Below are 56,894 nucleotides of genomic sequence, written 5' to 3' on the forward strand. Positions count from 1 at the left end.
AGTCTTGGGCTATGGCCGGGGGAAAGAGGGCTTCTAGGGTTTGGCCAATGACCTGCTGGGCCGATAGCCCAAATAGGGTTAACCAGGCTGAGTTGGCGTAGCCCATCACCCCGTTGGCATCGGTCATCCAAGCGATCGCCGGGGCGTGGGCCATAAAGGCCTCGAACGGGCTAACCGCCTCGGGCAAGGAGGGTGGCGATCGCCCCAGGGCGTTCTGCACCGGTTGATTGACCTGCTGCAAAGCCGCTATCTGTTGTAGGTCAGCGTTTTCGGCCTGTAGCCGTTGCACCAAGCGCCTTAGATCATCTAACTCAGCCATATTGTCCCTAGGTTCTCTGAACCCTATTGACTGTTCTGGATCTGGTGTAGTACTGAATCTGGTGTAGTTATGGTAACAAGTCCTGCGATCGCAAAACAGCGCCTCCCTAGAACTCTTGGCAAAACCAGCCTCAGGCTGCACCTGAATGGGACCGCACCCGAGTTAGGGCAGCGGCTTAAGCTTCAGGTCGCTTTGACGTTGTACCCTGGCATGATCGGGTTCGTTGACCGGCACCTATTTCTGCACCCTATCGCGAGGTTTCGATGATGCGTAGGTTATTTGCCAAAATGTTTGCTGGGGTTTCACTGGTGGCCGCAATGATTGTCATCGGTCTGAGCTGGATGGGGCAGTTTCCGGCCGGGGCGACCGTGGCCGAGGCACCCCGCCTGGTGCCCGCGATCTTAAACGGCAGCCCAGTCAGCGTGCTGTACATCACCCGCAGCAGCGACACAGTGCTAACGCGCTGCTATCCAGGGTTTGAGCCATCCCTGACGGTGCGGGCAATGGGCAATAACGCCGGGCAGATGGAGGGGGTGCTGACCTGCGTTAGCCGTCAGTAAGGTCTCAGTAAGGTCGGGCAAAAATAGGTCGGGCAAGAAGGACTGCACCCCTAACAGGCTGCCGGGTGGACTGGTTCACCCGGCAACCCGACTCAGGTTGAGCGGATAGGGCGCTGTTGGGGTCTAGCCGGGCTAGCCGGAGCCAGCAGCCGCACCATCGCATCGACCAGCCAGGGAGCCAGGCGCTGGGCCCATACCGTCGCATGGCTCTGCCAGCCCACTAAAATCTCAGACTGGCCGCGGTTGAGCCCCCGCACCAGCGCCTCGGCCACCTGCTCTGGGGTCGAAGGCTGCACCCCGCGAAACCGCTCAAACCCTTTCACCATATCGGTGTCGGTGAGCGAGGGCAGCAGCGCCACCACGCGCACCCGGTGGGGGGCCAGTTCACCCCGCAGCGCCTGGGTAAAGCCCACGATCGCAAACTTAGTGGCCGAGTAGGTGGCCATCGTTGGGGCGGCCACCTTGCCCATCAGGCTCGACACGTTAACAATGCAGCCCTCCCGGTGGGTCGCCATGCGGCGGGCAATCAGGCGGGTGACGGTGTAGAGGCCAATCAAATTGGTGGAAATTTCAGACTGGACGTGGGGTAATGTGGTCTGCAAAAACGGAGCCTGGTGGGCCACCCCGGCACAGTTGACCAGCAGATGCACCGGGCCGTGGTGCTGCCAGGCGCGGGCAATTACCACGTTGGCGGCGATCGGGTCGGTCAAATCGACAGGCAAAATAACGGCTTCTGCCCCCAGCTGGCGCACTTCGGCGGCAACTTCTTCTAGGCGCTGGGCGTTGCGGGCCACCAGCAAAATGCGCTGCATGCCCTGGCGGGCCAGAGCGTGGGCGATGGCGCGGCCAATGCCGCGAGATGCCCCGGTGATTAGGGCGGTTTTACCGTGAAAAAGCATAGAAACCTCCTGCTGAGCCTGTGGTGTTTCAGTCAGCGTGATTAGAGTTAGGTGCGGAGCCGAGGCAATCTCTCAGGAAAGCGCCGGATGCTGCACTGCGGAACTAGATAGGGTCAAAAAGCTGAATTAGCTTAACGGTCTCAATGACCTGAAATATTGGTGTGCTCAGTTCAGATCGGTGATGGAAACGTCTACGGTCGCGTTGCGACGCGCTGAATCTGAACCCGATAGCGACAAGGGCGCTTGCCTAACGCGCCAAGAGACATGGACTGTGGAGTGGGGGCATGGATTGTGCTCTCCTTGCTGAAAGGTAATCCGAACCATGACTCAGACCTTAGCATCGGGATCAGGCACCGACAACGATCCTGAACGAAGTCGCCGGATTGTAACAGCGCTTATCAGCATTCTCAGAAAAGCAACATTCGGGAGCCCTGCAATCCCTGGGGCCACTTTTTATAGCCCGCAAAGAATTCCCACGCTGAGAGGATTTGGGAGATTCACGCCCGTTCATGAGAAGTGCCACAAGCGGGAACCTCAATCTGAGAAAGCAGAGGTGTAGTTTAAATTACGTATTGTTGTGTTGCGAAGAGCAACGATGTCTAGGCAGATTCTTTTACCCAGGTGCGCACCGCTCGGCGCAGAGCCAGCCTGCCCAGCGAGCGATGGGCCTCAATCAGCTGCGGGAGTGAGCGAATGTCAAGGGTAGGGAAGACCCGGCTCTGTTCGGCCTGGTTGTAGCGATCGCCCTGTAGCAGATACATTGCCAGTACACCACCGTCGTAGCACCAAATCTCTGGCACCCCCAGCCGAGCATAAATAGGAAACCGATTGAGGGATTTGCTAGTGAGATCAATTTCAAGGGCTAAATCGGGCGGTGGGTCTTGGTCGAGGTCAAAGGTGAGCCTGCCGCGCACCAGGGCTTCGTTTTGAAAATAAAAACAGTTATCTGGCTCTAGACCGGCCTGCTGCATCTCCCGCTGCCAGGTAGTGGATCCGTAGCTTTCGAACTCTAGATCGAGTTCTTCCGCTATGTCTTTGACGGCATCCCCAAGCGTTTCTTTGAAATATTCGTGCTCGGGGAGTGGAGCCATAATCTCTAGCAATCCGTTGTCGTAGGCAATGCGGGTGCGGCGGCGATCGCCCAATTCCGCCAAAATGGCCTCAAACTCAGCCCAGCTGACATCGCGCAGCAGCAGGCTCTTGCCCGGCGGCACATCGAGTTGACGGAGCTGAATGGCGACCATAGGAGCTGCTGGAGTAGTAGGATCCGTAGTCTTAGCCTAACCCAGAGGCATCTTCAGAAGCATCGCAAAAGGTATCCCAAGTTGATGAGTGTTGACCCCATTACCACCACGGCTGTAGCCCCCGGCGATATTTTGATTCTCTCCAACGGGCCGGGGGAAATTTCGACCTGGGTGCGCCCGGTGGTGCAGGCGCTGCGATCGCACCTCCCCGACTCCAGCCAAGTCCGCATTTCTGTGGTGCTGTCGCCCTGCACCAACGCCTCGGGGCGCGAGGCCGAGATGGCCAGCAGCCTACCGGGGGTCGATCGCGTTCAGGGGCCAGAGCATTTCTTCTCCTTTTTGCTGTCTTGCAAAACGGCGGCGGGCTGGGACTGGCGACCCCACGGCGTGGTGATCTTTCTGGGCGGTGACCAGATCTATCCCGTGGTGATTGGCAAGCGCCTGGGCTACCGCACCGTCATCTACGCCGAGTGGGATGCCCGCTGGCACCGCTGGATCGATCGCTTTGGCTGCATGACGGCCAACATTGTGGCGGCGGCCCCGGAGGAGTTTCGCGGCAAGTGCGAGGTGATTGGCGATCTGATGGCCGATGTGCAGGCCGATAGGGAGGCTCAGGTGGCTGTGGGCGATCGCCTCGGCTTGCTCCCCGACCAAGACCTAATTGGCATTATGCCGGGATCCAAAAAAAATAAGCTCAGCGTGGGCCTGCCCTTTTGCCTGGGGGTCGCCGAGACTATCCATCGGCTGCGACCCCAGACGCAGTTTGTGATTCCGATCGCGCCGATGCTGTCGTTAGACGCGCTGGCCCAGTTTGCCGATGCCGCCCAAAACCCTGACATTCGCCTGTTTGAGGGGGCGACCACGGCGGAGCTAATTGAGGCTGAGTCTGCTCTACCTCGCCTGCGCACCCCGAGCGGCCTAGAGGTAATGCTGTGGCCCACGCACCCCGCCTACGACGTGATGAGCCAGCTCCAGTTTTGCATTACCACCGTGGGGGCCAACACCGCAGAGCTGGGATCCCTGGGTGTGCCGATGATGGTGCTGCTGCCCACCCAAAAGCTCGAGGTGATGAAAGCCTGGGACGGCATTCCCGGCCTGCTGGCCAACCTGCCCCTGGTGGGGGATGGCTTTGCCAGGCTGATTAACCGGCTAATTTTGCGACAGATATATAAGGAGGGGCGGCTGTTTGCCTGGCCCAACATTTGGGCCAAACGCCAGGTGGTGCCCGAGCTAATTGGCCCGCTCAAACCCCAAGCGGTAGGAGCGCAGGTGGTGAGCTATCTGGAAAATCCCGAGAGCCTGAGGGCGATGCGGCAGGAGCTGCGATCGGTGCGGGGTGCAGCGGGGGCCTCGGCCAAGCTGGCGGCGATGGTGCTCGAAGAGCTAAGGTCGTCTTACTCAAGCGACGCGAGCGATTAGCAACCTATGGAAAAACCTGCGGCCAAGTCGATTCTCTGGGGGCCAGTGTGGGGGCTGGCGTTTATGCAAGGGGCGATTACCCTGCTGTGGGTGATTTACAACCTCTACCTGGTGCAGCTGCTCACCCAGCTGGGGTTTTCCCAAGGGCTAGCCGTGGTTTTGCTGGTGGTTGAAAACCTGCTGGCCATGGTGGTCGAACCGCTGATGGGCACCTTCTCTGACCAGATGCAGCACCAGATTGGCACCCGCCTGCCGATTATTAGCCTGGGGGTGGTGCTGGCGGCGGGCCTGTTTGTGGTGATTCCGACGGCGCTGCTGTGGGGGCCGGGGGCACTGCGCTGGGGGCTGCCCCTGCTGCTGGTGGCCTGGGCGCTGGCCATGGCGGTGTTTCGTAGCCCGGCGCTGTCGCTGCTGGGGCGCTATGCCATGGGCACTCAGCTGCCCCAGGCGGCCAGCATTTTGACCCTGGTGGGCGGGGTGTCGGGGGCGATGGGGCCGCTGGCGGGTCAGTTTATTTTGGGTCTGGGGCCGTTTGTCGCCTTTACCCTGGGGTCGGTGGTGCTACTGGTGGCCACTCTAGCCCTGCGCTGGGCGAATCCTAAGGGTGCGGCTGCTAGCTCGGTGGATGGTGGTGCGATCGCCGCCAATCCCACCTCTATGCCGCTGCCCTGGGCCAAGCTGGGCCTGATCTTTGGCACGGGAGTCGGGGTGGGTCTGGGCTTTCGCCTGGTGATGACCGCGCTGCCCGCGACCCTGGCCCAGCGAGTGCCCGAAGCGAATACGCCCCTGGTTTTGGGGGCTTTGTTTATTGCCCTGGCCCTGACGGCGATTCCGGCGGGCCAGCTGGCTCGACATTTGGGCAATCGTCGGGCCATGGTGCTGGGGCTGAGCGCCATGGCCTGTCTAGCCATTTTAGTAGGCGTGATCTCAAGTACAGCGGTAGGGGTGATGCTAGCCGCGCTGTTTGGGGCTGCCCTCAGTCTGGTTTCGAACGGTACTCTCCCCTTTGCCCTGGGTATGGTGCCCCCCGCCCGCGCCGGACTGGGTACGGGCACCTACTTTAGCGGCGGTGCCCTGGCCGCCAGCGTTGGGGGTGGGCTGTTTAGCAATAGCGGGCTGGCCCCGACAGTGATCACCCTGGTGGCGGCCCTGGCGTTTTTGGTGGCGGGGCTGTGCGTGGGCGCTAGCGGACGGGTGGGGCGGAGAGTGACAAGTGAGCTGTAGATCTTAGGGGTAAAGGGTTAGAGGGCGTTTGAAAAGTGATTTGCTGTAGTTTTAGTCACCTGCCGATCCCCCCTGCCCCCCTTAAAAAGGGGGGTAAAAGTCCCCCTTTTTAAGGGGGATTGAGGGGGATCTCCACTTTTGCTACAAGAAATAGGACTTTCCAAACATCCTCTTAGAACTAACCTACCTCTCTACTCCCTTACCCCCACTCCCTCAGGCTGCCGAGTAACTTCCAAATAGACATGCTCTAGCTTGACCGGGCTGCGGGCGATCGAGTCGAGGGGAACGCCGTCGAAGCGCTCGATCAGATCCTTCAGCTCCAGCTGGTCGGGTACCCAAAAAGCCAGATCGCCGCCGTAGGTGCGGTGGGGGTAGCCGAGCTGCAGGGCGCGGGCGATCGCCCCCTGCCGATCCTTGGTCTCCACCGTGACAATTTCTCGGGCGGGAATGCGCGATCGCAGTTCCGCCAACGTGCCCTCCGCCAGCAGCTGCCCCTGGCGCAAAATGCCGATGCGCTGACACAGGCGCTCGACCTCATCGAGCAGGTGGGAGGTGAGCAGCACCGTCACCCCCATCGACTTAAACTGGCGAATTAGCTGCCACAGTTCTTGGCGGGCTTCAATATCTAGCCCGGTGGTGGGCTCGTCGAGAATCACCAGCTTGGGGCGGTGCAAGATCGAGGCTGCCATGCTCAGCCGCCGCTGCATGCCCCCGCTGAGACGCTCGGCGGGGACGTGCTTTTTATCCAGTAGGTTGACCGACTCTAGACAGACATCTACCCGCCGCTTGCATTCCTGGCGAGAGAGACCGTAGAGACGGCCAAAGAAAAACAAGTTGTCGCTGCACGTCAGGCTGCCGTAGAGTAGGTTGCTCTGGGGCATCACCCCTACCCAGGCTTTGGTGGCTTCTCCGGCGGGGCGATCGCCGATGGTGACCGTGCCGCTGTCGGCCTTGAGCAGCCCGCAGATAATGTTGATGGCGGTGGTTTTGCCCGCCCCGTTGGGGCCGAGCAGCCCATAGATTTCCCCCGGCTGTAGGTTCAGGCTGAGATTTTGCAGAACCGGCCTAGAACCGTAGCGCTTGCAGAGATTTTCGAGTCTTAACATGGGCTGTGCAACTTTACTGCCGGAGGTGGTTGCCTCCCCCTGCCGTTGGTTATGCTCAAGACAGGAGGCAGGGAAAGCCCCTGTATCTTATCAGTGAGGACCCTATGGCTGGCGATCGCGAACTGGTCTTGGCCGCAAACCAGGCTTTTTACCGCTCCTTCGAGAAAAAAGATATAGAAGCCATGGAGGCGGTCTGGTCGAAGGGCATGGGCTGCCTCTGCATTCACCCCGGGCGCGATGCCCTCAAGGGCTGGGTCGAAATTCGCGACGCCTGGCAGCGCATTTTTGAGAACACCAGCTACCTCGAAATCGACACTGACATTCTCACCGTGGAGATCAGCGGCGATCTGGCCTTTGTAGTGCTGATTGAGAACGTGCTGCAAATCAGCGGCAGCGAGGCCGGTACCGATCGCTTTGGCAGTCGTCGTCTAGAGGCCAGGTCGATGGCCACCAACGGGTTTGAGCGCATGGCGGGGCAGTGGTATATGATTCACCACCACGGCAGCCCGGTGGTCGATTGAGGGCGATCGCTCTATGCATTCCCAGAGAATGCGTCGCTCGTCAGGGTGTTCATTCGAAATAAAGTCCGGCAAAAATCAACCCTAAGATAGGTGATCTCAGGTTAATTTTTGCCGCAACTTTAACCTCAGTTAACGTGAAACCGATATCCTACTCATTAAAACTTTGGGGATATCGGAGAACGATGAGTAGTTTTAGCTCTGATTTGACCGGTCGAGACTACGAAGTCAAGATTGGTGATTACTTTAGCCGAGGGTGGGAGATCTTTAAGGCCAAAGCACCGCTATTTGTCTTATTTACACTGCTGCTGGTGCTGATCCAAGTTGTGATCTCTATTCTGCCTGCTCCCATTGGCACAAGGGGTGAGGACGGTGCCAGTGGCGGCATTCTCAGTTTGGCCTTTAATATAGTCGCCCCTGCCCTCACCGCAGGCTATTACTTTGTAGCCTTTCAGATCGCACGCAATCGCGATGCGGTCTTTGGCGACTTTTTTCAGGGGTTCAACAAGTTTTTGCCCATCTTTTTGGTCTCGCTAGTCTCGACCATTTTGACCGCCATCGGGTTTGTGCTGCTGGTTCTGCCGGGCATTTACCTGGCCGTAGCCTACCTGTTTGCCCAGCCCCTGGTGATTGACAAAAACGCCGATTTCTGGCAAGCCATGGAAACCAGCCGCAAGCTGATCACCAAGAAATGGTTTTCGTTCTTTGGGCTGCTGCTGCTGATTTTCTTGTTAAATCTTGGCGGCGCAATTCTGCTGGGCGTTGGCCTGCTCGTGACCATTCCGCTGTCGGTGTGCATCATCGCAGCGGCCTACGAAGATATTGTGGGTCTCAACTCGGTATCCGACGTCTCGGTTTAAACAATCGTCCCAGGCTTCGCTGCTTGGCACAAAAACGCTAGCAGCGATCGCCCCACCCCCTCACCGAGCTTTTTAGGGCTTCAACCTCACTCAGGCTGAAGCCCTAATTTGTCTTTGGCCGCGCGATCGCAAGGATCCACGCTAGGCCAGATAACCGGGCGCAGTTGCTGGGGAGTATCATCGGGTTTGGGACTTTTCTGACAGTGTTATGCGGTTATTCAAAACATGGCAGCTGCCACCCCCAGCGTTCTGGATGCTGCTGTGGTTTGGGCTTGCCCTGGCAATTCGTCTTTTAGGCTTGATGAGCAAGCCCCTCTGGATGGATGAGGCGGCCACGGTAATCTTCACCCTGGGCAACAGTAGCTACTCGGCTCCCCTCGATCAGGTAATTTCCTTAGACCAGCTGCTAACGCCCCTCCAGCCCCGCCCCGAGGCCACTGTGGGCTCAACCATTCACTACCTCATGCAGGAGGATAATCACCCGCCTGCTTACTTTGCGATCGCCCACCTGTGGATGAACCTTTTCCCTACGGCGCAGGGAGTAGCCTTGCCCTGGGCCGCGCGCGCTCTGCCCGCTCTGTTTGGGGCTTTGAGTGCCCCAGCGGTCTATCTGGCCGTGTGGCTAGGGTTTCGCTCAGTGCTGGCCGGGCAAATCGGTGCCGCCTTTATGGCCGTGTCGCCCTTTGGGGTGGCCATGTCCCAAGAGGCCCGGCACTACAGCATGGCCACCCTGCTGGTGGCGCTGGGGCTAGCCTGTTTTGCCGTGGGGGGCTGGAGCCTGCGCCGCCCCCGCCCCGGAGCCGCCGCGCCCCGACCGATTTCCCTGCCCTTGGCGCTGCTGTGGGTGGGCATCAATGCCTTGGCCTTTGCGACCCACTACTTTACGGTGCTGGCGCTGTTGGCCCAGGCTTTGGTGCTTGTGGCCCTAGCCATTCACCAGGGGCGAACCCAGCCCAAACTCCTCTGGCAGCGCCCCTGGCGACGGCTCTACGGGGTCATGCTGGGCACGCTCGCCGGCTGCCTGGCGTGGCTACCGGTGCTGCTCAATTTCTACGGCAGCAGCCAGTCCTCTAATTTGGCCATTGACCTCAGCCAGCCGATGCGGTGGCTCGACCCGATTGCCCAGACCCTCGCCGGACTGATCTTTATGGTGATCACTCCCATTACCCGCGCCCAGGGGGCTTTGGGTGTCGCCGCCGTGGTGCTGTCGGTGCTGGTGCTGCTACCCGTGCTGTTAGGGCTGGTGGCGCGGCTCATTCAGGCCTGGTCCCTGGTCAGCCTGACTGACCAAGGCCGGTTTGGCCTGTTTTTAATGGGCGGGTTTGTGCTGGCGGCGATCGCCCTCTTTTTTGCCGTCACCTACGGCTTAGGGATGGATATCACCCGAGGGCATCGGTACAACTTTGTGTTCCATCCCGGGGTGATGGTGCTGGTTGGGGGGCTATTGGCCACCTATTGGCCAGAGACCACTGCCCAGCCGCGATCGCTCCGCATTCCCTTCACCCAGCAAAAATTTTCCGGGCGGCGCACGGTTCAAGTGTTTTGGGTGGCCGGTCTAGTCAGCGCCCTATTTGTGGTCAGCAATCTGGCCTTTGCCAAATACTTTGCCCCAGCCGAACTTGTGCGCACCATTCAGACAGAATCTACCCATCCGGCACTGATCGGCTTCCCCGCCCCGATCGAAGCAGAAAAGCCTACGGTAATTGGCCATGAGCTGCTGAGCATCGGCTGGGAAATTCACCGCCATTTCAACCCCAGTGACCCAGACAGCGGATGGACTGTGCCGCCCCAGTTTTTCCTTTGGACGTTGCCCAGCAACCCAACCGCGCCCCCCGAAGAAAAGCTGGCCGAGATTCTCGCAACCATGCCTCGCCCCTTCGATCTCTGGTTTATCCACATTGGCTCAGATTTGAGCGCCAACGGATGTCAGCAGCTGAGCCAAACGGGCAGCGGCGGTCATCCCTACAGCCACTACGAATGTGCAACCCTGTAAAACCACTGTGGGTACTTTTGGAGCCTTGCGGGAACTTGGGGGCTTGAAAAGCGTCTCTGTGTGGTGGGCTAGCGACAGATTGAAACCGTGAATGCCGAATGGAGATTCTTTTTTGAGAGAATTTATGTGCCGTCCCATAGCCTGTAAGTCGCCTTCATTTCGCAAATCTATTCCTTTAGGCATATGTTACGAATGTGTCCCGATTGACGCATTTGTTAACGTTTATCCTTAAATAGGAAGAGGCTTTTGGCCATGGTTCTGCTACGTGAAGCGTGGGTAATGGGTTAAACCACCATGAGAAATCTCTGGAAAGCTCCGCTACCGAAGTTAAAGCCGGTGCGACTCAAGTCTGTTCGGCTCAAGCCGCTGCCGCTCAAGTCGCTGCAATCGTCTTGGGCAATGGTTGATAAGGGCCGTCGCATCAAAGTTTTTGGTGGTTTAGCGTTTGCTAGCCTGCTGCTAGTGCAGGTGTCGGCTCCCTGGGGAGGACGCAGCAGCGCTGAGCCTGGCGACCTAGAGCCCGCTCTGTGGCAAACCACGGGTATGGTGCGTCAGTCGATTGTCGATCTCTACCGGGCGCGGCGATTGCTGGTGCAGGTCACAGCTCCCCCTGCCGAGTCGGCTAACGCTACAACCCAGGCGCCTAAAACGGCTCCTGCTGCCGCTGCCGCCCCTAGCTCAGCCGCGACGGCCCCAGCCCCGGCGGCTAATTCTGGGTCAACGCGATCGCTGCCTCAGCCCTCGGCACCGCCCGCCCCCAGCGTCTCGGAGGCCAGCTTTGACCCCGGCAAAACCATTGATACCAACCTAGAGATGCGGGTGGCGATCGCCAAAAACGCCTCCAGCCTAGAGGTATCCACCTCCGTAGACGGCTACATGATGGACATCAACGGCCAAAATCACTGCAACCTGCCCGCCCAGAGCAGCCTAATGCTCAAACCCCAGGGTTCGGGCATGGCCGTCGGCAACTGCACCCTCAGCAACACCGCCTGGCTAGAGCCTGGCGAAGGCGGTTATGTCTTTATCGGCGACAGCTGGTATAAGGGCCGCGTACTGATGATCACCGATGGCTCGGGCCTGATGGCCGTCAACTTTGTGCTCATGCACGACTACCTCAGCAGTGTCGTCGGCAGCGAAATGTATGTCGGCTGGCCAGCCGAAGCGCTCAAGGCTCAGGCTGTAGCCGCTCGCTCCTACGCGCTGGTGCACCATGTGCGCCATGCCCAGCGCGCCTACGACCTCGACAACACCCAGCGCTACCAGGCCTACAAAGGCATTGCCAAAGAAACCAACACAACCCAGGCGGCGGTGGCTGCCACCACGGGCGAGTTTATTAGCTACAACGGCGGCATTGTTGAATCGCTCTACGCGGCCTCAGATGCGATCGTGCAGGCGGCCCACGGCGGCAACGGCATGAGCCAAACCGGCGCGATGGAACTGGCCTCTAAGGGCTACAACTACACCCAAATTTTGGGCAACTACTATCCCGGCACCAGCCTCTCCCGCCTAGTCGTGGAGTAGAGATATCGACCACCGACCGAAGTGGGAGCGGATTAGACTGGCCCCTCGCCAGGGGTGAGCTGATGCCAAAATTTACCCTGATCTTTAAACGCTCATCCTCGAAGGGTGAGCGTTTTTATTACATAACGTACTACATGTGTCACACATTGCTCCCTGCCTTCACTTACTAGCGAGGGAAGCAAAGGAGGCACATCTGCCATGACTACCTTAAATACACCGGTAAGGGCTGTTCTAGACGGCAAATTTTACCCCGGCGTCGGGGTGATTCACTCTGTAGAGCAGCCAGGTTTGGAGTGGGTGGTGCGCGTCAACGGCGTCTACTGGACGGCCCGCGCCGCTCTGTCGAGCTACAGCTTTCAAGCGGGCGATGCCATTCGCCCGATCGATCGCCAGGGCAACACCCTGTTGATTGAACCCGCCTAAGTGTTGAATGCAGCAGCGGTAAGCTGTTGCTGAATCAGCCCTGCTAGGTTTTCAGCCAGGGGTTGGTAAGCATCCATCGTGCCCAAGGGCTCTATGGGCAGCAGCAGACTCACCGCCACCCAGGGGGTGAGTCTGCGCTGAATGAGTTGCGACCATTGGTTGGCCCAGAACCAGTGGCTGGGCGATGGATGACCGCCATTGGGCAGGGCGTACCACTGCATAACGGCAAAGCTCTGGCGATCGCCCCAGGCCCGAAAGAATCTTGCCGTTACCGGCCCGGCGCTGGGGGCGGTAACCTTAAGCCTTCGCCGCGACTCAATGCGCCACTTTTGCGCCCCGGCCAGATCGATCCACTCTAGCTGAGGCTGGTTGCTGTGCCAGGGCTGAGGGTGCAGCAGCACCGCAAACTGCTGTACTAGAGCCGATTGAGCCTCAGGGGAGTCTGCCCGGTACTCCGCTAAGGTCCAGGTTTGGCGGTTGATGGGGACGGGTTCAACGGTGGTTTGCTGCCAGCCGGGCAACTGCAAGCCTTCTGTTTGCAGGGCGCGCAGCTGATCGATCTGGGCCACCTGGGGGGTGTTGACCCAGGGCCACTGGCCGTTCAGGTAGGCGGGCAAAATGGCGATCGCCGCCAGGGTAGCAAGCACGAGCACCAGCGCCAGGTTGACCCAGCGGCTCGGCAAAAGGCTAGGAGAATTGGACTGAGAGGTCATAGGGGCTCGCATCTACAAACAATAACGGCCTAGACGGACGATGACGGCGACTGTACCGCCAGATTGAGGCGATCGGGCACCCGATCTTGAATCAGCCGCAGCAGCAGAATGATAGTCAGCAGCATCAGGGCCGAGTAGAGGTCGCCACCCCAGCTCTCGTGCAGCCAGTCAAACGCGCCATCGCGCCCGGTGCCGTGGAAGTAGCTCAAAAACGTGTTGCGGAGAATGTTGCCCACCACGCTGATCAGCACGGTTCCTGCAAAGAAGAGGCCCGTATGCAGCCGCGACCTGTAGGCCCCCGTCCAGTAGGCCAGCATAAGGGCGATGTAGAGGCTAGTAAAGAGCATCTTGAGCCCGGCGCAGTGGGGGGCAACCTCCACCGTTTGGTCGTTCACAAACAAGTAGATAGTCTCGACCGTTACCGGAACGCCAAGCTGCACCAGCAAAAACCCCGCCACCGATGCAATCAACCGCTGCAAGGGCAGAATATACGGCTCAATCAGGTAGGGCAGCTGGTTTGGCGTTGCTAGGGCAACCAGAATGAGGGAAATCGCCTGCAGCCGCAGCCCCGCGACGGATTTTAGGCTCAAACACAGCCCCATTAGCATCACCGGCAGCGATAGATTCATCCAGTCAGACAGCCGGGTGAGATACATGAGGCCCGCTAGCCCCACCAACCCCAACCCTAGGGGATGGCACCGATTGGGCAAATCACCCCAGGCCTGGCGCTTGCCCCAGGCAATGTAGGCGGCAAAGGGCAGCCCTAGTAGCCCGTGGCTAAAGTACTCGTGCTGAATGCTGATGGATTTGTTCAGCCAGCCATCGACCCAGTGCATCAGCAGCGGCCCGTAGAGGATCGCTAGGAGCGCGGCGATCGCCCAGGGCGGGGTGAAGTAGCGGCGGAGGGAGGGCATGGGGAGGTGGGGAAGATGAGGGAGGTGAGGGAGTAGGGGAGTTTTGAGTTTTGGACTCTAGCTTTAATTCAAAACTTAAAACTTTTATTCACCCATTTACGGTTTGCAAAATACCGACAGATTTAGCGGCGGTGACTGATTCAACCATAGCGTCTACGACGTAATCGACTTGCTCTGGGGTCATGCCGGGGTACATCGGCAGCGAGAGAATCTCCTGACTGAGGGCTTCGGCTTGGGGGAAGTCGCCGGGGCCGTAGCCGAGGGCGCTAAAGGCGGGTTGCAGGTGGCAGGGGATGGGGTAGTGGATGCCGGTTTGAACACCAGCGGCGGCGAACCGGGCCTGGAGGTCGGCGCGGCTGATGGGGCAGGTGTCGGTAATGCGCACGACGTAGAGGTGGTAGATATGGCCGGGGCCAGCGTCGTTATGCATGGGGAGGATGCCGTGTTCGGCCAGGGGAGCCAGGCGGCGATCGTACTGTTGGGCGATCGCCGATCTCGCCCGGTTCCACCCCGCTAAGTGGGGCAGTTTGACGTTGAGCACAGCGGCTTGCAGGGTGTCTAACCGGCTGTTAGTGCCCTGGGGTTTGGTGTGGTAGTACTTGCTGGTGGCCCCGTAGTTGCGCAGCGATCGCGCCGTCTCTGCAAGCAACCGATCGCCTGTGACAAACATGCCCCCGTCGCCTAACGCGCCCAGGTTCTTGCTGGGGTAAAAGCTAAAGGCGGCTCCGAGGCCGATGGAACCGGCGATGTAGCCCTCGCGCTGGGCCATGTGGGCCTGGGCGGCGTCTTCAAAAATTATCAGCCGGTGGCGGTTGGCCAGATCTAACAATCCCTGGGGCGAGACCATTTGGCCGTAGAGGTGTACGGGCAAAATGGCGCGAGTGCGGCGGGTAATGGCCCGCGCGGCAGCCTCGAGATCCATCAGGGCTGTGGTGCGATCGCAGTCCACAAAGACCGGCGTGGCCCCTGTCCGCAGCACCCCCATCAGCGTGGCCACAAAGGTATTTGCGGGCAAAATTACCTCGTCGCCGGGGGCAATGCCGCAGGCGATCAGACCCAGGGCGATCGCATCGGTGCCGCAGCCTACCCCTACCCCAAACTGAGTGCCGCAGGCCACCGCAAAGTTGGCCTCAAAGTCGGCCAGAGCCTGGCCTAACACGAAGTCTCCCTGGGTGATGACGGCATTGATCACTCCCTGAATGGCCTCCTGCAACGGCCCATGCTGCCAGGTCAAATCGACAAAAGGAACAGTCAGTGGAGAAGGGATGGTCATACTCACCTAGGTCGGTTTGGGGTAACAACTGACGCCCGCCAGTCATGCTCAGCTTGCCCGAATACCATGACGCCTTATCAGCCCCAGGGGAGTCGCTGTTCTTTAGATCAATGCCGATTGGTGCCGCCAAACTGCGGCCAGGCGGTAAACTGGGGCCAAAATAGCTTTGACTCAACCGTCCACCAGCACACGCGGGGCTATATCAAGTCCAGCTCGGGATCTGAAGTTTTCCCCCAGGCAAAACTCTACTTCTGGACTTGGATAAGGTTTAGAACACCCTGTTTAGCTACCGTTACCCCTATGGATTTTGAAACCTCTCGTGAATTTGTCGTCCGCCAAACCCTCGGCACCAGCGAAGACCTGCCCGATACCTTTATCGCCTGCCTGCGCCAGGGCAAACCGCCCATCCCCGGACAGGTGACCTCTCTGCTGCTGGCCCTCAAGGTGCTGTTTGAAGGCTTAAAGAACGAACCCACCCTCGATCGCACCCTCACCCAGGCTCTCTTTATCCTCTCCTACGAAAGCCGCCAGCTCTATTCTCAAGGGCAACGGTCGGGTGTTGTGTGGCCACCCATGCTCGACGAAGATTTAGGGCGCATTGGGAAAGCGGCGCAGTCGATTGTGTTCGGTGAGTGGATGGCGTGAGAAAGTTCGGCAAACCACACCTGCTAAAGAATTGCCGAGGGAACTTTTGGGCGGCTAAATTAGCACTCAGGATGCGAGAGTGCTAACGCGTCCTGTTGATGCAAACGTTCACTAAGCAAACCTTTGGAGGTACGTTATGGCCGCAGTCACCCTGAGTGTGTCTACTGTAAAGCCTCTGGGCGATCGCATTTTGGTCAAGGTCAGCGAAGCCGAAGAGAAAACCGCTGGCGGCATCTTGCTGCCCGACACCGCTAAAGAAAAGCCCCAGGTGGGTGAAGTGGTGCAGGTCGGCCCCGGCAAGCGCGACGACAACGGCTCGTTCCAGCCCGTAGAAGTCAAAGTCGGCGACAAGGTGCTCTACTCCAAATACGCCGGTACCGACATCAAGCTCGGCACCGACGACTACGTGCTGCTGCGCGAGTCCGACATTCTCGCCGCCCTGGGCTAGGCCAATTTTGGATTTTAGATTGGCGATTTTGGCTAGGTAGGGTGGGCACCGCCCACCATTGACCGATGCGATCGCAGATCAACCCCTAGGGCGCATCCGCGAAGCAATGCACCGCTCGGAAAGCCCCTCAAAGCGATGTCTTATCTACTCGAAACATCCCTTGAGAGCAAGTCCGGTGCGTTAGGCAAAGCCGTAACACACCTTACAAACTTCAACTAAACGCAGTTAGTCAACAATTCTTGCTGGGAGGATTATTCACCCATGGCTAAAACCATCACCTACAACGAAGATGCCCGTCGCGCCTTAGAGCGCGGTTTCGACATGCTGGCCGAAGCTGTTGCCGTTACCCTCGGCCCCAAAGGCCGCAACGTGGTGCTCGAAAAAAAATACGGCGCGCCCCAAATCATCAACGACGGCATCACCATCGCCAAAGAAATTGAGCTAGAAGACCACATCGAGAACACCGCCGTATCCCTGCTGCGCCAGGCCGCCAGCAAAACCAACGACGCTGCTGGGGATGGCACCACCACCGCTACGGTGCTGGGCCACGCGATTGTCAAAGAGGGCCTGCGCAACGTCGCCGCTGGGGCCAACGCCATCTCGCTGAAGCGCGGCATCGACAAAGCCACCGCCTTCCTGGTCGAAAAGATTGCCGAGCACGCCCGCCCCGTCGGCGACTCTAAGTCCATCGCCCAGGTGGGTGCTATCTCTGCTGGCAACGACGACGAAGTCGGCCAAATGATCGCCGACGCCATGGATAAGGTCGGTCGCGAGGGCGTGATTTCCCTGGAAGAAGGCAAATCCATGACCACCGAACTGGAGGTCACCGAAGGGATGCGCTTCGACAAGGGCTACCTGTCGCCCTACTTCGTCACCGACACCGAGCGCATGGAAGCGGTGCTCGACGAGCCCTACATTCTGCTGACCGACAAGAAGATCGCCCTGGTGCAGGACCTGGTGCCGGTGCTGGAGCAAGTGGCCCGCTCCGGCAAGCCCCTGATGATCATCGCCGAAGACATCGAGAAAGAGGCCCTGGCTACTCTGGTGGTGAACCGCATGCGCGGCGTGCTGAATGTGGCGGCGGTGAAAGCGCCTGGGTTCGGCGATCGCCGCAAGGCCATGCTCGAAGACATCGCCGTGCTCACTGGCGGCCAGGTGATTTCTGAAGACACCGGCCTCAAGCTCGACAACGTGAAGGTGGAGATGCTGGGCAGCGCCCGCCGCCTCACCATCACCAAAGACACCACCACCATCGTCGCCGAGGGCAACGAGCAGCAGGTCAAGGCCCGCTGCGAGCAAATCCGTCGCCAGATCGACGAAACCGACTCGACCTACGACAAGGAGAAGCTGCAAGAGCGCCTGGCTAAGCTCTCTGGCGGTGTAGCCGTGATCAAAGTCGGGGCCGCCACCGAAACCGAGATGAAGGATCGCAAGCTGCGCCTGGAAGACGCCATCAACGCCACCAAAGCAGCGGTGGAAGAAGGCATCGTCCCCGGCGGCGGCACCACCCTGGCCCACCTGGCCCCCCAGCTCGAAGCCTGGGCCAGCAACAACCTCAGCGGCGAAGAGCTGCTGGGTGCCCAGATCGTCACCCGCGCCCTCACCGCTCCCCTCAGCCGCATTGCTGAGAATGCCGGTGTGAATGGTGCCGTGATCGTTGAGCAGGTGAAGGAGAAAGACTTCAACATCGGCTACGACGCGGCCAACAATCAGTTTGTCGATATGTTCGAGGCTGGCATTGTGGATCCTGCCAAGGTGACCCGCTCGGGTCTGCAAAACGCGGCTTCCATCGCCTCGATGGTGCTGACTACCGAGTGCATTGTGGTCGATAAGCCTGAGCCCAAGGCTCCTGCGGCGGGCGCGGGCGCGGGCATGGGTGGCGACTTCGATTACTAAATCCAACTCACTGAGGCAACCCGTAATCGGCTTGCCCTAACCTGAACGCCGAGAACCCCGGATACTTGAAGCATCCGGGGTTCTTTTTAATGGTGGGCGTGAGGGCTTGAAGTTCAGTCAAACTGAGCTGCCCCTGATGATAGTCCCGATGGGCTTGGCGAGCGGTGTGGATAATGGGGAAGATCCGGTGGGCGAACTCCCTATTTTCTGGGAAGCGAGAGGTGGTTAATGCCTTGAGTTCCCGCTCCGGGTGCGCCCAGCATTTCTGCTTCGCGCCCGCCGATTGCGGTCCATAGGCCGACCAGCAGTCGCTGCTGAGGATGCCCGTGAAGTCCTCGCCCAGCAGCATCTTAACCTCGGCTGAACTGCGGATGGGGGCAAAGAACAGGACGTAGCATTCCGGTACGGTGGCAATCCAAATCCAATGGTTCACACCGTTCAAGCGATAACTGGTCTCATCGACACAGCGCACACCTGGTTGTTGAATCCAACCCCACCACTGCTTGTCAGCGGGTTGCAAGGCGGCACAAAACCACTGATGCAGCTTGGCTAAACTGCCTTGAGACATTGGAATACCGAAGATGCTCCCGACCACATAGCGCTGTTTTGACCACGATAGGTTGCCCCCATAGCCCAGCCGCTCATGCACATCAACCGTCAGGGGTTGATTAGTTTGACTTAGAAGTTAGACTGCGGCAGGTTATGGGCAACGTTAGACAGCCGCAATGACGCCAATCTGCGCACACATATCGGCCAGGGGGCAGCGCCCGCATTTAGGCCGATCGCCCGTGCAGATGTGCTTGCCAAAGGGCACCAGCAGCCGATTGATTTCAACCCAGTAGGGCTGCGGCAGTTTGGCTTCCAGGGTCGTCATGGTTTTTTCGGGCGACTTGGTTTGCACGTAGCCCCAGCGGTTCGTGACCCGATGCACATGCACATCAACGCTGATGCAGGGGTAGCCCAACGCCACCCCCAGCGCGAGGTGGGCACACTTCGGCCCCACCCCTTTGAACCGCATCAGCACCTCGGGGTCGGCGGGCAGGTTGCCGCCATACTCATCCAAAATTTGCTGGGAAATCTGATGGATTTGTGGGGCTTTGTTCTCGGCAAAGGTGGATCCCTGAATCAGGGCCAAAATTTCTTCGACCTCTAGCCTCACCATCTGCTCCGGCGATCGCGCCCTTGCAAACAGCCGCTGTGCCACCGGCACGCTCACCTCGTCGTAGGTGCGAATGGAAATGATGCAGGCGACGAGCTGCTCGTAGAGCGTGTCAAAGCCCTCCTCCGCCAGTTGAAACATGGCGGCTTTGGGAAATGGGGCTACTGCCGTGCGCAGCAGCGCGATCGCCCGGTCGATATCAAATTCCTTGGCCGTCACTACGCTACAGGTTTGCAGGACTCAGTGAAAATTTAGCTCATCACCAGCGGAGCCATCAGCTCGGGGTCTTGGAACAGCGGCGTGCTCAGGTAGCGCTCGCCAAAGCTGGGCTGAATGATCACAATCAGCTTGCCGTCGTTTTCGGGACGCAAGCCGACCTCCACAGCAGCCTTCACTGCTGCCCCGGTAGAAATGCCCGAGAGCAGTCCTTCCTCGCGGGCCAAGCGGCGACCGTAGGCGATCGCATCTTCATCCGCGACCTGCACCACCTCGTCGATCAGGCTTACGTTCAATACCTCAGGCACAAACCCCGCCCCAATCCCCTGAATTTTGTGGGAGCCGGGGCGACCGCCCGACAGCACAGGGCTGTTGACGGGTTCGACGGCGATCGCCTTAAACCCCGGCTTGCGCTGCTTGAGCACATCGGCCACGCCAGTGATGGTGCCGCCCGTGCCCACGCCTGCTACCAGGATGTCAACCTGGCCATCGGTGTCGGCCCAGATCTCTTCAGCGGTGGTGCGGCGGTGAATGTCGGGGTTGGCCGGGTTGCGGAACTGTTGCAGCATATACGCATCGGGCAGGGTGTCGAGAATGTCCTGCGCCCGCTGAATGCAGCCCGACATACCCGCTACACCAGGGGTGAGTTCTAGTTCAGCCCCGTAGGCCCGCAGCATCGCCCGCCGCTCAGAACTCATAGTCTCGGGCATGGTGAGAATCAACCGGTAGCCCTTGGCCGCCGCCGCCATGGCTAGGGCAATGCCGGTGTTGCCTGATGTGGGCTCGACCAGGGTGGTTTTGCCGGGGGTAATCAGCCCTTCGGCCTCGGCGGCTTCAATCATGTTGATGCCGATGCGGTCTTTGACGGAGGCTGAGGGGTTCATGCCCTCCAGTTTGACCACCAGCCGGGCTAGGCAGCCAGCCTCTTGGGGAATGCGGTTGAGCTGCACCAGGGGGGTGCGGCCAATCAGTTGGGTCACGTTTTCGGCAATTCGCATGGGCCTGGCCTAGATGTAATACATAATGTCGACTTGCTGTTGGGCGTTGCGCTTTTCGACCATGTCTTGCAAGGTGTAATTTTGCAGCACTCCCTCGGCGGCTTGGCGCACCTCGCCCCACACGCCTTTAATGACCTGCGCTTCTGGCGTGTTAGACATCTGGGTGGGGTCGGCCTGGGGCTCAAACCCTTCTATGCAGCTCACCACATCATAGAGGGTAATCTTCCACGGATCACGTGCTAGCAGGTAGCCGCCCCGCGCCCCGCGCTGGCTCTTGACTAGGCCCGCCCGGCGCAGGGTGGCCAGCAGCTGCTCTAGGTAGCGATCGGGAATGTTTTGCTGGCTGGCAATTTGCCGAATTTGCAGCGGCTCACCGCTGTCGTAGTGGGGGCTCAGTTCTAGCAACGCTAGCAGAGCATATTCACTTTTAGAAGACAAATCCACAGGGCAAACGGGGTAAAGAGCGATACAGTCTATTATACTCCGGTTCTCCACTGGGGTTTGCAGGATTGTGTGAAGGATTGCGCGATCGCGAAAACAACCTTCTCCTTTTGTATTGGGCTTCACTAAACGTCACAGGGCTTCGGGGTAGTGTTTTGTGAGGCAGATAGTGTTCTGGGATACATAGATGTAGGGGCGATCGCACTTACCCTCCCAGTCATCGCTCTAGCTTCACCCCTCCCAGTCACGGCTTCAGCACCGCAGGCAAACCTCTGGCAGGCCATTTTCTATGAGCCCACTGAACCTGGTTGTCGATCAACTCGTTGGCCCCGCTGCTGCTGCCCAGGCTGCCTTAGCCACTGCCCCAGCGCCCCTAGAAGGCCTGGCCGATTTTCTTGAAATTCTGCAATTTCTAATTCGCGAGCCCTCGGTGGTCGGCAGCGAAGACTCGTTTTTTCGGGTGCTGCGGCGCGAGCTAGATGAAGTGGGGGCCGAAGTCACCTACTACCACGGCGTCTTGGTGGCCCAGGGTCGCCGCCCCCACGACCTGATGCTGTCGGCCCATATCGATCGCCACGGCTTACTTTGCACTGGCCCCAACGAGTTTCAGTACGCCGCCTTTATCGCGGGCAACCAGAGCGAATTAACCGGCGACTCGGTGTCTGAGCAAATGCTGCACACCATTGAGAATCGCTTTCAGGGGCAGCGGGTGCAGGCCCACCTGCCCTACACCGGCACCTACATCGGCCAGGGAATCATCACCAACTCCTACATTTGCCCCGAGCGCAAAAACCTGATCTTTGAGGTCGATGGGCTCGACTACCTTCAGCCGGGCACCCCGATTTCGTTTTTAGACCGTCTGCAATTCAACAACGGCTACATTTCGGCTCAGCTCGACAATGTGATTAGCGCTGCCATCATTATCTTTTTGTTTCGCTGTGGGTTTGAGGGCACCGCCCTATTCACGGCCCAAGAAGAGTCGGGGCGAAGCTGGCGCTACGCATTGTCGTGGTTTCAGCGGCAGCGTGTAGCGACCCAGCGCTTGATCGCCCTCGACACCAGCCCCTACCACAGCCGCGAGGCGGCCGACGAGCAGCTCATTACCCTGCGCCGCAAAGACGCCAGCGCCGACTTTGCCCCCGGTATTACCCAGGAGCTGGCCGATCGCTGTACCCAGCTCGGCATTGCCTACAGCTATAAAGACGACTACATTGCTGCCCAAAACCTGAGTCGCCCCAAGCCCTACTCTCTAGGGCGCACCGAGATGGGTCGCCTCACCGCTGCTACAGAAGGAGCGGTGACGGGCACCACGCTGCAAATTCCCACCACCGAGTACCACACGGCCACCGAGACAGCATCGCTGGCCTCGGTAGCAGCAGTAATTCGCCTGTTGCAGACCTATCTTGACTAACTCAGCGGCGTTAAGGTTGGCACAAAACCTCAGTTTCTCGCTAAAAGCTGCTCAGGTCATAATGGGGCTAGCGTTGGCAAGCCGTAACCGTTCTTTGAGCGGAGTCGAACGAGAACAGTTATCTAGAAATTAGCAGAGCCTGGTGAAGCTGCAATCATGAAAACGAATATCGAAATTGATGAGAATCTGGTTGCCGATGCCTTGCGGGCGACCGGGCCAGAAACCACGGATAAGGTGGTCGAACTCGCTCTCAAGGTGTTACTTCAACTCAAACGACAAGAAGCTATCAAAGCCTTTCGCGGCCAGCTGCCTTGGGATGGTGACCTAGATGCCGCAAGAACCGACGCATGACTCTAGCCGATTCCATCGTGTGGATTGACTACTTCAACGGTCAAAACACGCCCCAAGTCGAGCTACTTGATCAGCTGCTCAGTACACAACCGTTAGCCATTGGCGACATTATTCTCACCGAGATTCTGCAAGGATTCCGCCAAGATGCCGACTATGTTATGGCCAGGCAACTCCTGACCTCACTGACTATATTTCAGCTGATTGATACTGACTTGGCCATCAATAGCGCCGACAACTTTCGCACCCTCCGCAAACGAGGCATCACAGTGCGAAAAACCATTGATGTGATTATTGCCACCTTTTGCATCGAAGCGAAACACGCCCTCTTGTTCTCCGATCGCGATTTTATTCCCTTCGTGCAGCATCTCGGCCTTGATGCGGTGCTGATGCCCAAATGACCAACTGATCAATGTTTTGTATTTTGCCAAGCTCAGAAAGCCATTTACGGAATCAGCCATGATTCTTTGTTACTGGAGCCGGGGGTAACTACGTGCGCGATCGCCGCAACCTGTGGTTGCCGTAGCTGCAAAGCGCACTACTGAGACACTGGCAGTCGGGCAAGCATTCTAATAAAGCCGATGCTTGCTATGGGATGTCAGCGCCCCGCTCTGCCATATCACTACCCGGCACCGCCAATGCATCGGTTGGATATAGCTTGTCACTGACCCGCTATGCGATATCACTCACCTGCAATCAAATATCACTGGACTGCAATGCGATGTCATCGGTCTGCAACGCAATATCACTGGCTTGCAATGCGATGTCACCAGCCTGCAATGGGATATCACTGACCTGCAACGTAATGTTCAGTTGCTAGCCAGGGAAACCATCGGTATCAATGCCCAGGGAAAGCTGGTAGATCGCTTTCTTGGATTGTCCAGTCGCTTTGGCGAGCTGACGGCTGGCGTCGGCTCGCGACATGCCCTGGCGCAGCAGTTGTTCTAGCTCTGCTCGGATGGCTTCGGGTGACAGCACGGGCGCTTCACGAGTTGCGCCCTGAACGACAACGGTAAATTCACCCTTGGGCGCTTCGCTCTGGTAATGCTCTAGGGCGCTGCCCAGGGTGCCGCGCCAAAATTCTTCGAATCGTTTGGTCAGTTCGCGGCCTAGGGTGACGGGGCGATCGCCCCCCAAAGCCGCCACCAAATCCTCCAGAGTCTTGAGCAGCTTATGGGGCGCTTCGTAGAGCAAGATAGTGCGATCTTCTTGGGCGATCGCCTCTAATCGCGCGGTTCTTTCCTTGCCCTTGAGGGGCAAAAAACCCTCAAAGACGAAGCGATCGCTGGGCAACCCGGCCACGCATAGCGCCGTAATTGCCGCCGTGGGTCCTGGAATTGGCACCACGGGAATGTCTGCCTCAACGCAGGCCGCAATCAGTTCATAGCCAGGGTCAGAAATTCCCGGCATTCCCGCATCCGATACCAGCGCTACGGCGTGCTGCCGCGCTTGCAGGTGGTGCAGCACGTCGCCGATGCGGCTGTGGCGGTTGTGCTCGTGGTAGCTAATCTGAGGCGTGGTGATTTGAAAATGCTGAAGCAGCTTGCCTGTGTGGCGAGTGTCTTCGGCGGCAATGAGATCGACCGACTGCAACATTCGCACCGCTCGAAAGGTCATATCTTCGAGGTTGCCTAAAGGCGTGCCCACCACGTAGAGATGGCCGGGTTTGGGGTCAGAATCAGAGGCCGGAGGCATGGGCGGTGGCGGTGGGGGCTAAGGGGTTAGTGTAGCGTTGGCAAGTTAGAAGGTTGGCAGGTTGGAGGGTTCTTGCATTAAAGCGCGATCGGGCGACGACAAGTGATCGGCCTGAAGAATGATGTTCAAAGACCTGCCCCCAGGGCAATCGCCCCTGGCCGTTGGTGAGCCATACTAAGCAGCAGTAGTTGAGTCAGTGCAAAGGAAAGTCGTGATGAAACACCTTAAACCCTGGGGATTATTACTCGGAGCAGCGGCCCTGACGGTTGGCGTATCCCCTGTTCTGGCGCAGGTTCCAGAAATGATAGCGGCTGAGGCTGCTCCTGCCGCCGAGGCCGCCCCGGTTTTAGAGACCACCAGCTACGCCGATTTATTTTCGATCGCGTTTCCGGCCGGGTGGCAGGTGAGTGAACAGGCCGATGCCCCTCAGCTTGTTGCAGACAGCGCCGGGGCCAGCGGCAGTCTGCCCGCCATGCGCACCGAGGTCACCTGGCAAGAGGCTCCCCCGCGCGAGGTGGTGGGCGCATCGCTAGAGGCTCTGCGCGCCAAGGGCTACACCGTCAGCCGCTACGATGCCGTCGCCATCGACGGGGTGACAGCTGTGCGACTGTGGATTAGCGAAATTCCTGAGGAATTTCCCAACGCGTTTATTACCTACGTCGGCTACCCCACCGCCACTGCCACCATTACCAGCTACTACGGCGACACCACGGGCAACATTGACCCGGTGCTAATGGCAATTCACCAGTCGTTTGCGCGATCGCAATCGGCTAGCACGGCTCCTTAGAGCAACTGATGGCTGTGGGAGGGATAGGGTTCAGGGTGCCAGGTCTAAGGCAAAAACCGGCAACGCTAGACCTGAACCTCTGAGCCCTTGATCACAATGCTTAACCCTGGAAGGGCACACTAACCCATACCCTATTTTTTGGGGCGTGTTGCCCTGCGATCGCCGCTAGCCAGGCAGTGTTATGCAAATTGATTTTCACCACGGGGCTACCTATGTGTGCGCCCGTTTGGCCGGTTTTGAGCATTTAGACGCCAGCATCGTGGCCCACAGCGCTCAATACGTTGACGATTCCACCCAGGCGGGGCTCATTCGCTTTGACAACGGCGCGATGTTCGATCGCATCAGTTCGGCCCACAAAATGCTCGACTACCGGAACTTCAAAGAGCTGGCCAACTGCAAGGTGTGGATTCCCTTTCATTTTTTACCGGGCAACGGCGGCCTGCCCGCTGGCCAAGACCCACCCGGCACCTTCATCGAAAAACTGATCTGCCGACCCAATAGCCCCGTCGCCCAAGCCATGGTGCGCGAATGCATTGAGCAGCGCTATCGCAGCTATGGCTTGCACCGCCTGGGCATTACCATGCACGTGTTTGCCGATACCTGGGCCCACCAGGGCTTCGCTGGCGTCAGTCACGAAATCAACAGCGCCCGCGACCTGGTTGATGGCAACAACAAACCCGACCAAAGCCTGATGAACCGCCTTAAGGGCTTTTTTATTGGCGGAGCGCTGCCCCTGGGCCACGGCACAGTGCTCAGCAACCCCGACAAGCCCTACCTGCGCTGGGGCTACACCAATGGCCGAGGCGAAAAAATCAGCCGCGACAACCCCAAAGACTATTTAGAAGCGGCTAACGAAATATGCAAAGCGATGCAGCGGTACCGATTGGGCGATCCCGCTGCCGCTGTGCCGGGGCTGCCAGCGGCTGACAAAGACAAAATCGCGATGCTGTTTGAAACCACCCTGGGGGAAGGCCACTGCCGCCACCGCCACTGGATAGAACATATTGCCCAGGGTTCCTTTAGCTTTGGCCCTGCCAGTGTGAGCTATGTCGCCAACGGCTACGGGTCTTGGAAACAAAAAGCCCTGGGCATCATCGGCGAGGGCGAGCGCAAAGAAATGCGTCTGGCCTACTCGCCCGCCTTTCTCACCAGCCACTGGAAGCTCTTTCACGACGCGCTGCGGGCGCATCACTTCTACGTCGTCCACGATCTGCTGCCTCAGTTTGGGATCTGTGTAGCGTAGGGAAGTGGGTGCATCGGTCGGTTCCTGGACGGAGTCGAAGGTGAGGGGATGAGGAAGATGAGGGGGCAGGGACTGGAAGTTGTAGAGGGCTGTAGCTGTCTGTTTCCCACGCTGTTCCTTTAAAAGTTTTCCTGCAAAAACGGGTCTAAGTATAGAGGGGCAGGCTATGCTAAGCCTTGACTGATCACGCCTACTAGCAGCAATTTCCTGTGGTTTCTCCCGTTATTCCTCGCCCTGCTCTAGATGTTTCGCCGCCGCCATCGCCGCGCCCCAAGTCGGCGCTTCTACGGCAGGGATGGTGGTCATCGCTACCGCGCCCCAAGCATCCCAAGATGTGGGGATTGGGTGTGGGCAGCTTAGCTCTGGGCCTGGTCAACGGCGCTTTGGTGATCTCCGCTGGCATTGGTCTGGTGGCCTATCAGCAGCTTTTGCAGCTCTCGCCTCGCCAGCGCAAGGGGTTGATGCAGCGTCTTCAACAGGGGCTGCCGCTGCCCGCCAAACCCCAGCAGCAGGCGTTGATGTTGGGGTTAGTGGCGGGGGTGAGTACCTACACATTTACGGCCCTGTGGCACAGCACCCACTCGCTGCTGATGGCGCTGCTGCTCACCGGGCAGGGGGCGCTGGCGCTGTTTGCGGTGGGGGCGCTGCTGCGATCGTCCCGGTCGGCAGAGCGTAGCGATGACCTGTGGGATGCGGCCCCTATGGCCCAGATGGAGCACAATTTAGGGTTGCTGAGCCACCCTGACCCGCTGAAGCGGCTGGTGGCGGTGCGGCGACTGGTGCGCCTGGCGCAGATGGATGAAGAGTATTTGACGGGCCTGTCGCTGCGATCGCACCTCCTCGACTGCTTCCAGATTCGGCTAGGCCAAGAGAGCGACGCGATCGTGCGATCGGCCTTAGAAGAGGGGCAGCGCTTGCTGCGATCGGCCAAACCGCTGCCGTCAAGTTCCGCAGCGGCCTTCACTGTAGATTCTGCATCCGACGCTGCTGAGCTGAAATATTCAGAATTAGAGCCTCAATTGGTTGCAGCACCAAGCCTTTCAGATTCCCCCAAACCTCCAGAATTGGAGTATTTAGAAGCATCTGTTGAACAGGACGACTCATATCAGCTCCCCGGATCCTCTACGGAGACATCCACGACGGAGCTAACCCGTTCGCCCTCGCCTGTCCCTAAGGAACGACGGGCTGTGGTCGAATACGAGGAATATCTAGACATTTAACTCCTGGAAACCTAAGCTATGGATCGCTTAATTCCCGGAAATCTGCGCTATGGATCGCTTCACCGTTGAGGTCATTTCCCAGACCCCAAACCCTCAACAGACCATGTACGCCGCCATGCACCAAGACTACGCCGAGGGCTTTGTGGCGCACGATCGCGACGCTTGGCCCAGCGAAGAGCGCTGCGGCGAAATCCTAGTCACCAGTCTGCTTAAGGGCGGACGTGGCCACTATGGCCCGCTAGAGCACCCGCAGATTGTGTTTAACGTGGGCTGGTTTCCCCACAGCACCATGCAGCAGATTCGCACTCATCGGGTGGGCGTGAGCTTCGATGTGCAGTGTTTAGCGGGCGATACTGAAGTGACCTTCGTTCACGCCTCCGGTGGTCTGAGAAAGATCAAGGTTGCCGAGCTACACGATCTGTGGACTAACGGTGAGAAGGCTAGTCGAGAACGCAAAATTCGTGGGCGCAATGGCGAACTCCCTGGCACCTACCGCCGCGACTGTAAAACCCGCCTCAAGAAAATGCGTCTGCGGGTTCTCAACGAAGAAACAGGTATTTTTGAAGTCGGTCACATTCAAGATGTTATGTGTAGCGGCTTGCAGCCCGTCTACCGGCTCACCTTGGCCAATGGTAAAACCCTTGACTGCACCACTAACCATCGCCTCTATACCGCCCAAGGGTGGCAGCGCATGGGAGATGCCCTGGGGTTAGTTGCCGATGCCGATCATCAGGTGCTGGCGGTTACTAAAACTTGTGAATTGATGACAAACGGCGTTGTGCGACCCGATGCGCTCTATAGTCAAGAGTCTTGGCTAAAAGCTCAGATCAGTCAGGGTTTGACGGCGCAACAAATCGCTGAGCAGTGTAGGTGTTCTGTTGAGGTAATTCGCCACTGGGCTAAACGATTTCAACTCAAGTTGCCCTCAGGACGGCGGCGCGGGCTTAAGACTGTTGTAGGCAACGGCTTGTATCGCGACAAAGCATGGCTCCAGGCTCAGCTTGCCCAAGGTCTTTACGTGGATGACATCGCTGCCCTAGCAGGATGCTCGATCGAATCGGTTAAGAAGTGGGTATACGCCCATGGTCTAACGCTCAACAAACGCTCGCCTGGCACTGACAATCCCTGGAACAAAGGGGTAAAGGGCTACAGGTTAGATCTGTCAGAAGACAGCTTAGAGCAACGTCGTATCAATGCCAAGACCTTCACAAAACGGGGCCCGGACTCTAATTTTTGGAAAGGCGGCACTTCCAGTGAACGAGAGCTGATTGGAGCCTGGACACGCCAGATCGCTCCCCAGGTGCACGCTAAGTTCAATTACATTTGCCAAAGTTGCGGTGAATCTGGCGGCAACCTCCATGCCCACCACCTGGTGCCGGTCTTTGCCGACGAGTCGCTAGCCTACGAGTTTAATAACCTCATTTCTCTCTGTCAGCCCTGCCATGAGCACCTGCACCAGAACCATTTAGAGGCGGAGTTTGCAACAAACTTTCAGCCTATTTTAGAACCCAAACTCTGGGCCGCTAAGCCAACACCTACAGGGCGAAAGCTTAAAGCTCATCCTGTTCAGGTGGTTTCGGTTGAATATCTGGGTATGCAGACCACCTACGATCTGGAGGTCGCAGGGCCCTGGCACAACTTTGTGGCTAACGGCGTTGTTGTTCACAACTCTTTCCGTTACACTGGGCAGCGCATTCTCGATGTGGTCGATGGCAAGCGCGAGGTCGAAGAGGTCTTCTACCTGCGCCCCCTAGGCTTCTATACCGATCGCCAGGGCAAGAAGTACGAGTACACCGCCGAAGCTCGTCAGCAGGATATTGACTGGTGCCTGGAAGCCAGCCGCCGCTACAAAACCCGCATTGACCAGGGCTTTGCCGAAGAGCACGCGCGGGGGCTGATTCCCTTCGACATCCGTCAGCACTGGGTGATGTCGGCCAATGTGCGATCGGTGATGCACCTGCTAGATCTGCGCTGGAAGGCCGACGCCCAGCTCGAAGCGCAGAAGATGTGCGAAGAAATTTGGCCCCACTTTGCCGCCTGGGTACCGGCGATCGCCGCCTGGTACGAAGAGAACCGCCTCAAAAAAGCTCGCCTGGCCCCCTGAGGCCGTGACAAACAAAAAAGGGGGGAGACAGCGCTGCTTCCCCCCTTTTTTGCGTGGTTTTCGACTTCTAGCTGAGAAAACCGGCTACTCAGCTCTAGCGATACCTAAAGTTGCGATAGACCAGGCGAGAGTTGAGCCCGCGCCCGCGCAAGAAATTGACCACCGCACTGGCATCGTTGCGATCGGTACATTCAGCCGCATTGATGAAGCGCCCCTGGCGTGCATTCTCAAAGCGAGGGTTGATGACGCAGGTCAAACCACCTACACCCTGGCTGCTGCCACTGGGTAGCACCTGGCGCACCTGCTGGAGTTCATTGTCACCACCAAAGACGGCGGCCACATAAGGCTCTAGGCCAGCCCCATCGGGCACGGTGCCACCGCTGCCAAAACACTCAGGGCGATCGGCCTGGGGAATATTAGTCACCAGAGGCGCAGAGTTGATTCTAGGTTCTGACAGTAGCACCCCGCCGTTGGGGGCAATCACATCCAGTTGTGCCTGCCCATCACTACTGACTCGAACGAAGTAGCGGGCCGGAACACCGCCAAAACTTTGACCGCCAAAGTAGTTGGCCCAGCATCGGTAGGGGGCAATCTCGGTGGCTTCTGCGGTGGCAATCAGACCATTGACCAGCGGTTGATTAGTGATTCTGTTGTAGACATTCATCTTGGTCACGCCGCTGTCGTTAAACACCCGAACCGAGTGATTTTGGGTATCAAAGCCCACAAACGTGCGGTTGAGCAGGTCGCCTTGTCCAGGGTTAGGGTTAGGGTTGGCTCCAGGCAGGAAAAAGTCTCGAACGCTGGTGCTATTTTGGCTGAGCAATATGGAACTGGTGGGGAGATCAACGATTTCGAGGCGGGCCTGGTTGTTAGTTAGGTTGCCACTAGCCCGGTAGACGACGTTGCGGCCTGCACGCGAGCCAAAGCTGTCATAGCTTATCCATTCTCTACTGATGATTCCGTCGCGACGGGTAACGGAAGCATTGAGTTGTTCAGACTGCCGAGTGTCTCTGTTGTAGACATTCATCCGCAGGGTGCCAGAATTCCTGGGAAAGACGCTAACGGTAAAGGTAGCGGTTTCAAAATAGAGGGTGGCGTTGCCCACGGTGTTGGGGTCCTGGGCCAACAACCCTTCCAATCCGGCCTCGGCAGCAGCGTTGGGCGTTAGCACTGTGGGCTGAGCCGCACCATACCCCGGCACCGATAGGCCAGTGACTAGAAAAACCGAGGTAACAAACAGCGCCACCGACTTGAACAGCCGCTTCGACCAGCGGCTAAGGGGGACATTGGGCCAGACTGGTTTCATGAAAATTAGCTCCCTATACTCCTCACTCGAGAAACCCGTTAGGCGACCAATTCGGGAACGTGTGGGTATAGAACCCCGGTTTCTCTGCAAATACGGCTGTAATTTTAGCTAACTTTCCCCAAAGCGCTCTTTTTTTTTGCTGGCCCCTAAACCGCTACGTTGCGCCCGCTAGCACCAAGTCCAAAGGAGGTAGTCATCTCAATTTCAAAGTGGTTCTACCCCTGCTCTGACTCACGGGCTGACTGGTTGGGGGACTGCTCTAGACTCTGCTGGGTCTCCGCTGCCAGAGGCATGGGCAGATACCCCGAGCGAATATGTAGATCGCGCTGGGGAAAGGGCACCTCAATGTCGTGGTGGCGCAGGCTGGCCTCAATTACAAAGTACAGGTCGCTTTTAATTACCAGCTGGCGGCTGGGCTGGGCGATCCACACCAGCAGCTCAAAGTTGAGGGCGCTGTCGCCAAAGCCCAGGAAAAACACCTGGGGAGCGGGGGCCGTCAGAATTTCCTGGTTTTTTTTGCAGGCTTCGAGCAGGGCAGCCCTGACCCGGTGGGGATCGGCGCTGTAGGACACCCCCACCGGCAGCCGAATGCGCGACACTGGGTTGCCGTGGCTCCAGTTGATTACCTCTGATTCTAAAAAGCGAGAGTTGGGCACGATGATGGAGACATGGTCGAGGGTGCGAATTTCGGTACTACGTGAGCCAATGCGAGCCACGGTGCCCTTAACCTGGCCAAAATCGACAAAGTCACCCACCTGCACCGGACGCTCAAACACTAGTACCAGACCGCTGACAAAGTCTTTGACTAACCCCTGGAGGCCCAGGCCCACCCCAATCCCCAGACCGCTGGCGATCAGCGCGATGGAGCTGAGGTCAATGCCCCAGAGCTGAAGCACGACCACGGTGCCCAACAAAATCAGGGTGTACTTGGAGAGGACGGAGATCGCCTCTTGGGCTGCGACGCTAATGCCAGTGACCTGCAACACTCGCGATCGCATCAGGTTGGTCAAGGTGCTGGCTACCACCACCAGCGCTAGCAGGGTGGCTAGCACCAGCAGCAAGTCAAACAGTGAGTAAGAGCGGCTGCCCAGCAGCAGACTGCGGTCAAACAGACCCTCTTGCAAACTGCGCGACACTCGGTAGCTCACCCGGCGGGTGAGGGGAAACAGGTTGGCAATGTAGCTCACCGCCGCAAACCACACCGCCCCCCGCACCAGAATCAGCGTCAGCCGAAACAGTACCTTTAGCCCAGTACCGTGATGCTCGGAGTCGGAGGGCCAGAAGGATAGCCGTTCCAGCAGCGGTTTGAGCCAGTGGTGCCACAGCCACCCCGTTAGCAGGTGCAGGGTCAGGGCGGCGGCTAGGGCGGCCAGCGCTTTGATCAGCGCCTGGGTCAAAAAGCCTGATTGGCGTTCGGCGCGGGCCTGGGTCAGTGCCGTAGCCAGGGCGTCAGCCCAGCGATTGGCTTGGGCCTGGGGTGTGGCGGCTCCGCCCACGGCCACATCCGCACTGGTCACCGTCATGATGTAGCGATCGCCCGCCAAGATCACCGGGTTGCTTCCGCCCGTCTCGCCGACGCTGCGCGTTTCGGTACGCACTGGCACCGGGTCAGCATCTTCTATCAAAGACTCTAGGTTGGTCTCAATGGCCAGCGCCCGCTCTCTGGCGGTGAGGTCTCCGGCAGCGGGTACGTCAAATAGAAACAGGCCATCGAGAAGTACCGGCTCAGTGTCAGTGGTCTGGGCTAACCCCGGCCCCGCCATTCCTCCGTGAAGCGCCAGCGCCAGCACGATTCCCCAGACCAGACGGCCTAGCCAACCCATTGGGCTTATTCCCATGCGTCTAGACCCAAAACACCGACACCAGCATAGCGGACGGGGGCGGGGGGGGAATGAGCCCAGGGGGGGATGAGGGGATGGGGTAGATGAGGGGATGGGCTGCCGCGCCAGTCATAGTCACTTTCCAGTGAAGGACGGGCAGCTAGAGGTTTTCTGGAGAAACCGGCTCGTCGGGGAGAGCCTCGTTGAGCGCCCGCCGCGCAATGCGGGTGACGTACAGGGTCACCGCCACCGTGGCCACCAGGCCGACAATGCGAATAATCCACTGCACGGTGGCGGCTTCGGGGGGCTGGCTGCTGTCGGCCCCCAGGGTGGCCAGGTTGCCCACCAGTGAGCCCAGATAGACGTACATAATCGTGCCGGGCAAAATGCCCACCGTACCCACCACGTAGTCTTTAAGCGAAATTTGGCTCAGCCCCAGGGAGTAGTTGAGCAGATTAAAGGGAAATACCGGCGACAGCCGCAGCAAGAAGATGATTTTGCGACCATCTTGGGCGATCGCATCGTCTACAGCCTGAAATCTTCGGTTTTTGGCAATTTTGCTGTCCACCCAGCTCCGTGCTCCATACCGCCCCACCAAAAAAGCTGCTGTGGCCCCCAGCATGGCTCCCACAAACACCAGGGCCGATCCCTTCACGACGCCGAATACCACCCCGGCCCCTAGGGTCACAATCGAGGCGGGCACAAAGGCGACGGTAATCACGATGTAGAGCAGGATGAAGGCGAGGGGAGCGATCGCCCCCAACCCGTCAATCCAGGCCAAGGCCTGCACCAGCTGCTGCTGGAGCGAGGCAAACAATGACGGGTCTGCCCCAGCCCCTTGGGCCAGGGCGGGAGACGCCGGAGCACCCACCAAAGCAATTCCTAACCAGAACAAAAAGCGAAGCATTTTAGCCGTCCCCGGGCGCAGTTTAGGCCTGGAATACATAATCTTAGGAGAGATGAGGAAGGTCGAGCGACCCGGAGGTGAAACTTTCGGCCTGGGCCAGTTTCTCCATTCAAGCCCGGCCCCCTGAGATGGCCCTGAGAATGCAGTAAGACTTACTGAAGTTGCGTATCAGCCTGTTCTCAGAATGGGCTGATAGAGTCGAGATCAGGTCTTGAATCAGCGGTGGTTCTTGGCCTTCCCTGTAGTCACCTTCCCATGGCGTATTTTTGGCTCCACCCAATAGCTCCGTTTCGCCACCTGCTGCGCAGACGAAAGATCGATCCGGGGTCGTTGCAAACTCGGCTTACCGCCGGAGTAGTGCTGACCTCGCTGGTGGGGGTGGGTGCCCTATCAAGTTGGATGGGCTGGCGCATGCAGCAGATTATGCTCGACAGCTATCGCCAAGGCACGGCCCTGATCGCCGATCGCCTGCAAGAAGACGTACGCTACTACAGCGCGATGATGCCCCCCCAAGCGGCCCTCGATCGCGTCATTGACCACAGGGCTACCGGCGATCTGGCGATTTGGGTTGAGACGTTGGAGGGCGATTCGCGAAGCGATCCGTCCCGGAATCGCCTCGCCCAGTCAGACGTACTCACTATGGGGTCGTGGCAGACCTCGGGGGTGAGCGAGGCGCTGATGGGAATGGCCATTCCTCCCGGCACCAAAATTGTTGCGGTACAGGGTTGGCAGCTAGTGGTGTGCGCCAGCCCCCTGGAGGTGGCCGGGCTGCCCCCGGCCACCCTCTATCTGGCCGACGACATCACCGCCGACTACGGGGGTATGCAGCGGCTGCTGCACATGCTGCTGCTCACCAGTCTGGTGCTGATTATCCTCCTGTCTGCCGCCTTTGCTTTCTACATTCGTCGCACCCTCAGCTCCATTCGCCAGCTCAACCGCCTGGCCAGCCAGGTGACCGTCGACACCCTCGACCAGCCCCTCAACCTAGAGGCCGCCCCCACCGAGCTGCAAGAACTGGTGCGCACCTACAACCTGATGCTGGCCCGCCTCTCAAAAGCCTGGGGACAGCAAAAACGCCTGGTTAACGATGTCTCCCACGAGTTGCGCACGCCGCTGTCGCTGGTGCAGGGCTACCTTGAGAGCATCCTGCGCCGGGGCCAAAACCTCACCGCCGCCCAGCGGGAAGGGCTAGAAATTGCCGCTGCCGAGGCCAGCCGCACCACCCGCCTGCTCAGCGAAATTCTTGACCTGGCGCGCTTGGGCAATGGACAGGGGGTGCTAAATTTGGAGCCTGCCGATCTCGGCGATATCGTCCGCGAAGCCGTCGCCCTGGCTACCCAGGGCCAGCCCAAATTTTCCCCGGTTCCGGTCAAGGTGGTAGCCTCCGCTGCGGTGGTGGCCCTGGTCGATCGCCAAAAGCTTCGCACCGCTCTGGTAGAACTGCTAGACAACGCCCTCCGCTACGGCAACCCCCACCGGCCAGTAGAGATTTCTCTGATGTGCCAGGGCCAGTGGGCCACGGTACAGGTGCAAGACTACGGGGCAGGCATACCAACCGACTGCCAGGGCGATATCTTTGACCCGTTTTACCGCGTAGATGAAGCCCGATCGCGCTCTAGCGGCGGCACTGGACTAGGGCTAACTCTGGTGCGATCGCTGGTCGAAGCCATGGGCGGCCACGTCACCCTCCAGTCGCAACCCAACCAGGGCACCTGCTTCACCCTCCATCTCCCCCTGTAATTCCCCACCTATCTCACCCCCCTCACCCTGGAAACACACCATGAGCGCCCGCATCTTAATCGTCGAAGACGAAGAAAAACTCGCTAAGTTTGTCCAACTAGAGCTGTCCTACGAAGGCTACGAAGTCAGCGTCGCCCACGACGGCCTCTCGGGGCTGATGGCCGCCCGCGACCAGACCCCCGATCTGATCATTCTCGACTGGATGATGCCGGGGCTGAGCGGGGTTGAGGTGTGCCGCCGCCTGCGCCAGACCGGTACCGCCACCCCGGTGATTTTGCTGACGGCTAAGGATGAGGTAAGCGATCGCGTTGAAGGGCTCGACGCCGGGGCCGACGACTACGTGGTCAAACCCTTTAGCATCGAAGAACTGCTGGCCCGCGTGCGCGCCCACCTGCGCCGCACCGAACCCCAGGATGCCGAGGTGCTGGTGTTTGGCGACCTCACCCTCGATCGCCGCAGCCGCGAGGTGCGCCGGGGGCAGCGCTCCGTTGAGCTGACCGCCAAAGAGTTCGACCTGCTCGACTACCTGATGACCAACCCCCGCCAGGTGCTGACCCGCGATCGCATCCTAGAGCAAGTCTGGGGCTATGACTTCATGGGCGACTCCAACATCATTGAGGTCTACGTGCGCTACCTGCGCCTCAAGCTCGAAGCCGAGGGCGAGAGCCGTCTGATTCAAACTATGCGCGGCGTTGGCTACGTGCTGCGCGATTGACGCATCCCCTGCTCTACCGGAAATGATCGGCACAAAAAAGGCCCGGCGTAGCCGAGCCCAAGTATGTGAGTCAGGTGCGAACCGCATCTAACATGCGTGAACGGTTCACTTTCATCATGGTCGCGAAGCCGAGGGCCGGGGTTAATGGCCGGTTAAGTTAGCCTGAGGCTCAGATGAGCAGCGTCCTACCGAGATTTCAGCGGCACTAACGTCTGCATAGGTTAACGAGTTACCGCCGAGGGGGCAATCCGGGCGCTGCACGGCCAAATACCCAGGCTACTGAGTTAGACCTGAGGAGACTCAGGGGGCAAAACTTCGCGGCTAGAGCGACCCAGCATATTTGCACGGCGATGTTGCTGCTGCTGCCGGCTGCGGGCCTGCAGCTGACGCGCTTGCTCTTGGGTAGAAAACATAGTGAATCTCCAAAAATCTGTATCTAAAGTTACTGAATTGATTTTAAGCATATCTTCTCTTTTGGATGATTGGGTTAAGGCTGCCCTAGGAAAACATCAAACTTTGGAAAATATCTGCCCCTCGGCAGACTGCTGTGCTGCCTATCCCGTCAGCTAGCGGTAGCTTGCTGGTAGGATCGGGCCAACGAGGAGCCCCTATGGTGAAACGATCGCTGAAAATTTCTCGCGTCATGCTGTCGGTGTACTACGCCTACATGGTGGAATACCGGGCTGAGCTGGTGTTTTGGGTACTGTCCGGCACGTTTCCGCTGATTCTCATGGGCCTGTGGGTAGAAGCGGCCCAGGGCGATCAGTTCGATCTCAGCCCCACCGAGCTGGTGCAGTACTTTTTGGCAGTGTTTCTGGTGCGCCAGTTCACCGTGGTCTGGGTGATCTGGGAATTTGAGCGGGAGGTGGTGGAAGGTCGGCTGTCGCCCTACCTGTTGCAGCCCATCGACCCGGCCTGGCGGCACTTCTTTAGCCACGTGGCCGAACGCTTCGCCCGGCTGCCCTTTGCCTTTTTGCTGGTGGGGCTGTTTCTGCTGCTCTACCCCTACGCCGCCTGGCTGCCCAGCCTTGGCAATCTGCTGCTGGGGCTGCTGGCGATCGCCCTGGCCTTTTGCCTGCGGTTTCTCATGCAGTACACCTTTGCCCTGGCCGCCTTTTGGACGGAGCGGGCTAGCGCCCTAGAGCAGTTTTGGTTTTTGCTCTACACATTCCTATCGGGTATGGTCGCCCCCCTCTCCCTCTTTCCCGACGCGGTGCGCGAGGCGGTGCTGTGGACGCCCTTCCCCTACCTGATTTACTTCCCGGCCAGCATCTTGATTAACCGCCCGGATCATGTGGCCCGGGGTTTTGCGGCCATGATTCTCTGGTCGGCGCTGTTTTGGGGATTGAACCGCTGGCTGTGGCGACAGGGGCTGAAGCAATATTCGGGCATGGGGGCGTAATGGAGCGCTATCTGAAGGTGCTGCGGCTGTTTTGGGGTACGGCGATCGCCGCCGAGCTAGAATATCGCCTCAACTTTTTGGTCACCGCCCTGATTAGCCTGGGCGGTCTAGCAGGCAGCCTGTTTGGCCTGTTTTTGTTCTACCGCACCGGCTACGAGTTCGAGGGCTGGAGCTGGGAGGCTGCCCTGTTAGTGCTGGGGCTATTCACCGTGCTGCAAGGCTTTGCGGCCACGGTGCTGATTCCCAACCTCAACAAAATCGTTAGCCAGGTGCAGCAGGGCACCCTCGACTTTGTGCTGCTGAAGCCGATCAGCTCGCAGTTTTGGCTCTCGACCCGAGTGATCTCGCCCTGGGGTCTGCCCGATGTGGCGTTTGGCCTAGTGATGATTGGCTACGGCGGCACCCGCCTGAACCTGGGCTGGGCCGACTACGCTCTGGCGCTCTTGCCCCTGCTGTTTGGGGCACTCACCCTCTACAGCCTGTGGTTTATGCTCGGGGCCACCAGCATTTGGTTTGTGAAAATCTACAACGTTACCGAGGTGCTGCGGGGGCTGCTAGAGGCAGGGCGGTTCCCGATCGCGGCCTATCCCGTAGCCTACCGGGTATTTTTTACCTTTGTGGTGCCGGTGGCGTTTTTGACGACGGTACCCGCCCAGACCATGCTCAACCAGGGCGGGCGCGGCTGGCTGCTGGCCTCGGCGCTGCTGGCGGCGGTGCTGCTGCTGGTGGCGAATCGGTTCTGGCGGTTTGCCCTGCGGTTTTACACCAGCGCGTCGAGCTAAGTCGCTAGAACCAGCGTTTGAGCCAGCCCTGGGACACGGCACTGCCCTGGCGGGCGCTCTCGGCCACATACAGGGTTTGCAGCTGAATAGGGCGATGGTGTGATTCCGAGACGGATACTCGTTCCGAGTCGGTTCCCGAACGCTTCGCGAATTGCCCGTTGGCCTGCACCAGCCAGTGCTGATACTGGGTCAGCTCATCGCCCTGGAGCAGGAGCGCGGGGTTGCGCCGCTGCCGCTCCCACTCCAGGGCTCTCAACAACAGCTGGGTGTGGTCATGGTAGTAATCGGCGGCGAGATGGAGGGTGTGCAACAGCTGACGCGCCCCGGTGGTCTGCGCTAGGGGCGCTGATCGGGCGCGGAGGTCGATGACCTCAAGGGTTTGCAGAGGCTCGGGCAGCCGATGCACAGGCACGGTTTCGATCAGCACCGGCACGACGCGTTTGTTGAGGCTGAGGGCAAACAGCAGCCCCTGGAGGCAAAACACGTCGGCCAAGGCACGGGGCGACAGGGCCAGTACGTAGTTGTCGCAGGCTTCGGTCGCCCGAGAAATGGTGACCTCGGCATCAGCGTCAGCGGGCCAGGGCCAGGGGCATTGCCAGTAGCTAATCTGAGCCTGGGTGAATAACTGGCGCAGGGCCTCCACAGCCCTGACTTCCCCAGCATTGGCGATCGCGGCGCCGGGGGGGCAGCAATCATCGGCGATCGCGTAGGCCAAAAATACCTGAGCCATCCGGTTGGGGGTAAGGTGGTCATGGCCAGCCGTATTCGCGTTATTCAAAAGCCGTACCTATGCTTGCAATGCCCCGAACTCTATGCCCAGGCTGACTAAAAGCCATACGCTGCCTGGGGTTGTCGCTCCAACTGCCCGCGCCTTGAGAATACCCAACTTTTTGACTCACGTTGCTATCGCTGGATACACCTGCTGGCCTGGTCAGTAACTGTCTTGTCAGCTAGATAGAACCCTAGCTTTTGACGAAACCCCTTCCACGGACTCAAGAGCGAATCACAGCCCTGCCCTAGGGAGTTAACCCGCTCAGATCCTCCAAAGCCTCCTCAAAGGCTGGACGAGCCAGCACATCGGGCTGCATGCAGGCATGCTGGAGCTGGCGCAGCCGCAGGGCCGGGCTAGAAGAGGCTGGGCAGCGATCGAGCAAATCTTCTAGCAAGCAGCCAAAGGCGCGTACCTCTAAACGCTCTAGGGCTGGAGCCGATCGCCCCGCCCGGTCATAGAAGCTGGCTGCGCCAAAGTCGCTGAGGCAGGTGTCCCCCGCCTCGGTGACCAGGGTGTTGTGGGGGTACAGATCGCCGTGGAGAATGCCGCGCCGATGCAGATGGGCGGCAGCACCAGCTACCCCAATCGCAATGCCCACCGCCGCCTCTAGGGAAAAGGTGGCCTCTGGGGGGTAGGTGTCACGGGTGCAGCTCTCTAGGCTGGGGGGGCCGCCCATCACCTGGTAGCTGGGGTCAACCAGCGGCAGCACCAGCCCATTTTTCTGCTCGGGATGATCGACAATTTGCCCCAGGGGGCCGATCAGATGGGGATGCGCCCCCGCCGCAATGCAGGCCCGCATTTCATCCTCAGGCAGCCCGTCGCTGGTGATTGCGCCTTTAAACAGCTTGAGGGCAACCGGAATTTCCTGATCACCCTGCCGCCAGGTGCCGCGCGAAATTACCCCAGAGGCCCCCTCTCCTAAAACCTCGCCCACCGTCAAATCATCCCAGGCGATTTGGGGTAGCGGCAGCGGCTCGCCGATTGCGGCGGTTCGACAAAAAGGGTTGCCTGCGTAGGCTAGCCAGCTCAGGCGGGGCAGGGTGAGCAGCCAGGGGGGAAGAACCTCAAGCTGATTGGCGGCCAAGCGCACTAGCTCCAGATTTTGGCAATGGGCCAGACTCTCTGGCAGGGCTCGCAGCTGGTTGCCTGCCAGCATTAGCTTTTGCAGCTGGCTGTGCTGCCCAATGGACTCAGGCAGTGTTTCGAGCCGGTTATCGGTCAAGATCAACCAGCGGGTAGCGGCGGGCAGCGCCTCGGCGGGCACCGTGGTGATCTGGTTGCTCTTAAACCCCACCATCGACAGCTTGGGGCACCGAGCCAGCACCTTGGGCACGACTTCAAAGGCGTTGTTGTTGAAGAATGCCACCCGCAGGTTGTGGAGCTGGGCAAAGCTGTCGGGCAGGGTGGTCAGGGCGTTGTTCGACAGGTCGAGAACTTCGATGCTGTCGGCCAGCTCCAGAATTTCTTCTGGAAAAGCAGTCAACCCTTCGGATAGCCTGAGGCGCTGGGTACCGAGGAGCTGATGGGATGGTCGGGTATCGACCCCTGAGGGCGATCGCATGGCTAGATTGTGCATGGGGAAGTCTCGGAGGCATCAAGGGTCTAGCCCAATGTGGCATCTCTCTAGAGTCACCCCCATGAAAATTTGGTGTAGTTGTTCAAAGACTTAGCGGCGAGAACTACTTTTTGAACGCTGCTCCTACCTTGCGCCAGCGCCGCGCCAGCTCAGGTAGATGGCCAACCCCGCGCCCAGGGTCAGCAGACTGCCCAAAACCGAAAACAGCAGGCCCATCCAGCGGGCGGTCGATTGCTCACGCTCTAGCGACACCAGATAGGCCTCCTTTGTTTCAAACCCAATTTCGGCGTTGTCTACTACGGGGTGATCACCCGCGACGCTCAAGGTACCGATCGCCAGTACAGGGTCATTGACCTTAAAGCCTTCGTAGCTGCGGTCGCGCCCTGCTTCTACCTGAGAAAACGTCGATTGCAGGGTATATCCCGCCGCAATCTCGACCTCTTTCCCCGGAATCTGTACCCAGAGAGTCGGGGCGTAGCTGCGCACGCGCTCCCATTTCCATTCGTCGTTGCGGCGCACTCGGTGGTACTCGTTGTAGGCCACCAGGGGCGGGCGATCGCTGATGGGGTTGCGATCGCTCACCTGGCCCTCTAGCAGCACCGGGGCACCGCGTTCGTTGAGGGTCGCCGCCGTGGCCACGGGCAGCCGTGCCACCTCCTTGGCATGGTTGGCAACCGACCGGGGCACCACCGCCCAAAGCACTCCCCCCGTAATTAAAAAGGGAACGCCCACAACGGCCAACACCCCCGGCACCAGCCAGCGCTCCCATTTGCTCATTGCAGTTCTAGGATTTTCGTTCCCACGAAAGATTCTCTAAATCAAGAATGGATCAGCTTTGCAGCGCCTGGGGTTCAGGAATCTCATCCAGCGCGGCTTTCTCCTTATCTAGCCGCCGCTTGCGAGCATAGAGCTGAATGGTGGCCGCCATAAACACCACCAGCCCCACCATTAACCAGGTGGTCGCCCCGGTGGGGAAGTTGTTTTTAAAGATTACCAGCATGACGATCGCCACCAGCAGCAGCGTGGGAGCCTCATTGAGGGCTCGCAGCTGTTGCCCCGACCACTTGCATTCGCCCCGGTGCAGCTGACGCATCAGCCGAGCGCAGTAGTGGTGATAGGCCAGCAGCACCGCCACCAGCCCCAGCTTGGCGTGCATCCAGCCATCTTTGAGGTATTCGGGCATCAGCACCAGCAGCCCCACGGCCATAGCTACCGCTACCACCATGCCGGGGGTGGTAATAATGCCGTAGAGGCGCTTTTCCATAATGGTGTACTGGTTTTTGAGAATGCTGCGGGCCGGTTCTGGCTCGGCCTCGGCCTCAACGTGGTAGATAAACAGGCGCACCAGGTAAAACAACCCGGCAAACCACACCACCACCCCAATAATGTGAAACGCTTTGAACCAGTAGTAGGCCATAGTTATTCCTGATAACCCTGCCCAAAGCCCGGCCTTGGCAAGATATTGCAAACCGTTAAGTACGCCTTTTATTGTCCTGCAAGGGTTTGCCCTTGAGAAGGCGAGTGCGATGGAACTTAACGATTTTGGATTTTAGAGTTTGGATTTTGGATTCTGTACCCATCCACCCACCTGCTCACCTACCCATCCACCCCTTTACAACCGCCGCAACACCTGAGCCAACAGCTCCCCTGGCAGCTTCGACAGCACCGCCTGCTGACCGGGGATGCCAAAGATTTCAAAGCTGAGGTGGGCGTTGTAGACCAGGGCTGTAATCAGCACTTCCACCTGCTGAGGGTCGCTGTGCCAGCCCTGGTAGGCCAGCAGGTATTGCTGTAGAGCCTCTTCTAAATGGCGTTGGCGGGCTTCAGTCTGGGTTTCTGGCAGCGCCTGGGCCAGCTGATCGTGAACCACTCCGGCGCTGTGGCAGGTGGCCCACAAGTCAAACCCCAGAGCGGGGGGTGGCGATGCTTGCAGAGCAATGTGGGCAGCGGCCAGGGCGGTTTCGTAGGCGGCAACGGCCTGTTGCAGGGTGACAATGCGGCGTTCGCCTGTGACAGCGGCCTGTTGCGCCAGATCCCAGTAGGCAGTGCCCAGGTTGTTGGCGGTGGCGGCACAACCTGCCGGGGCTGCCGCGACGGTGCGGTATTTGAGGGCGGCCTGGTAGGCGGCGATCGCCCGCTCCAACAAAAATACCGGCTGCTGGTGCTGGGCCAAACTCCAGTAGGCAATGCCTAGATTGTTTTGCACCATGGCGTATTCCAGGGGTGCATCGGCGGCGGTGCGATGGGCTAGGGCTTCACCGTAGGCCACAACGGCCTGGGCCAAATGGTGCTGGGGCTGGTCGTACTGGGACAGTCGCCAGTGAATCGCCCCTAGGCTGTTTTGCAGGTTGGCGTAGTCGATGGGCGATTCGCGAAGCGATCCGTCCCGGAATCGCGCTGCCGGGCTGTACTCCACAGCGTGCTGGTAGGCTTTCACCGCCTTCTCAAGACAGGGGGCGGGATCGTCTAAATTTGCCAGCAGCCCGTAGACCGTGCCCAGGTTGCCGTAGATGCGCCCCAGGGTGTCGGCGGGGATGGCTTTCTGGCCACCCTTGAGGGCTTTTTCGTAGGTGCTGACGCTGCGGCGCAGCCAGGGGGCGGGGTCAGGGGTGTCCTCCTGCTGGCCCTGGAGCCAGTAGAGGCTGGCCAGGTCGTTGAGAGCGTCGCACCAGTCAGTGCTGCCCTCGGGTAGGCCCGCGATCGCCCGGTCGTACACCGCCGTCGCAAAGCCCAGCACGCTAGCGGCGGGGGCATCGACAGAGAGGCGATCGCGCCCCATCTGTCCCAAAGCCAGGTACGCCCGCGACAGGGTCAGTGGCCCCGCCTGCTGCTCCACCAACCCCTGAATGTAGCGCCATAGGTTCGCCAGCTCCGCATCCTGGGCTAAGTCTGGGGGGAGTTGTAGAGCCTCCGTCAAGTGCAGAGATGTCGGACTGGGCGAGACGGGGGTAGAAACCGGCTCAACGGTCGGCAGCACAGGTTCAGCCCGCTGTAGAGCCGCCAGGGTTTCCGCTGCCGTTGCCCCCACTGGGGGCATGACGATACTCGAAAACGCCCCTTGCTCTACAACGGTGTAGCCCTGGGGATTTTGCGGCGGAACACTATGGCGAGCCGCCTTGGAATCTGGGGCGAGCAGAGTGGGCAGGTCTATGGGCGGCGGCACCGCTGGCTTTTCTGTTGCATCTTTAGGAGTCAGATCTTTTGATGCTGGTGCAGGCTGCTCAAAGGTTGAGAGATCATCCCGTAGCACCCGCCAGAGATCGGGGGGATTAGCCGAGGGGCTACTTGGCGCTGGCGGCACCTCTGCCCTGGCCGGAGCCGATGGGGGCGCACTGGGTTCGCCCATAAACTCAAACAGGCCGCTGCGCGATCGCCAAAACCCCGGCACCGACTGGCGAATTTTGCCCAGCCAGGGGCGCGGCACCCACACCACCAGCCGACAGTCGAGTTGGGTCAGCAGCGCATCGACCCGAATCAGCGAGGCCAGAAATCGGTTTTGCACCGTGGGCGACTGGCGGGTGAGCTGGTCGATGCCCACAATTTGAAACACGGGCGTGGTCGGCAGGCTGCTCTGGAGCCGTCGCTGCTGTTTCAGCCACAGCAACACCTCACGCACCAGATCGGGGCGATCGCCGCTCAGCCGCAGCGTGACCAGCATCAGCTGTCGCGCCCGCACCTCCGGGGCCAGGGGCACTGTCTCGGGCAGGGGGCTAAAGTTGGTCTCTAGGCGCTGGGCCAGCTGCTCTTGCAGGGCCAGGTCATCGCACACCGCAATCAGCAGTTGCCTTCGCAGGTTGAGTTGCAGCGCCAGTCGCAGCTCCTGATAGGCTTCCTGGTTGTGCCCCAGGTAGGTTTGAGAATTTAAAGACACAGCAGCGGTCACGGTGGTTAAGATGCAAGCGGCATGATAATACTAGTTGCTATGAACTAGTACGCGACGGTCAAAGACTGGCCCCAAGCGCGATTCTGGGACGGATACTCGTTTCGAGTCGGTGTCCGTTTCTGGGATGCCGTAGGCTTTACGCTGCGCGAATCGCCCCGCTCCCTTCCATTACACTTCACCCCACGCCAATCGTTTCAGGACGCCCCAATTATTTTCAGCCCTGATGAGCGCAACCCAGACCACCGCTTTAGCTCTCACTCCCCTTGAGTTGGCTATTCTAGGCCAGCTCTGGGCTATGGGCGGCACCTGCGACGCCCTCACCGCGCTGCCCGTCGAGCGCAAAAGTTCGATGCGCCAGCGCGAGAGAACCTGCCAGACCTTGCGCGATCGCGGCTGGCTCGACTACGACCACGACATCGCCCAATTTGGCCTCACCCTGACGGGTAAAACCCTGCTCAAGCTCGATCTGTCGGTGTGGCCCGTCACCCCCGACGAGCTGATGATTCTACGATCGTGCCAGGGCGGCAAAATTCACCCCGGACAGATTCATCGGCGGGTGTCGGTGGGCGATCGCCAGCGATTGATAGAGCGGTTGGCAGAGCAAGGGCTGGTTGTGGTGTACAGGCGGGCGATCGTCAACCTGCACCTCACCGCTCCAGGAGAAGGAATAGTGGTTGCCCAAATCTAACGCGCTAAAATTGGCGTAAGCGGCAGGGGTAGTACTATGGCTCAAGATCTGCAATACATCACCAATGAAGCAGGCGATCGCGTTGGTGTGGTTCTAGATATAGGCACCTATGAACAGCTTACGACAGGCGATCGTGACCCCGATCTGCTGACCAACTTGAGCCTTGAAGAACTGGTAGCCCTTGCCGAGAGCACCCTCTCCCCAACCAATCAGGCAGAATTAGATGATCTATTGGCTCGCAATGCCGAAAGCCAGCTCTTAGAGGAAGAACTGGCTCAACTCGACCAGCTCTTGCAACGCGTTGATCACTTGAATATTCTAAAAACCAGGTCGCGCTACACCCTTCGTCAGCTGGGCCTCACGGAACCGTTGGCTTCGTGAGCGCATACATTTCAAGCAGTCTTCAAAAACAGGTTCGACAGCGCTTTTCTCACTGCTGCGCCTACTGCCGCACAGCAGAAAGGCTTACGGTGACGATCTTTGAATTTGAGCACATCGTGCCAGTTTCAGCTGGCGGAGCAACAAGTTTTGACAACCTTTGTCTGTCCTGTCCGTCCTGCAATAGGTATAAGGCCACTCGCCAAACAGCCCTTGATCCGCAGACCAACACCCTGGTTGCCCTCTTCCATCCCCAAAAGCAGAACTGGCATGATCATTTCGGCTGGAGCGAAGACGCAACCGAAGTCATAGGGCGCACGCCTGCTGGCCGCGCAACCGTTGCCGCCCTGAGAATAAATCGTCCCCAACTCATCCGCGTCAGAAAATTGTGGATCAAACTAGACGAACACCCGCCGCAGATCGATTGAGCCGATCTTGCCTCATTCACCAGCTCACTTACTCATCCACTCCCCCTACCCCGCCTTCCACGGTTCGGTATCCCCTCCTTCAGAGAAATGGCTTGAGCAAGCACTATAGATGATATAGCTGTCAAGCCGGAGCAAAGACAATATGGGAAAAGTAGTTGGAATCGACCTAGGCACCACTAACTCTGTGGTTGCCGTCATGGAAGGGGGCAAGCCCACCGTTATCGCTAACGCTGAGGGCTTTCGCACCACCCCCTCGGTCGTCGCCTACGCCAAGAATGGCGATCGCCTCGTTGGCCAAATCGCCAAGCGCCAGGCGGTGATGAACACCGAGAATACCTTTTATTCCGTCAAGCGCTTCATCGGTCGTCGCTACGACGAAGTCGGCACCGAGTCAACTGAAGTCGCCTACAAGGTCATGAACGTTGGCAACAACGTCAAAATTGACTGCCCCCAAGCGGGTCAGCAATTCTCGCCCGAAGAAATTTCGGCTCAAATTCTGCGCAAGCTGGCTGACGACGCCGGTAAGTACCTGGGCGAAAAAGTCACCCAGGCCGTAATCACCGTGCCTGCCTACTTTAACGACTCCCAGCGCCAGGCCACCAAAGATGCCGGTAAAATCGCCGGTCTCGAAGTGCTGCGCATCATTAACGAGCCCACCGCAGCTTCCCTAGCCTACGGGTTAGACCGCAAGAGCAACGAAACCATTCTGGTGTTTGACCTCGGCGGTGGTACCTTCGACGTCTCCATTCTCGAAGTGGGCGACGGTGTGTTTGAAGTGCTGGCCACTTCTGGCGACACCCACCTGGGCGGCGACGACTTTGACAAAAAGATCGTCGATTACCTGGCAGCTGAGTTTCAGAAGATGGAAGGCATCGACCTGCGCAAAGACAAGCAGGCCCTACAGCGCCTGACTGAAGCCGCTGAGAAAGCCAAAATTGAGCTGTCGAGCGTCACCCAGGCCGAAATTAACCTGCCCTTCATCACCGCCACCCAGGACGGCCCTAAGCACCTGGAAATGACCCTGACTCGGGCCAAGTTCGAAGAGCTGTGCGCCGATCTGATCGATCGCTGCCGCATCCCCGTCGAGCAGGCTCTTAAGGATGCCAAGATCGCCAAAACCGCCATTGATGAAGTGGTGCTGGTCGGTGGTTCTACCCGCATCCCCGCCATCAAGGATGTGGTCAAGCGCACCCTCGACAAAGAGCCCAACGAAACTGTCAACCCTGACGAGGTGGTCGCCGTGGGTGCCGCCATTCAGGGCGGCGTCCTAGCTGGGGAAGTCAAAGACATTCTGCTGCTGGATGTCACCCCACTGTCGCTGGGGGTTGAAACCCTTGGCGGCGTGATGACGAAGCTGATCACCCGCAACACCACTATTCCCACCAAGAAGTCGGAGGTGTTCTCCACCGCCCAAGACGGCCAAACTAATGTGGAGATCAAGGTGCTCCAGGGTGAGCGGGAAATGGCCAGCGACAACAAGAGCCTGGGTAACTTCCAGCTCTCCGGCATTCCCCCTGCGCCCCGTGGCGTGCCCCAAGTCGAGGTGATCTTTGACATTGACGCCAACGGCATTCTCAATGTCACCGCCAAAGACAAGGGCACCGGCAAAGAGCAGACCATCACCATCTCGGGAGCCTCTACCCTCGATGAGAATGAGGTTGAGCGCATGGTGAAGGATGCCGAAGCCAACTCAGCTGCCGACAAAGAGCGGCGCGAGCGCATCGACCTCAAGAACCAAGCCGACTCGCTCACCTACCAGGCTGAGAAGCAGCTCACCGACATGGGCGACAAAGTGCCCGCCGCCGATAAAGAGAAGGCCGAAGAGCAGATCAAGGCGCTGAGAACCGCCATTGAAGCCGAGGACTTTGACACCATCAAAACCCTCACAGGCGAACTGCAGCAGACCCTCTACGGCATTAGCACCAACCTGTATCAGCAGGCTGGTGGCGACGCTGGCGCAGCCCCTGACCCCGCCGCTACCCCTGGCGATAGTGCTGGTGGCGACGATGTAATCGACGCTGAGTTCTCTGAACCCGGCTCGAACTAACGGGGCGCTGAGCCTTAGCCCACCGTCTTGCTTCGGCTAGCTAAAAGGTGGAGAGCGATCGCTCTCCACCTTTTTTTGGTTCTTGATTTTGAACTGGCCCAGCCTGGCAACCTTGCAGTCGGCTATTGATACCGTCCTTCAACAACATTCACTACAGCAACAGTTCTAACGAAACCCCGACGCGGCTGTCTTGGCCAAAGCGAGAATTTTGCCGCTGAAAATCTGTCCCTATCCGCAGCTGCCGGGTCACAGCATAGCCGATCGCCAGGCTGGTAATCCCCACCTCATTCTCACTGCCGGGTGCCACCCACCGCTGGCTCAAGGCTAGGTCGGCCCCACCGCCCCGTGAGGGCACCAGCATCAGGCGCAGGCCCACATCGAGCCCATCGGTTTGGTAGGCCGGGGTGCTGAGGGAGCGATAGCCCACGGTAGGCGCAAGGTTGAAATAGCCGCCCAAAGGCAGCAGGTAGTATCGCGCTTCGCCCCCGTAAGATTCGCGCTGGCCATTCCAACTGCGGCTGTAGTCAACGCTGGCAGCAAGGCCCGTGCCCGGTACCACAAATACATCTTCGACCGCCGCCCCAAAGCCGCCAACCTGCCCTGTAGAGGGAAACTGAGCATAGCCGACCCGCAGCCTGGTGCGAAAGCTGGGCTGGTGGCGAATCTCGTCGGCCACATCGGGCACCTCGTTGAGCCAGCGCTGGAGCGTCGGGCTGCCTTCGATCACAGCCGGGTCGAGATCGAGGGTGGGGGCCACTGCCTCAGGCTCAAGGGCTAAGGTCTCTGGGGTAACGGCACTAACCATTGGCAGGACTGTCTCAAAGGAAACCGTACATGGGGCTACAAATTCCACCGTCTGGGGGCAGTCGGCTAAACCAGGCAATGCTGGACTATGGGATGTTCCTAGGACAGGCTCCGGTGGCGAACCCTCTGCAATGACAGGCTGCTCCTCAAACGCCATTGCGATTTGCCCAATTCCCATCACCGCCAGGCAACCCCCAAGTCGCAACAGTTGAATTGTTGTTGACACCACTCGGCGGCTCCTAGCTCACGCAATGAATCCTATGCATCTTACCGCCTTCGCCCAGGCATGTTGTCTGAGTGGGGACAGGCAAAAAAAGCGGCCCCACTCAAAGAGTAAAGCCGCTGGGGGAAACGAGGATAGCGTTCCGGTAAATGGCGAGTGTCCTCTAGCGCACCTGGCCGCGAGCGGGGATAGTGTCAATAGGCTTGAGGAAGTAGAGCTGCACCAACTGCCAGCCAATGGTGGCAATGTGGGGTAGCTTTTGCAGCAGTTGTAGGGGCTTGGGCTGGTTAGAGGCCGAAACCTTAGCTAGCTTGTCGTTGGCCTCAGCCGCCACATCCAACCGCTTAAAGAAGCTGGGGTGGTTTACATCCAACGTTACTGGGAAAACGCGCCCGGCGGTTTCGTTGGTTTTTTCGATGACCTCAATGTCGTAATCACGAGCATTCAGACCCAGGGAGGCGTAGAAACCGCTGCGCTGCAGGTCGTTGAGGTACATGGTGGCAAACACCGACAGCAGGAAGAAGCGGCACCACAACTTGGCCTTCCAGTCGTTGAGAATTTCGGGTTGCGCCTTCATCAGGGCTGAGAAGAAGTCGCCGTGGCGGTTTTCGTCTTGGCACCAGTTCTCAAAGAAGCGGAAGATGGGGTAGATCTCGTTCTCGGGGTGAGACTCGAGGTGGCGGAAGATGGTGATGTAGCGCCAGTAGCCAATCTTCTCAGACAGGTAGGTGGCGTAGAAGATGAACTTGGGCTTAAAGAAGGTGTAGTCTTTGCTCTTGGTCAAAAAGCCCAGGTCTAACTGAAGATTGAAGTCAGACATGGCCTTGTTGAGGAAGCCTGCGTGGCGCGCTTCGTCGCGCGACATCAGCTCAAAGCACTCGGCCAGCACGGGATTTTTGCCCTTGAGGCGGCGGCCCAGCTCTTTGTAGAGCAAAAAGCCCGAGAACTCAGCGGTGCAGGAGCGCTCTAAAAATTCCACGAACATCTGCCGGGTCTCGCCACTGATGGAGTCCCAGGATTTGTCAAAGACATCACTGCGCACAAAGTGGTGGCGGTTATAGTCAGCCCGAAACTCGTCGAGGATGGCGAGCAGCTCGTCTTCGTTGACGGAGATGTCCATGGCGGCCATCTCGTCAAAGTCGGTGGTGTAAAACCGAGGGGTGAGAATGGTGTCTTTGGCGGGAGCCTTTACCCCTGGGCGAATCTCTTGAAATTCAGGCTTTTTAAGGGAATCTACCATGAGTCCTTCGATGGCGCGGTGAACGTGGGCCGGGCTATCCCCCGGTGGGCGATGGGTAGGGGAGGTATTCTTTCGGCTCTGGAGGCTCTGGACTAGTTCACATCCTGAGAACAGAGATGAGAGAACAACTATCCAACGAATCGCTAAATGTCAGTGTATCAGGGCTTTTAGGACAGTCGGCAACGCTTTAAGTTTTGCAACAAAACCTTTCGGTAAATAACGGGGGCAGGACAGTCTTTCGTGCAGCTTCGTTAAGGGGCAGGGGTTTTGATGCTGCGTCTGGGCAAGCTGATAGCCAGAGCTGAGAGTCATGGTTGGGAGAACAGTATGGCGTTTGTAGGGCTGATCTTAATTGTTGCCGGGGGCGTCCTCTGGTGGGTGCAGAACCGCCAGCAGAACCGCTGCAGACAGCTTAAACTGGCTCGGGCTTGCCAAGTCTCAGACCTAGAGACTACCGCCACCGCTGTCTCAAAAGAAATTGGCGGCGGCGACTGGCGCGACTATGTGTGGCTGTGGGGTACCGTCAAAACGGCTACGCCGCTCACCTCAGAATTTAAGGAGGTGCCCTGCGTCTGCTACACCAGTACCGTGGTGCGCGAGTACGAAGAAACCGTGCGCCAGAAAGACAGCGATGGCAAAGTCACCACCAGCACCCAGCGGGGCTCAGAAACCATCAGTGAGAATAATCGGCGCATCCCCTTCGACCTGGTAGATACGTCGGGGCAGGTACGGGTGGATCCTGAAGAGGCCAAAATTGAGCCAGTAGAGGTATTGGACGAATTTCGACCGGGCAACCCAGCGGGGGGCATGCTCTCCTTTGGGCCGTTTTCGCTGGCGCTGGGGGATGAGGGAGCCGGTGGCACACGCCGCACCCTGGGCTACCGCTATCGAGAAACCGTTCTACCCCTTGATCGCCCACTGCTGGTGGTGGGGATGGCGAGCGATCGCACCGGCACCATCGCCATTGAAAAACCCGCTCAGGATGACCAACCCTATATCATCACGCTGAAATCCCACGAGGCCATTACTAAGAGCGTTGACCAGAGCGCCAAAATTGCCTTTTGGTCAATGGTGGGGTGCTTTGGGGTGGGGATATTACTGCTGCTGGCGGCGATCGTGGGATGATGCCCATTCAATAAAAACAAACTTTTTCTGCCAAGGCTGGATATTCATGCTCTAGGTCTCCCGGCGATCGCCCCGTGTACCTACGGCTACGGCTGCGATCGCTCCCCATGTTCTAGCAACTGCTCGATCGCCGTTAGCCGATGCTGCCATGATCGCAGCCTGTAGCCGCTATTTGTCGTATCCACCAGCACCCCTTGGTTCAGCGGAGTACGCACCCTCGCCAGTCCGGCTCTCACATTTTCTAGATGACGATGGGATGGCTCTTGGGCCAGGTTGTCAAATTGGCTGCCCAGGTCATTGACCTCGCCAATCCAGGGTTCGAGGGCATTGCGATCCATCCAGAGGCGCTGGTGAGTTAGCAGCCAGCTCCACTCGCGCTGGAGGGCGGCGTAGCGGCTAGCGGCCATGGCGTAAGGCGTGGTGGGGCCAGGCGGGCTGCCGCTCTGGGTTTGGGCCAGCACGGTGTTTAGCTCGGTGTTTAAGTCGGCAACGGCAAACAGGGCGTAGCCGGGGGTGGGCAGGTCGCGGCTGGCCTGCATTTGGTCTATGGTGGCCGCATTCGACAGGTCAAGCAGGCGGATGCCGGGTATCACCAGGGTTGAGCCGAAAGATTCATTCACCAGCCAGGGGGAGACAATGCGCTCGAAGCGGCTGGTGTCGCCCGCGTAGCTCATCAGCACAATCCAGTCGAGGTAGTCGGCCCTGGCCCAGGCTCCCCAGTCTTGCTGAATGCGCTGCAAGCGCTCGTGCTCGGGGTTGGCAAACACCGCCGCCGACATCACCAGGCCGGGATGCTGCCGCCGCAGGGTGCTGGAGATAGTTTCGACAAACGAGGTCACCTGCTGTACCCGAAACTCAGTCCAGCGCTCCCACAGCACCTGCTGCTGAATCTGCTGGTTGCGATCGAGGCCGCTGGCGCGAGGGTTGAGGGTAACTGGGTCAACACCAGCCACACTCTGGAACCGCCAGCGGGCGACTTCGCCGTAGCCGTAGGTGCGGTTGGCCCCAGGGTCTTGAAAGGGGTAGCGAATGTAGTCGAGGTGCAGGCCATCAACCCCGTAGTCGGTGACGATTTCGGTCATCAGCCGGGTGAGGTAGCTGCGCACCTCGGGGTTGGCGGGGTCTAAGAAGGGCTTGTCTTGGCCACGGGGAATCAGGTTGCCGCTGTTGTCGTAGGCAGCCCAGCTGGGGTGCCGGGAGATAATCGGGCCGGGGTAGTCGGCGGGCTGGTTGAGCAGGCGGTTGTGGCGCTGGTTGCCCGCCGCAAACACCCACACCCAGGCGTGCAGGGTCATGCCTCGCTGGTGGGCCAACTCGACGGCGGCGGCAAGGGGATCCCAGCCCTGGGTGAGGGGGTTTTGCTCGGGGGCAACGCGGCTGGGGTAAATGGGGTAGCCCGCATTCACAGTTTCAAAGAAGACGGTGTTGATGCCAGCGGCGGCTAGTTTGTCGAAAATGGCGCTCAGCCCCTGGGGCGAGCGTGCCCGCACAATGGTGCCGCGATCGAGCCACACGGCGCGAATTTCGCCCTGGTTGATGGGGCGATCGGTGGGGAAGTTCTCCCACAGTGCGGCGCGGGTAGCCAGCCAACGATCGCGCACTTCCCCATGCTTGCCTGCCGCCAGCAGCCCATCCCACTCGTTCAATAGCTGCTGGGCCTCGCCTAGGGTGGGGTGCAGATAGGCTCCGCGCCCGCTGGCCACATTTACCGAATCGGCGGCGGCGGTGAGCACGGGGGGGCGATCGGGCAGGGTGAGCGCCGTGGGTGCATCCAGCGAGTTGGCCATAATCAGGGCGCTCTCGAAGCGGCCAATCAGGTTTTTTAGCTCCTGCTGCATGGCCAAAAACACCACCGGGCTTGGAGGCCGTCCGGTGGGCGATAGCTCGATAACTGCCGGGGCAATCTGCTCGGCGGGGTCGCCCGATGTGGGGCTGGGGGAGTCTACCGCTGCATTACCTGAGTTGGCGGGCTGAACGACCCTGGGCCGCTGGGAGGGGGGCAGCGGCGGGGACGGCGGCACATAGGCGGGCCGCCGTCCGGGGCGGGTTGGGGACGATGGCTCGGCAGTGGGTACTAGGGGAAAGCTCTCTGCCTCGGAGTCGTCGGTGAGGTCGAGGTATAGCTCTAGGTCGTCGGTGAGGGCAGCGGCGCTGGCCGGCTGTTCTAGCCCCGAGGGTTGGGACTCGACCTGGGCGGTAACAGGGCGTATGGGTAAGCCCGTACCCCCAACCAACCCGGCGATCGCGACCAGTAAAAGGCCTTTGCCTGACTGCTGCGTCACAATGTCATCCCTCCATCACACGGCGCTAATTGTGGCACAGGCCAGCCCATTCGGTGCTGCCTTGGGGGCGTATTCGCCAGCCGCCAACCGCCGCCGTCCCAGAGCTGGGAACCGACTGAGAACAGTGTTCTTGCCGACATTGCCTATGGGTGGATTCCATAAATGGATCCGTGGGCGATCGCCCCACCGCCGGTGCCGTACCACTTCTTCAGTAAGCCCACTACGCAGGCAGGCTAACCGTAAAGGTGGTGCCCACCCCTACTCGGCTGGTGACTTTGATGGTGCCCTGCTGGAGCTGCACAAACTGCTTCACAATGCTCAGCCCCAGCCCTGTACCGGGAATGTTGCTGACGTTTTGCCCCCGGTGGAAGGGTTCAAACAGCTGCCTGCGATCGCCGGTTGGAATGCCAATGCCCTCGTCCTGCACCTTAATAATGACCTGGCCCCGCTGCTTGGCCAGCTTGAGCCAGATGGGGCGATCGCCTGGGGTGTAGCGGATCGCATTCGACAGCAGGTTGCTGAGGATCGATCGCAGCAACCGCTCGTCGAGGCAGGCCAGCACCTGGCGGCTGCGACAGCCAAACTGAATTGGAGCCTGGGGCCGCCGGTAGTCGCCCTCAGTGAGCATCGCCTGGCAAAAGACCACCAAATCCAGCGGTTTGGGGTTCACCTCCAGCACCTTGGCCTCGATTTTGCCGATCACCAGAATGTCGTCGATCATCTGGGTCATGCGCTCGACGTTGGCGTTGATGGTGAGAAGGTAGTCGGTTTTTTCGTCGGGGCGCAGCTGGGTGTCGTAGCGGTTGAGCGACGACACCGTCAGGGCAATGTTGTTGAGCGGGTTGCGAAACTCGTGGCAAACCATCGAGACAAAGCGCGATCGCATGTCGCTCAGCTGCCGCAGCTGCTGGTTGGCATTCTGCAACTCGGCGGTGCGCTCCTGCACTTTTTGCTCCAGCTCTTCGTTGGCCCGCTGCAAGATTTCCTCAGCCCAGCGCCGCTGGGTAATGTCGCGAAAGGTGACCACTGTGCCAATTAGTCGCCCCTCCTCGTCGCGCATGGGGGTGCTGATGTACTCCACCGGAAAGCTGGTGCCATCCTTGCGCCAAAACACCTCGTTGGTCACTCGCCGCACGCTGCCGTCCTGAAACGCCGCGTAGATCGGGCAGGCTTCCCGCTGGTAGGGGCTGCCGTCCGCCAGGGAGTGGTGCATGACCGCATGCATCGACTGGCCAATCAACTCCTCCGTTGACCAGCCGATCATGGCGGCGGCGGCGGGGTTCACAAAGGTGACATTGCCCGCCATATCCAACCCATAGATGCCCTCACCCACGGCATTGAGAATTAGCTGGTGCTGACGGCGCAGGTGCTCTAGTTCTTGCCCCAGGGGGGCAGCGGCAGAAGCCTCTCTAGGGGGTAGCCAGTAGGTTTGGGTCATCTCGGCTAGCTAAATACAGTCAGACTGGTTAGGCGGACAGTTCCCCAACCAGGGTGGAACTGAGGAACTGCTTTGAGGCTTGATTTTTCCCTAGCCTGCGACAGAGTGTAGCGACGTATACAACGGCTTGTCTGCTTAAGGTTTACTAAAGAATTATCTGGTGCGCGATCGCCTTCAAATAGTAACCGCCAAGTGCAGCATTTTGACTGACATCACCCTAGATCATTGTCTTTTTTGAGTCCCTAATTGTGCTGGAGTCGTATTCATTGTTTAAGGCTGAAATTTTGTTTTCTGCATTTTAGAGAAACCTGGCAATCCTCACAGTCATAACAGGTAGTTAACACGATAGATAGCTAAATTCTGCGCAAAGCTGATTTGATTTCTGCTGGTATACGGGTTAACAGTGTTGTGAAGACCATTCTCATCATTGAAGACGAAGCCCAAACGCGGAATATTTTTCTTAAATGTTTGGAGTTTGAAGGGTTTTGTGCCGTGGGGGCCAGCGATGGCACCACCGGAGTCGCCCTGGCCCAGCAGCACACCCCCGACCTGGTGGTGTGCGACATTATGATGCCCGACATGGATGGCTACTCGGTGCTCTCGGCTCTGCGCAAGGCGCGGCAGACGGCGCTGATTCCTCTGATCTTTCTCACCGCCAAGGTGGCAATGCATGACCTGCGCCGGGGCATGGAGCTGGGGGCCGACGACTACCTAACCAAACCCTGTACTGTCGAGCAGTTTTTAGCAGCTATTAACAGCCGCCTGCAACGCCAGGAGCAGCTTTTAGAGCTTTACGCCGAGGCCGGGAGCCAGCCCCACGTCCCATTGGCGGCTCCTCTGACGAACTCTCTGCCGAACAGTATTTTTCCCGCCGACCCCAAACTGGCCAGCGTCTTTCGCTTTATCGAAGCTCACTACCGCCAGCCCATCAGCCTCAGCGATGTGGCCCAGGAGGCGGGCTACTCCCCCGCCTACCTGACCAACCTGGTGCAGTCGCACACCGGGCGCACCGTCAAGCAGTGGATTATTGAGCGGCGCATGGCTGAAGCCAAAACGCTGCTGGCCACCACCGCCAACCCCATTCGCCAAATTGCTGAAGCTTCAGGCTATAGCGATGCGGGTTACTTTACTCGGCAATTTCGTCAGGTTCACGGCGTTTCTCCCCAAGCATGGAGACAGCGATCTGTAGCCGAATTAACAAATTAGCGATCAATTTTAGGATTAAAAATAACTTCAAAAGAAAGTCCTATGATGTCCAAAACTTGATCCAGTGCAATTTTTATTTGAGCTTGGTAGTTTATTAAGTAACTTGATCTAGCCCGTGTTTGCGATCGCAGCGACGGTGGAATTTAAATTATTTCATCCTGCGCGGTGCTGGGTTTTCAGGCTGATTAGGGAAAGGTTTTTGTCGCGTTCAACTATCCATTTATGGTCATTTCAGTAGTAGCAAAATCGCTCAACGACTGGGGCAGTTTGAGTTGCACATCTCCCTCCCTGATGTTGCCCGGTCGCCCCTGTCGAGACTGTGGCACCGTGCACTTTACGGGCGATCACTCACGGTTTATGGAAACCATGCCCCAGGATCCGGTCGATATGGTCGATGACCTGGTGAAAATGGGGGTCTACAAGCAGAACCAGCTGCGCGCCGCCGACACCGTCAACACCTACGAGCTGCGCAAGGCGCTGTTTTTGAAGCGAGTAGGCCGCAACGACCCCAAGCGCGAGAAGCTGATTCTGGCGC

General features: G+C 58.9%; 53 protein-coding genes and 1 pseudogene (2 of these 54 cut by a window edge). 29 read left to right on the plus strand and 25 right to left on the minus strand.

Translation table 11 applies throughout. The features are described from left to right. On the minus strand, positions 1-319 hold the 5' end (the start) of the coding sequence (locus VB780_RS16180; RefSeq protein WP_323352199.1) for a diguanylate cyclase. Its footprint begins 2,369 nt before the window's first position; the window shows 319 of its 2,688 coding nt (coding positions 1-319); it begins with the start codon at positions 317-319; its stop codon lies beyond the left edge, outside the window. 263 nt (positions 320-582) lie between these two features. On the opposite strand from VB780_RS16180, the gene VB780_RS16185 reads away from it, so the two are divergent. Then, positions 583-879, plus strand: a complete 297-nt coding sequence (locus tag VB780_RS16185) for a hypothetical protein (protein WP_323352200.1) — start codon at positions 583-585, stop codon at positions 877-879. 92 nt (positions 880-971) lie between these two features. Here VB780_RS16185 and VB780_RS16190 read toward each other — a convergent pair whose 3' ends face one another. Together VB780_RS16190 and VB780_RS16195 are read right to left on the minus strand one after the other, a co-directional pair. Continuing rightward, positions 972-1,778 (minus strand): SDR family NAD(P)-dependent oxidoreductase, encoded by an 807-nt coding sequence (locus tag VB780_RS16190; protein WP_323352201.1) that lies wholly within the window; start codon positions 1,776-1,778, stop codon positions 972-974. 599 nt (positions 1,779-2,377) lie between these two features. Then, on the minus strand, positions 2,378-3,022 hold the full coding sequence (locus VB780_RS16195; RefSeq protein ID WP_323352202.1) for a Uma2 family endonuclease: 645 nt from the start codon (positions 3,020-3,022) through the stop codon (positions 2,378-2,380). A gap of 84 nt (positions 3,023-3,106) precedes the next feature. On the opposite strand from VB780_RS16195, the gene VB780_RS16200 reads away from it, so the two are divergent. Both VB780_RS16200 and VB780_RS16205 read left to right on the plus strand, forming a co-directional pair. Continuing rightward, on the plus strand, positions 3,107-4,441 hold the full coding sequence (locus VB780_RS16200) for a lipid-A-disaccharide synthase (protein ID WP_323352203.1): 1,335 nt from the start codon (positions 3,107-3,109) through the stop codon (positions 4,439-4,441). Positions 4,442-4,447: 6 nt separating this feature from the next. Next, positions 4,448-5,665, plus strand: coding sequence for an MFS transporter (locus VB780_RS16205; RefSeq protein ID WP_323352204.1), 1,218 nt, complete (start codon positions 4,448-4,450; stop codon positions 5,663-5,665). Between the two features lie 191 nt (positions 5,666-5,856). Here VB780_RS16205 and VB780_RS16210 read toward each other — a convergent pair whose 3' ends face one another. Beyond that, complete coding sequence (locus VB780_RS16210) at positions 5,857-6,771, minus strand: ABC transporter ATP-binding protein (RefSeq protein WP_323352205.1); 915 nt, start codon at positions 6,769-6,771, stop codon at positions 5,857-5,859. A gap of 104 nt (positions 6,772-6,875) precedes the next feature. On the opposite strand from VB780_RS16210, the gene VB780_RS16215 reads away from it, so the two are divergent. The 5 genes from VB780_RS16215 (at position 6,876) to VB780_RS16235 (ending at position 12,086) form a co-directional block, all read left to right on the plus strand. Beyond that, complete coding sequence (locus VB780_RS16215; protein ID WP_323352206.1) at positions 6,876-7,292, plus strand: nuclear transport factor 2 family protein; 417 nt, start codon at positions 6,876-6,878, stop codon at positions 7,290-7,292. Positions 7,293-7,474: 182 nt separating this feature from the next. Beyond that, a complete protein-coding gene (locus VB780_RS16220; protein ID WP_323352207.1) occupies positions 7,475-8,149 on the plus strand; it encodes a hypothetical protein in 675 nt (224 codons plus the stop codon). 208 nt (positions 8,150-8,357) lie between these two features. Beyond that, positions 8,358-10,142, plus strand: a complete 1,785-nt coding sequence (locus VB780_RS16225) for a hypothetical protein (protein WP_323352208.1) — start codon at positions 8,358-8,360, stop codon at positions 10,140-10,142. A gap of 294 nt (positions 10,143-10,436) precedes the next feature. Continuing rightward, complete coding sequence (locus VB780_RS16230) at positions 10,437-11,663, plus strand: SpoIID/LytB domain-containing protein (protein ID WP_323352209.1); 1,227 nt, start codon at positions 10,437-10,439, stop codon at positions 11,661-11,663. Between the two features lie 198 nt (positions 11,664-11,861). Beyond that, the gene (locus VB780_RS16235; protein ID WP_323352210.1) at positions 11,862-12,086 is read left to right on the plus strand and encodes an NfeD family protein; all 225 of its coding nucleotides are present in this window, start codon (positions 11,862-11,864) and stop codon (positions 12,084-12,086) included. Here VB780_RS16235 and VB780_RS16240 read toward each other — a convergent pair. The 3 genes from VB780_RS16240 to VB780_RS16250 all read right to left on the minus strand — a co-directional run bounded on the left by VB780_RS16240 (position 12,083) and on the right by VB780_RS16250 (position 14,986). Beyond that, positions 12,083-12,799, minus strand: coding sequence for a cyanoexosortase B system-associated protein (locus VB780_RS16240; RefSeq protein ID WP_323352211.1), 717 nt, complete (start codon positions 12,797-12,799; stop codon positions 12,083-12,085). The two genes, VB780_RS16235 and VB780_RS16240, sit on opposite strands and share 4 nt — an antisense overlap. 29 nt (positions 12,800-12,828) lie before the next feature. Continuing rightward, positions 12,829-13,713, minus strand: a complete 885-nt coding sequence (gene crtB, locus VB780_RS16245; RefSeq protein ID WP_323352212.1) for a cyanoexosortase B — start codon at positions 13,711-13,713, stop codon at positions 12,829-12,831. 88 nt (positions 13,714-13,801) lie between these two features. After that, positions 13,802-14,986, minus strand: coding sequence for a DegT/DnrJ/EryC1/StrS family aminotransferase (locus VB780_RS16250; RefSeq protein WP_323352213.1), 1,185 nt, complete (start codon positions 14,984-14,986; stop codon positions 13,802-13,804). 300 nt (positions 14,987-15,286) lie between these two features. On the opposite strand from VB780_RS16250, the gene VB780_RS16255 reads away from it, so the two are divergent. The 3 genes from VB780_RS16255 to groL all read left to right on the plus strand — a co-directional run bounded on the left by VB780_RS16255 (position 15,287) and on the right by groL (position 17,975). Further along, positions 15,287-15,631, plus strand: coding sequence for a Dethiobiotin synthetase (locus VB780_RS16255; RefSeq protein WP_323352214.1), 345 nt, complete (start codon positions 15,287-15,289; stop codon positions 15,629-15,631). Positions 15,632-15,767: 136 nt separating this feature from the next. Beyond that, positions 15,768-16,079, plus strand: a complete 312-nt coding sequence (gene groES, locus VB780_RS16260) for a co-chaperone GroES (protein ID WP_073609036.1) — start codon at positions 15,768-15,770, stop codon at positions 16,077-16,079. A 261-nt stretch (positions 16,080-16,340) separates the two neighbouring features. Beyond that, a complete protein-coding gene (gene groL / locus VB780_RS16265; RefSeq protein WP_323352215.1) occupies positions 16,341-17,975 on the plus strand; it encodes a chaperonin GroEL in 1,635 nt (544 codons plus the stop codon). Positions 17,976-18,081: 106 nt separating this feature from the next. Here the strand turns inward: groL and VB780_RS16270 are convergent. From VB780_RS16270 to VB780_RS16285, 4 genes and pseudogenes are all read right to left on the minus strand, one after another. Then, positions 18,082-18,612: pseudogene (locus VB780_RS16270) on the minus strand (IS66 family transposase); the annotation flags it as partial. A gap of 75 nt (positions 18,613-18,687) precedes the next feature. Next, a complete protein-coding gene (locus VB780_RS16275) occupies positions 18,688-19,353 on the minus strand; it encodes an endonuclease III (protein ID WP_323352216.1) in 666 nt (221 codons plus the stop codon). A 32-nt stretch (positions 19,354-19,385) separates the two neighbouring features. Then, a complete protein-coding gene (gene cysK / locus VB780_RS16280; RefSeq protein ID WP_323352217.1) occupies positions 19,386-20,348 on the minus strand; it encodes a cysteine synthase A in 963 nt (320 codons plus the stop codon). A 9-nt stretch (positions 20,349-20,357) separates the two neighbouring features. Then, the gene (locus VB780_RS16285; protein WP_323352218.1) at positions 20,358-20,792 is read right to left on the minus strand and encodes an Rrf2 family transcriptional regulator; all 435 of its coding nucleotides are present in this window, start codon (positions 20,790-20,792) and stop codon (positions 20,358-20,360) included. 286 nt (positions 20,793-21,078) lie between these two features. Here VB780_RS16285 and VB780_RS16290 point away from each other — a divergent pair, with 286 nt between their 5' ends. The 3 genes from VB780_RS16290 (at position 21,079) to VB780_RS16300 (ending at position 22,949) form a co-directional block, all read left to right on the plus strand. Beyond that, entirely contained in the window at positions 21,079-22,200 is a 1,122-nt protein-coding gene (locus tag VB780_RS16290) for a hypothetical protein (RefSeq protein ID WP_323352219.1), read from the plus strand. A gap of 156 nt (positions 22,201-22,356) precedes the next feature. Further along, a complete protein-coding gene (locus VB780_RS16295; protein WP_323352220.1) occupies positions 22,357-22,551 on the plus strand; it encodes a type II toxin-antitoxin system VapB family antitoxin in 195 nt (64 codons plus the stop codon). Continuing rightward, positions 22,548-22,949 (plus strand): PIN domain nuclease, encoded by a 402-nt coding sequence (locus VB780_RS16300; RefSeq protein WP_323352221.1) that lies wholly within the window; start codon positions 22,548-22,550, stop codon positions 22,947-22,949. The genes VB780_RS16295 and VB780_RS16300 overlap by 4 nt, the downstream gene beginning before the upstream one ends. Positions 22,950-23,364: 415 nt before the next feature. Here VB780_RS16300 and rsmI read toward each other — a convergent pair whose 3' ends face one another. Beyond that, positions 23,365-24,243, minus strand: coding sequence for a 16S rRNA (cytidine(1402)-2'-O)-methyltransferase (gene rsmI, locus VB780_RS16305; RefSeq protein WP_323352222.1), 879 nt, complete (start codon positions 24,241-24,243; stop codon positions 23,365-23,367). Between the two features lie 214 nt (positions 24,244-24,457). On the opposite strand from rsmI, the gene VB780_RS16310 reads away from it, so the two are divergent. The 4 genes from VB780_RS16310 to thyX all read left to right on the plus strand — a co-directional run bounded on the left by VB780_RS16310 (position 24,458) and on the right by thyX (position 29,597). Further along, positions 24,458-25,030 carry a hypothetical protein gene (locus VB780_RS16310; protein WP_323352223.1) on the plus strand — a complete coding sequence of 191 codons (573 nt, stop codon included), beginning with the start codon at positions 24,458-24,460 and terminating at the stop codon, positions 25,028-25,030. Positions 25,031-25,211: 181 nt separating this feature from the next. Next, on the plus strand, positions 25,212-26,273 hold the full coding sequence (locus VB780_RS16315) for a DUF6765 family protein (protein WP_323352224.1): 1,062 nt from the start codon (positions 25,212-25,214) through the stop codon (positions 26,271-26,273). Between the two features lie 209 nt (positions 26,274-26,482). Next, positions 26,483-27,493: a hypothetical protein gene (locus VB780_RS16320; RefSeq protein WP_323352225.1), complete on the plus strand. Its 1,011-nt coding sequence runs from the start codon at positions 26,483-26,485 to the stop codon at positions 27,491-27,493. A gap of 49 nt (positions 27,494-27,542) precedes the next feature. After that, positions 27,543-29,597 carry an FAD-dependent thymidylate synthase gene (thyX, locus tag VB780_RS16325; RefSeq protein ID WP_323352226.1) on the plus strand — a complete coding sequence of 685 codons (2,055 nt, stop codon included), beginning with the start codon at positions 27,543-27,545 and terminating at the stop codon, positions 29,595-29,597. A gap of 94 nt (positions 29,598-29,691) precedes the next feature. On the opposite strand, the gene VB780_RS16330 is transcribed toward thyX, so the two are convergent. From VB780_RS16330 to VB780_RS16340, 3 genes are all read right to left on the minus strand, one after another. Further along, the gene (locus tag VB780_RS16330) at positions 29,692-30,903 is read right to left on the minus strand and encodes a hypothetical protein (protein ID WP_323352227.1); all 1,212 of its coding nucleotides are present in this window, start codon (positions 30,901-30,903) and stop codon (positions 29,692-29,694) included. 215 nt (positions 30,904-31,118) lie between these two features. Beyond that, positions 31,119-32,726, minus strand: coding sequence for a mechanosensitive ion channel family protein (locus VB780_RS16335; protein WP_323352228.1), 1,608 nt, complete (start codon positions 32,724-32,726; stop codon positions 31,119-31,121). A gap of 157 nt (positions 32,727-32,883) precedes the next feature. Next, positions 32,884-33,630 (minus strand): TVP38/TMEM64 family protein, encoded by a 747-nt coding sequence (locus VB780_RS16340; protein ID WP_323352229.1) that lies wholly within the window; start codon positions 33,628-33,630, stop codon positions 32,884-32,886. 255 nt (positions 33,631-33,885) lie between these two features. On the opposite strand from VB780_RS16340, the gene VB780_RS16345 reads away from it, so the two are divergent. Beyond that, positions 33,886-35,370, plus strand: a complete 1,485-nt coding sequence (locus VB780_RS16345) for a HAMP domain-containing sensor histidine kinase (protein ID WP_323352230.1) — start codon at positions 33,886-33,888, stop codon at positions 35,368-35,370. A gap of 40 nt (positions 35,371-35,410) precedes the next feature. Next, a complete protein-coding gene (locus tag VB780_RS16350; RefSeq protein WP_323352231.1) occupies positions 35,411-36,085 on the plus strand; it encodes a response regulator transcription factor in 675 nt (224 codons plus the stop codon). Between the two features lie 284 nt (positions 36,086-36,369). Here the strand turns inward: VB780_RS16350 and VB780_RS16355 are convergent, their stop codons facing one another. Further along, entirely contained in the window at positions 36,370-36,498 is a 129-nt protein-coding gene (locus tag VB780_RS16355) for a hypothetical protein (protein WP_323352232.1), read from the minus strand. Between the two features lie 197 nt (positions 36,499-36,695). Here VB780_RS16355 and VB780_RS16360 point away from each other — a divergent pair, with 197 nt between their 5' ends. Together VB780_RS16360 and VB780_RS16365 are read left to right on the plus strand one after the other, a co-directional pair. Then, on the plus strand, positions 36,696-37,487 hold the full coding sequence (locus VB780_RS16360; protein ID WP_323352233.1) for an ABC transporter permease: 792 nt from the start codon (positions 36,696-36,698) through the stop codon (positions 37,485-37,487). After that, positions 37,487-38,269, plus strand: coding sequence for an ABC transporter permease (locus VB780_RS16365; RefSeq protein ID WP_323352234.1), 783 nt, complete (start codon positions 37,487-37,489; stop codon positions 38,267-38,269). The genes VB780_RS16360 and VB780_RS16365 overlap by 1 nt, the downstream gene beginning before the upstream one ends. A gap of 4 nt (positions 38,270-38,273) precedes the next feature. On the opposite strand, the gene VB780_RS16370 is transcribed toward VB780_RS16365, so the two are convergent. From VB780_RS16370 to VB780_RS16390, 5 genes are all read right to left on the minus strand, one after another. After that, a complete protein-coding gene (locus VB780_RS16370; protein WP_323352235.1) occupies positions 38,274-39,047 on the minus strand; it encodes a toll/interleukin-1 receptor domain-containing protein in 774 nt (257 codons plus the stop codon). A 238-nt stretch (positions 39,048-39,285) separates the two neighbouring features. Next, entirely contained in the window at positions 39,286-40,617 is a 1,332-nt protein-coding gene (locus VB780_RS16375) for a leucine-rich repeat-containing protein kinase family protein (protein WP_323352236.1), read from the minus strand. Between the two features lie 123 nt (positions 40,618-40,740). Then, positions 40,741-41,394: a hypothetical protein gene (locus tag VB780_RS16380; protein ID WP_323352237.1), complete on the minus strand. Its 654-nt coding sequence runs from the start codon at positions 41,392-41,394 to the stop codon at positions 40,741-40,743. Positions 41,395-41,446: 52 nt separating this feature from the next. Next, a complete protein-coding gene (hemJ, locus tag VB780_RS16385) occupies positions 41,447-42,034 on the minus strand; it encodes a protoporphyrinogen oxidase HemJ (protein WP_323352238.1) in 588 nt (195 codons plus the stop codon). 195 nt (positions 42,035-42,229) lie between these two features. Further along, complete coding sequence (locus VB780_RS16390; RefSeq protein ID WP_323352239.1) at positions 42,230-44,488, minus strand: hypothetical protein; 2,259 nt, start codon at positions 44,486-44,488, stop codon at positions 42,230-42,232. Positions 44,489-44,723: 235 nt separating this feature from the next. On the opposite strand from VB780_RS16390, the gene VB780_RS16395 reads away from it, so the two are divergent. From VB780_RS16395 to dnaK, 4 genes are all read left to right on the plus strand, one after another. Further along, positions 44,724-45,188 carry a hypothetical protein gene (locus VB780_RS16395; RefSeq protein ID WP_323352240.1) on the plus strand — a complete coding sequence of 155 codons (465 nt, stop codon included), beginning with the start codon at positions 44,724-44,726 and terminating at the stop codon, positions 45,186-45,188. Positions 45,189-45,224: 36 nt separating this feature from the next. Further along, on the plus strand, positions 45,225-45,569 hold the full coding sequence (locus tag VB780_RS16400; RefSeq protein WP_323352241.1) for a hypothetical protein: 345 nt from the start codon (positions 45,225-45,227) through the stop codon (positions 45,567-45,569). Next, positions 45,566-45,994 (plus strand): HNH endonuclease, encoded by a 429-nt coding sequence (locus VB780_RS16405; protein WP_323352242.1) that lies wholly within the window; start codon positions 45,566-45,568, stop codon positions 45,992-45,994. The genes VB780_RS16400 and VB780_RS16405 overlap by 4 nt, the downstream gene beginning before the upstream one ends. Before the next feature lie 142 nt (positions 45,995-46,136). Continuing rightward, a complete protein-coding gene (gene dnaK / locus VB780_RS16410) occupies positions 46,137-48,041 on the plus strand; it encodes a molecular chaperone DnaK (RefSeq protein WP_323352243.1) in 1,905 nt (634 codons plus the stop codon). 151 nt (positions 48,042-48,192) lie between these two features. Here dnaK and VB780_RS16415 read toward each other — a convergent pair whose 3' ends face one another. Together VB780_RS16415 and acsF are read right to left on the minus strand one after the other, a co-directional pair. Then, entirely contained in the window at positions 48,193-48,846 is a 654-nt protein-coding gene (locus tag VB780_RS16415) for a hypothetical protein (RefSeq protein ID WP_323352244.1), read from the minus strand. 385 nt (positions 48,847-49,231) lie between these two features. After that, on the minus strand, positions 49,232-50,308 hold the full coding sequence (gene acsF, locus VB780_RS16420; RefSeq protein WP_323352245.1) for a magnesium-protoporphyrin IX monomethyl ester (oxidative) cyclase: 1,077 nt from the start codon (positions 50,306-50,308) through the stop codon (positions 49,232-49,234). A 327-nt stretch (positions 50,309-50,635) separates the two neighbouring features. On the opposite strand from acsF, the gene VB780_RS16425 reads away from it, so the two are divergent. Continuing rightward, positions 50,636-51,433 (plus strand): E3 ubiquitin ligase family protein, encoded by a 798-nt coding sequence (locus VB780_RS16425; protein WP_323352246.1) that lies wholly within the window; start codon positions 50,636-50,638, stop codon positions 51,431-51,433. A gap of 86 nt (positions 51,434-51,519) precedes the next feature. Here the strand turns inward: VB780_RS16425 and VB780_RS16430 are convergent, their stop codons facing one another. Both VB780_RS16430 and VB780_RS16435 read right to left on the minus strand, forming a co-directional pair. Continuing rightward, positions 51,520-53,715: a glycoside hydrolase family 10 protein gene (locus VB780_RS16430; RefSeq protein ID WP_323352247.1), complete on the minus strand. Its 2,196-nt coding sequence runs from the start codon at positions 53,713-53,715 to the stop codon at positions 51,520-51,522. Between the two features lie 220 nt (positions 53,716-53,935). After that, the gene (locus tag VB780_RS16435) at positions 53,936-55,153 is read right to left on the minus strand and encodes a PAS domain-containing sensor histidine kinase (protein ID WP_323352248.1); all 1,218 of its coding nucleotides are present in this window, start codon (positions 55,151-55,153) and stop codon (positions 53,936-53,938) included. Positions 55,154-55,561: 408 nt separating this feature from the next. On the opposite strand from VB780_RS16435, the gene VB780_RS16440 reads away from it, so the two are divergent. Further along, positions 55,562-56,359, plus strand: a complete 798-nt coding sequence (locus VB780_RS16440; protein ID WP_323352249.1) for a response regulator — start codon at positions 55,562-55,564, stop codon at positions 56,357-56,359. A gap of 291 nt (positions 56,360-56,650) precedes the next feature. Continuing rightward, positions 56,651-56,894, plus strand: partial view of an ABC transporter substrate-binding protein gene (locus VB780_RS16445; RefSeq protein WP_416349241.1) — the start only. It continues 1,328 nt past the right edge of the window; only the first 244 of its 1,572 coding nucleotides appear in the window; its start codon is at positions 56,651-56,653; its stop codon lies off the right edge, out of view.

The organism is Leptolyngbya sp. CCNP1308 (assembly GCF_034932455.1).
Classification (GTDB): Bacteria; Cyanobacteriota; Cyanobacteriia; order Phormidesmidales; family Phormidesmidaceae; genus Nodosilinea.

Excerpts from the sequence above, each read along its gene's own strand:
- VB780_RS16185 (WP_323352200.1), top strand. The coding sequence starts at position 583 with ATGATGCGTAGGTTATTTGCCAAAATGTTTGCTGGGGTTTCACTGGTG.
- VB780_RS16190 (WP_323352201.1), bottom strand. The coding sequence starts at position 1,778 with ATGCTTTTTCACGGTAAAACCGCCCTAATCACCGGGGCATCTCGCGGC.
- VB780_RS16195 (WP_323352202.1), bottom strand. The coding sequence starts at position 3,022 with ATGGTCGCCATTCAGCTCCGTCAACTCGATGTGCCGCCGGGCAAGAGC.
- VB780_RS16200 (WP_323352203.1), top strand. The coding sequence starts at position 3,107 with ATGAGTGTTGACCCCATTACCACCACGGCTGTAGCCCCCGGCGATATT.
- VB780_RS16205 (WP_323352204.1), top strand. The coding sequence starts at position 4,448 with ATGGAAAAACCTGCGGCCAAGTCGATTCTCTGGGGGCCAGTGTGGGGG.
- VB780_RS16210 (WP_323352205.1), bottom strand. The coding sequence starts at position 6,771 with ATGTTAAGACTCGAAAATCTCTGCAAGCGCTACGGTTCTAGGCCGGTT.
- VB780_RS16215 (WP_323352206.1), top strand. The coding sequence starts at position 6,876 with ATGGCTGGCGATCGCGAACTGGTCTTGGCCGCAAACCAGGCTTTTTAC.
- VB780_RS16220 (WP_323352207.1), top strand. The coding sequence starts at position 7,475 with ATGAGTAGTTTTAGCTCTGATTTGACCGGTCGAGACTACGAAGTCAAG.
- VB780_RS16225 (WP_323352208.1), top strand. The coding sequence starts at position 8,358 with ATGCGGTTATTCAAAACATGGCAGCTGCCACCCCCAGCGTTCTGGATG.
- VB780_RS16230 (WP_323352209.1), top strand. The coding sequence starts at position 10,437 with ATGAGAAATCTCTGGAAAGCTCCGCTACCGAAGTTAAAGCCGGTGCGA.
- VB780_RS16235 (WP_323352210.1), top strand. The coding sequence starts at position 11,862 with ATGACTACCTTAAATACACCGGTAAGGGCTGTTCTAGACGGCAAATTT.
- VB780_RS16240 (WP_323352211.1), bottom strand. The coding sequence starts at position 12,799 with ATGACCTCTCAGTCCAATTCTCCTAGCCTTTTGCCGAGCCGCTGGGTC.
- crtB (WP_323352212.1), bottom strand. The coding sequence starts at position 13,713 with ATGCCCTCCCTCCGCCGCTACTTCACCCCGCCCTGGGCGATCGCCGCG.
- VB780_RS16250 (WP_323352213.1), bottom strand. The coding sequence starts at position 14,986 with ATGACCATCCCTTCTCCACTGACTGTTCCTTTTGTCGATTTGACCTGG.
- VB780_RS16255 (WP_323352214.1), top strand. The coding sequence starts at position 15,287 with ATGGATTTTGAAACCTCTCGTGAATTTGTCGTCCGCCAAACCCTCGGC.
- groES (WP_073609036.1), top strand. The coding sequence starts at position 15,768 with ATGGCCGCAGTCACCCTGAGTGTGTCTACTGTAAAGCCTCTGGGCGAT.
- groL (WP_323352215.1), top strand. The coding sequence starts at position 16,341 with ATGGCTAAAACCATCACCTACAACGAAGATGCCCGTCGCGCCTTAGAG.
- cysK (WP_323352217.1), bottom strand. The coding sequence starts at position 20,348 with ATGCGAATTGCCGAAAACGTGACCCAACTGATTGGCCGCACCCCCCTG.
- VB780_RS16290 (WP_323352219.1), top strand. The coding sequence starts at position 21,079 with ATGAGCCCACTGAACCTGGTTGTCGATCAACTCGTTGGCCCCGCTGCT.
- VB780_RS16295 (WP_323352220.1), top strand. The coding sequence starts at position 22,357 with ATGAAAACGAATATCGAAATTGATGAGAATCTGGTTGCCGATGCCTTG.
- VB780_RS16300 (WP_323352221.1), top strand. The coding sequence starts at position 22,548 with ATGACTCTAGCCGATTCCATCGTGTGGATTGACTACTTCAACGGTCAA.
- rsmI (WP_323352222.1), bottom strand. The coding sequence starts at position 24,243 with ATGCCTCCGGCCTCTGATTCTGACCCCAAACCCGGCCATCTCTACGTG.
- VB780_RS16310 (WP_323352223.1), top strand. The coding sequence starts at position 24,458 with ATGAAACACCTTAAACCCTGGGGATTATTACTCGGAGCAGCGGCCCTG.
- VB780_RS16315 (WP_323352224.1), top strand. The coding sequence starts at position 25,212 with ATGCAAATTGATTTTCACCACGGGGCTACCTATGTGTGCGCCCGTTTG.
- thyX (WP_323352226.1), top strand. The coding sequence starts at position 27,543 with ATGGATCGCTTCACCGTTGAGGTCATTTCCCAGACCCCAAACCCTCAA.
- VB780_RS16330 (WP_323352227.1), bottom strand. The coding sequence starts at position 30,903 with ATGAAACCAGTCTGGCCCAATGTCCCCCTTAGCCGCTGGTCGAAGCGG.
- VB780_RS16335 (WP_323352228.1), bottom strand. The coding sequence starts at position 32,726 with ATGGGTTGGCTAGGCCGTCTGGTCTGGGGAATCGTGCTGGCGCTGGCG.
- VB780_RS16340 (WP_323352229.1), bottom strand. The coding sequence starts at position 33,630 with ATGCTTCGCTTTTTGTTCTGGTTAGGAATTGCTTTGGTGGGTGCTCCG.
- VB780_RS16345 (WP_323352230.1), top strand. The coding sequence starts at position 33,886 with ATGGCGTATTTTTGGCTCCACCCAATAGCTCCGTTTCGCCACCTGCTG.
- VB780_RS16350 (WP_323352231.1), top strand. The coding sequence starts at position 35,411 with ATGAGCGCCCGCATCTTAATCGTCGAAGACGAAGAAAAACTCGCTAAG.
- VB780_RS16355 (WP_323352232.1), bottom strand. The coding sequence starts at position 36,498 with ATGTTTTCTACCCAAGAGCAAGCGCGTCAGCTGCAGGCCCGCAGCCGG.
- VB780_RS16360 (WP_323352233.1), top strand. The coding sequence starts at position 36,696 with ATGGTGAAACGATCGCTGAAAATTTCTCGCGTCATGCTGTCGGTGTAC.
- VB780_RS16365 (WP_323352234.1), top strand. The coding sequence starts at position 37,487 with ATGGAGCGCTATCTGAAGGTGCTGCGGCTGTTTTGGGGTACGGCGATC.
- VB780_RS16375 (WP_323352236.1), bottom strand. The coding sequence starts at position 40,617 with ATGCACAATCTAGCCATGCGATCGCCCTCAGGGGTCGATACCCGACCA.
- VB780_RS16380 (WP_323352237.1), bottom strand. The coding sequence starts at position 41,394 with ATGAGCAAATGGGAGCGCTGGCTGGTGCCGGGGGTGTTGGCCGTTGTG.
- hemJ (WP_323352238.1), bottom strand. The coding sequence starts at position 42,034 with ATGGCCTACTACTGGTTCAAAGCGTTTCACATTATTGGGGTGGTGGTG.
- VB780_RS16395 (WP_323352240.1), top strand. The coding sequence starts at position 44,724 with ATGAGCGCAACCCAGACCACCGCTTTAGCTCTCACTCCCCTTGAGTTG.
- VB780_RS16400 (WP_323352241.1), top strand. The coding sequence starts at position 45,225 with ATGGCTCAAGATCTGCAATACATCACCAATGAAGCAGGCGATCGCGTT.
- dnaK (WP_323352243.1), top strand. The coding sequence starts at position 46,137 with ATGGGAAAAGTAGTTGGAATCGACCTAGGCACCACTAACTCTGTGGTT.
- VB780_RS16415 (WP_323352244.1), bottom strand. The coding sequence starts at position 48,846 with ATGGTTAGTGCCGTTACCCCAGAGACCTTAGCCCTTGAGCCTGAGGCA.
- acsF (WP_323352245.1), bottom strand. The coding sequence starts at position 50,308 with ATGGTAGATTCCCTTAAAAAGCCTGAATTTCAAGAGATTCGCCCAGGG.
- VB780_RS16425 (WP_323352246.1), top strand. The coding sequence starts at position 50,636 with ATGGCGTTTGTAGGGCTGATCTTAATTGTTGCCGGGGGCGTCCTCTGG.
- VB780_RS16435 (WP_323352248.1), bottom strand. The coding sequence starts at position 55,153 with ATGACCCAAACCTACTGGCTACCCCCTAGAGAGGCTTCTGCCGCTGCC.